The sequence below is a fragment of the Sinobacterium norvegicum genome (genome assembly GCF_923077115.1).
Lineage (GTDB): Bacteria > Pseudomonadota > Gammaproteobacteria > Pseudomonadales > Sinobacteriaceae > Sinobacterium > Sinobacterium norvegicum.
Window position 1 is genome coordinate 114,878 of the sequence record NZ_CAKLPX010000004.1, and the last position, 57,671, is coordinate 172,548.

At 51.5% G+C, this 57,671-nt stretch carries 57 protein-coding genes (2 of these 57 running past the window's edge); 30 read left to right on the plus strand and 27 right to left on the minus strand.

All coding sequences use genetic code 11. The features are described 5' to 3' along the window. The 4 genes from hisB to L9P87_RS15105 all read left to right on the plus strand — a co-directional run. Window positions 1–551: the 3' portion of an imidazoleglycerol-phosphate dehydratase HisB gene (gene hisB, locus L9P87_RS15090; RefSeq protein ID WP_237445591.1), read on the plus strand. It extends 43 nt beyond the left edge of the window; 551 of the gene's 594 nt are visible here — the last part of the coding sequence; its start codon lies beyond the left edge, outside the window; its stop codon occupies window positions 549–551. 62 nt (window positions 552–613) lie between these two features. Further along, window positions 614–1,276 (plus strand): imidazole glycerol phosphate synthase subunit HisH, encoded by a 663-nt coding sequence (hisH, locus tag L9P87_RS15095; protein ID WP_237445592.1) that lies wholly within the window; start codon window positions 614–616, stop codon window positions 1,274–1,276. A 138-nt stretch (window positions 1,277–1,414) separates the two neighbouring features. Continuing rightward, complete coding sequence (gene hslO, locus L9P87_RS15100; RefSeq protein WP_237445593.1) at window positions 1,415–2,278, plus strand: Hsp33 family molecular chaperone HslO; 864 nt, start codon at window positions 1,415–1,417, stop codon at window positions 2,276–2,278. Window positions 2,279–2,559: 281 nt separating this feature from the next. Continuing rightward, on the plus strand, window positions 2,560–4,119 hold the full coding sequence (locus tag L9P87_RS15105; protein WP_237445594.1) for a phosphoenolpyruvate carboxykinase: 1,560 nt from the start codon (window positions 2,560–2,562) through the stop codon (window positions 4,117–4,119). Between the two features lie 91 nt (window positions 4,120–4,210). On the opposite strand, the gene L9P87_RS15110 is transcribed toward L9P87_RS15105, so the two are convergent. Then, entirely contained in the window at window positions 4,211–5,086 is an 876-nt protein-coding gene (locus L9P87_RS15110; RefSeq protein ID WP_237445595.1) for a LysR substrate-binding domain-containing protein, read from the minus strand. Between the two features lie 115 nt (window positions 5,087–5,201). Here L9P87_RS15110 and L9P87_RS15115 point away from each other — a divergent pair, with 115 nt between their 5' ends. The 3 genes from L9P87_RS15115 to rraA all read left to right on the plus strand — a co-directional run bounded on the left by L9P87_RS15115 (window position 5,202) and on the right by rraA (window position 7,525). Further along, window positions 5,202–6,149, plus strand: coding sequence for a TDT family transporter (locus L9P87_RS15115; RefSeq protein WP_237445596.1), 948 nt, complete (start codon window positions 5,202–5,204; stop codon window positions 6,147–6,149). A 129-nt stretch (window positions 6,150–6,278) separates the two neighbouring features. Continuing rightward, window positions 6,279–6,908 (plus strand): flavin reductase family protein, encoded by a 630-nt coding sequence (locus tag L9P87_RS15120; RefSeq protein ID WP_237445597.1) that lies wholly within the window; start codon window positions 6,279–6,281, stop codon window positions 6,906–6,908. Between the two features lie 116 nt (window positions 6,909–7,024). Beyond that, on the plus strand, window positions 7,025–7,525 hold the full coding sequence (gene rraA, locus L9P87_RS15125) for a ribonuclease E activity regulator RraA (protein ID WP_237445598.1): 501 nt from the start codon (window positions 7,025–7,027) through the stop codon (window positions 7,523–7,525). A gap of 48 nt (window positions 7,526–7,573) precedes the next feature. On the opposite strand, the gene L9P87_RS15130 is transcribed toward rraA, so the two are convergent. From L9P87_RS15130 to hisA, 8 genes are all read right to left on the minus strand, one after another. Then, window positions 7,574–8,329 (minus strand): SDR family NAD(P)-dependent oxidoreductase, encoded by a 756-nt coding sequence (locus L9P87_RS15130; protein WP_237445599.1) that lies wholly within the window; start codon window positions 8,327–8,329, stop codon window positions 7,574–7,576. 122 nt (window positions 8,330–8,451) lie between these two features. Next, entirely contained in the window at window positions 8,452–9,315 is an 864-nt protein-coding gene (locus tag L9P87_RS15135; protein WP_237445600.1) for an NAD(P)-dependent oxidoreductase, read from the minus strand. A 30-nt stretch (window positions 9,316–9,345) separates the two neighbouring features. Next, a complete protein-coding gene (locus L9P87_RS15140; protein WP_237445601.1) occupies window positions 9,346–10,284 on the minus strand; it encodes an alpha/beta hydrolase in 939 nt (312 codons plus the stop codon). Window positions 10,285–10,442: 158 nt separating this feature from the next. Next, the gene (fba, locus tag L9P87_RS15145; protein WP_237445602.1) at window positions 10,443–11,492 is read right to left on the minus strand and encodes a class II fructose-bisphosphate aldolase; all 1,050 of its coding nucleotides are present in this window, start codon (window positions 11,490–11,492) and stop codon (window positions 10,443–10,445) included. A gap of 85 nt (window positions 11,493–11,577) precedes the next feature. Then, the gene (locus tag L9P87_RS15150; RefSeq protein WP_237445603.1) at window positions 11,578–12,753 is read right to left on the minus strand and encodes a phosphoglycerate kinase; all 1,176 of its coding nucleotides are present in this window, start codon (window positions 12,751–12,753) and stop codon (window positions 11,578–11,580) included. Between the two features lie 22 nt (window positions 12,754–12,775). Further along, window positions 12,776–13,807, minus strand: coding sequence for a type I glyceraldehyde-3-phosphate dehydrogenase (locus L9P87_RS15155; protein WP_237445604.1), 1,032 nt, complete (start codon window positions 13,805–13,807; stop codon window positions 12,776–12,778). A 6-nt stretch (window positions 13,808–13,813) separates the two neighbouring features. After that, window positions 13,814–15,811, minus strand: a complete 1,998-nt coding sequence (tkt, locus tag L9P87_RS15160; RefSeq protein WP_237445605.1) for a transketolase — start codon at window positions 15,809–15,811, stop codon at window positions 13,814–13,816. Window positions 15,812–15,991: 180 nt separating this feature from the next. Beyond that, entirely contained in the window at window positions 15,992–16,747 is a 756-nt protein-coding gene (hisA, locus tag L9P87_RS15165; RefSeq protein WP_237445606.1) for a phosphoribosylformimino-5-aminoimidazole carboxamide ribotide isomerase, read from the minus strand. Between the two features lie 157 nt (window positions 16,748–16,904). Between hisA and L9P87_RS15170 the strand changes: the two genes are divergently transcribed. From L9P87_RS15170 to L9P87_RS15190, 5 genes are all read left to right on the plus strand, one after another. After that, complete coding sequence (locus tag L9P87_RS15170) at window positions 16,905–17,915, plus strand: ArsR/SmtB family transcription factor (RefSeq protein WP_237445607.1); 1,011 nt, start codon at window positions 16,905–16,907, stop codon at window positions 17,913–17,915. Window positions 17,916–17,945: 30 nt separating this feature from the next. After that, window positions 17,946–19,172: a methionine adenosyltransferase gene (gene metK / locus L9P87_RS15175; protein WP_237445608.1), complete on the plus strand. Its 1,227-nt coding sequence runs from the start codon at window positions 17,946–17,948 to the stop codon at window positions 19,170–19,172. Window positions 19,173–19,236: 64 nt separating this feature from the next. Further along, the gene (gene ahcY, locus L9P87_RS15180; protein WP_237445609.1) at window positions 19,237–20,604 is read left to right on the plus strand and encodes an adenosylhomocysteinase; all 1,368 of its coding nucleotides are present in this window, start codon (window positions 19,237–19,239) and stop codon (window positions 20,602–20,604) included. Window positions 20,605–20,750: 146 nt separating this feature from the next. After that, window positions 20,751–21,581 (plus strand): methylenetetrahydrofolate reductase [NAD(P)H], encoded by an 831-nt coding sequence (gene metF, locus L9P87_RS15185; RefSeq protein WP_237445610.1) that lies wholly within the window; start codon window positions 20,751–20,753, stop codon window positions 21,579–21,581. A 44-nt stretch (window positions 21,582–21,625) separates the two neighbouring features. After that, window positions 21,626–22,348 (plus strand): 16S rRNA (uracil(1498)-N(3))-methyltransferase, encoded by a 723-nt coding sequence (locus L9P87_RS15190; RefSeq protein WP_237445830.1) that lies wholly within the window; start codon window positions 21,626–21,628, stop codon window positions 22,346–22,348. Between the two features lie 19 nt (window positions 22,349–22,367). On the opposite strand, the gene L9P87_RS15195 is transcribed toward L9P87_RS15190, so the two are convergent. The 8 genes from L9P87_RS15195 to pilG form a co-directional block, all read right to left on the minus strand. Next, window positions 22,368–22,859, minus strand: coding sequence for a chemotaxis protein CheW (locus L9P87_RS15195; RefSeq protein WP_237445611.1), 492 nt, complete (start codon window positions 22,857–22,859; stop codon window positions 22,368–22,370). Window positions 22,860–22,939: 80 nt separating this feature from the next. After that, complete coding sequence (locus L9P87_RS15200) at window positions 22,940–23,920, minus strand: chemotaxis protein CheB (RefSeq protein WP_237445612.1); 981 nt, start codon at window positions 23,918–23,920, stop codon at window positions 22,940–22,942. Between the two features lie 6 nt (window positions 23,921–23,926). Continuing rightward, the gene (locus L9P87_RS15205; RefSeq protein WP_290368519.1) at window positions 23,927–30,154 is read right to left on the minus strand and encodes a hybrid sensor histidine kinase/response regulator; all 6,228 of its coding nucleotides are present in this window, start codon (window positions 30,152–30,154) and stop codon (window positions 23,927–23,929) included. 29 nt (window positions 30,155–30,183) lie between these two features. Next, window positions 30,184–31,032, minus strand: a complete 849-nt coding sequence (locus tag L9P87_RS15210; protein ID WP_237445613.1) for a CheR family methyltransferase — start codon at window positions 31,030–31,032, stop codon at window positions 30,184–30,186. 78 nt (window positions 31,033–31,110) lie between these two features. After that, window positions 31,111–33,183: a methyl-accepting chemotaxis protein gene (locus L9P87_RS15215; RefSeq protein ID WP_237445614.1), complete on the minus strand. Its 2,073-nt coding sequence runs from the start codon at window positions 33,181–33,183 to the stop codon at window positions 31,111–31,113. A 48-nt stretch (window positions 33,184–33,231) separates the two neighbouring features. Then, complete coding sequence (locus L9P87_RS15220; protein WP_237445615.1) at window positions 33,232–33,774, minus strand: chemotaxis protein CheW; 543 nt, start codon at window positions 33,772–33,774, stop codon at window positions 33,232–33,234. 19 nt (window positions 33,775–33,793) lie between these two features. Further along, the gene (pilH, locus tag L9P87_RS15225; RefSeq protein WP_237445616.1) at window positions 33,794–34,168 is read right to left on the minus strand and encodes a twitching motility response regulator PilH; all 375 of its coding nucleotides are present in this window, start codon (window positions 34,166–34,168) and stop codon (window positions 33,794–33,796) included. Window positions 34,169–34,235: 67 nt separating this feature from the next. Continuing rightward, complete coding sequence (gene pilG, locus L9P87_RS15230; protein ID WP_237445831.1) at window positions 34,236–34,631, minus strand: twitching motility response regulator PilG; 396 nt, start codon at window positions 34,629–34,631, stop codon at window positions 34,236–34,238. Between the two features lie 232 nt (window positions 34,632–34,863). Here pilG and gshB point away from each other — a divergent pair, with 232 nt between their 5' ends. Genes gshB through ruvX form a run of 3 tightly spaced genes read left to right on the plus strand, consistent with a single transcriptional unit; the run spans window position 34,864 to window position 37,146 of the window. Beyond that, the gene (gshB, locus tag L9P87_RS15235) at window positions 34,864–35,820 is read left to right on the plus strand and encodes a glutathione synthase (RefSeq protein WP_237445617.1); all 957 of its coding nucleotides are present in this window, start codon (window positions 34,864–34,866) and stop codon (window positions 35,818–35,820) included. A 19-nt stretch (window positions 35,821–35,839) separates the two neighbouring features. Next, window positions 35,840–36,718 carry a TonB family protein gene (locus L9P87_RS15240; protein WP_237445618.1) on the plus strand — a complete coding sequence of 293 codons (879 nt, stop codon included), beginning with the start codon at window positions 35,840–35,842 and terminating at the stop codon, window positions 36,716–36,718. Window positions 36,719–36,726: 8 nt separating this feature from the next. After that, entirely contained in the window at window positions 36,727–37,146 is a 420-nt protein-coding gene (gene ruvX / locus L9P87_RS15245) for a Holliday junction resolvase RuvX (RefSeq protein WP_237445619.1), read from the plus strand. A gap of 37 nt (window positions 37,147–37,183) precedes the next feature. On the opposite strand, the gene L9P87_RS15250 is transcribed toward ruvX, so the two are convergent. Together L9P87_RS15250 and L9P87_RS15255 are read right to left on the minus strand one after the other, a co-directional pair. Further along, the gene (locus tag L9P87_RS15250; RefSeq protein ID WP_237445620.1) at window positions 37,184–38,326 is read right to left on the minus strand and encodes a PilT/PilU family type 4a pilus ATPase; all 1,143 of its coding nucleotides are present in this window, start codon (window positions 38,324–38,326) and stop codon (window positions 37,184–37,186) included. Window positions 38,327–38,377: 51 nt separating this feature from the next. Next, window positions 38,378–39,412 (minus strand): type IV pilus twitching motility protein PilT, encoded by a 1,035-nt coding sequence (locus tag L9P87_RS15255; protein ID WP_237445621.1) that lies wholly within the window; start codon window positions 39,410–39,412, stop codon window positions 38,378–38,380. Window positions 39,413–39,527: 115 nt separating this feature from the next. Here L9P87_RS15255 and L9P87_RS15260 point away from each other — a divergent pair, with 115 nt between their 5' ends. The 8 genes from L9P87_RS15260 to hemW all read left to right on the plus strand — a co-directional run bounded on the left by L9P87_RS15260 (window position 39,528) and on the right by hemW (window position 45,844). Further along, window positions 39,528–40,214, plus strand: a complete 687-nt coding sequence (locus L9P87_RS15260; protein ID WP_237445622.1) for a YggS family pyridoxal phosphate-dependent enzyme — start codon at window positions 39,528–39,530, stop codon at window positions 40,212–40,214. A gap of 85 nt (window positions 40,215–40,299) precedes the next feature. Beyond that, the gene (proC, locus tag L9P87_RS15265) at window positions 40,300–41,127 is read left to right on the plus strand and encodes a pyrroline-5-carboxylate reductase (RefSeq protein WP_290368528.1); all 828 of its coding nucleotides are present in this window, start codon (window positions 40,300–40,302) and stop codon (window positions 41,125–41,127) included. Between the two features lie 83 nt (window positions 41,128–41,210). Continuing rightward, window positions 41,211–41,801: a YggT family protein gene (locus L9P87_RS15270; protein ID WP_237445623.1), complete on the plus strand. Its 591-nt coding sequence runs from the start codon at window positions 41,211–41,213 to the stop codon at window positions 41,799–41,801. Window positions 41,802–41,869: 68 nt separating this feature from the next. After that, window positions 41,870–43,030: a homoserine O-succinyltransferase MetX gene (gene metX / locus L9P87_RS15275; RefSeq protein WP_237445624.1), complete on the plus strand. Its 1,161-nt coding sequence runs from the start codon at window positions 41,870–41,872 to the stop codon at window positions 43,028–43,030. Continuing rightward, window positions 43,030–43,620 (plus strand): methionine biosynthesis protein MetW, encoded by a 591-nt coding sequence (metW, locus tag L9P87_RS15280; RefSeq protein ID WP_237445625.1) that lies wholly within the window; start codon window positions 43,030–43,032, stop codon window positions 43,618–43,620. The genes metX and metW overlap by 1 nt, the downstream gene beginning before the upstream one ends. A gap of 8 nt (window positions 43,621–43,628) precedes the next feature. Next, window positions 43,629–44,093, plus strand: a complete 465-nt coding sequence (locus L9P87_RS15285; RefSeq protein WP_237445626.1) for a DUF4426 domain-containing protein — start codon at window positions 43,629–43,631, stop codon at window positions 44,091–44,093. A 9-nt stretch (window positions 44,094–44,102) separates the two neighbouring features. Next, window positions 44,103–44,717 carry an RdgB/HAM1 family non-canonical purine NTP pyrophosphatase gene (rdgB, locus tag L9P87_RS15290; RefSeq protein WP_237445627.1) on the plus strand — a complete coding sequence of 205 codons (615 nt, stop codon included), beginning with the start codon at window positions 44,103–44,105 and terminating at the stop codon, window positions 44,715–44,717. Continuing rightward, complete coding sequence (hemW, locus tag L9P87_RS15295; protein ID WP_237445628.1) at window positions 44,714–45,844, plus strand: radical SAM family heme chaperone HemW; 1,131 nt, start codon at window positions 44,714–44,716, stop codon at window positions 45,842–45,844. The genes rdgB and hemW overlap by 4 nt, the downstream gene beginning before the upstream one ends. On the opposite strand, the gene L9P87_RS15300 is transcribed toward hemW, so the two are convergent. Together L9P87_RS15300 and rbp are read right to left on the minus strand one after the other, a co-directional pair. Then, on the minus strand, window positions 45,837–46,232 hold the full coding sequence (locus L9P87_RS15300; protein WP_237445629.1) for a heavy metal-responsive transcriptional regulator: 396 nt from the start codon (window positions 46,230–46,232) through the stop codon (window positions 45,837–45,839). The two genes, hemW and L9P87_RS15300, sit on opposite strands and share 8 nt — an antisense overlap. A 3-nt stretch (window positions 46,233–46,235) precedes the next feature. After that, window positions 46,236–46,607: an RNA-binding regulator gene (gene rbp, locus L9P87_RS15305; RefSeq protein ID WP_237445630.1), complete on the minus strand. Its 372-nt coding sequence runs from the start codon at window positions 46,605–46,607 to the stop codon at window positions 46,236–46,238. Between the two features lie 488 nt (window positions 46,608–47,095). Here rbp and L9P87_RS15310 point away from each other — a divergent pair, with 488 nt between their 5' ends. After that, window positions 47,096–49,345, plus strand: a complete 2,250-nt coding sequence (locus tag L9P87_RS15310; protein WP_237445631.1) for a heavy metal translocating P-type ATPase — start codon at window positions 47,096–47,098, stop codon at window positions 49,343–49,345. A 52-nt stretch (window positions 49,346–49,397) separates the two neighbouring features. Here L9P87_RS15310 and trmB read toward each other — a convergent pair whose 3' ends face one another. From trmB to L9P87_RS15335, 5 genes are all read right to left on the minus strand, one after another. Beyond that, entirely contained in the window at window positions 49,398–50,087 is a 690-nt protein-coding gene (gene trmB / locus L9P87_RS15315) for a tRNA (guanosine(46)-N7)-methyltransferase TrmB (RefSeq protein ID WP_237445632.1), read from the minus strand. 13 nt (window positions 50,088–50,100) lie between these two features. Further along, on the minus strand, window positions 50,101–50,475 hold the full coding sequence (locus tag L9P87_RS15320) for a DUF423 domain-containing protein (protein WP_237445633.1): 375 nt from the start codon (window positions 50,473–50,475) through the stop codon (window positions 50,101–50,103). A gap of 85 nt (window positions 50,476–50,560) precedes the next feature. Continuing rightward, window positions 50,561–51,196, minus strand: coding sequence for a thiol:disulfide interchange protein DsbA/DsbL (locus L9P87_RS15325; RefSeq protein ID WP_237445634.1), 636 nt, complete (start codon window positions 51,194–51,196; stop codon window positions 50,561–50,563). 142 nt (window positions 51,197–51,338) lie between these two features. Further along, complete coding sequence (locus L9P87_RS15330) at window positions 51,339–51,968, minus strand: c-type cytochrome (RefSeq protein WP_237445635.1); 630 nt, start codon at window positions 51,966–51,968, stop codon at window positions 51,339–51,341. Between the two features lie 18 nt (window positions 51,969–51,986). Continuing rightward, window positions 51,987–52,286 carry a c-type cytochrome gene (locus tag L9P87_RS15335; protein WP_237445636.1) on the minus strand — a complete coding sequence of 100 codons (300 nt, stop codon included), beginning with the start codon at window positions 52,284–52,286 and terminating at the stop codon, window positions 51,987–51,989. A gap of 130 nt (window positions 52,287–52,416) precedes the next feature. Between L9P87_RS15335 and yihA the strand changes: the two genes are divergently transcribed. The 6 genes from yihA (at window position 52,417) to L9P87_RS15365 (ending at window position 56,761) form a co-directional block, all read left to right on the plus strand. After that, window positions 52,417–53,064, plus strand: coding sequence for a ribosome biogenesis GTP-binding protein YihA/YsxC (gene yihA, locus L9P87_RS15340; protein WP_237445637.1), 648 nt, complete (start codon window positions 52,417–52,419; stop codon window positions 53,062–53,064). 324 nt (window positions 53,065–53,388) lie between these two features. Next, window positions 53,389–54,807 carry an alanine/glycine:cation symporter family protein gene (locus L9P87_RS15345; protein WP_237445638.1) on the plus strand — a complete coding sequence of 473 codons (1,419 nt, stop codon included), beginning with the start codon at window positions 53,389–53,391 and terminating at the stop codon, window positions 54,805–54,807. A gap of 127 nt (window positions 54,808–54,934) precedes the next feature. Further along, window positions 54,935–55,105 carry a hypothetical protein gene (locus tag L9P87_RS15350; protein ID WP_237445639.1) on the plus strand — a complete coding sequence of 57 codons (171 nt, stop codon included), beginning with the start codon at window positions 54,935–54,937 and terminating at the stop codon, window positions 55,103–55,105. 22 nt (window positions 55,106–55,127) lie between these two features. Continuing rightward, window positions 55,128–55,343 (plus strand): hypothetical protein, encoded by a 216-nt coding sequence (locus L9P87_RS15355; RefSeq protein ID WP_237445640.1) that lies wholly within the window; start codon window positions 55,128–55,130, stop codon window positions 55,341–55,343. 78 nt (window positions 55,344–55,421) lie between these two features. Next, window positions 55,422–56,237 (plus strand): bifunctional DNA-formamidopyrimidine glycosylase/DNA-(apurinic or apyrimidinic site) lyase, encoded by an 816-nt coding sequence (gene mutM, locus L9P87_RS15360; protein ID WP_237445641.1) that lies wholly within the window; start codon window positions 55,422–55,424, stop codon window positions 56,235–56,237. A 182-nt stretch (window positions 56,238–56,419) separates the two neighbouring features. Beyond that, entirely contained in the window at window positions 56,420–56,761 is a 342-nt protein-coding gene (locus L9P87_RS15365; RefSeq protein ID WP_237445642.1) for a hypothetical protein, read from the plus strand. A gap of 6 nt (window positions 56,762–56,767) precedes the next feature. Here the strand turns inward: L9P87_RS15365 and ggt are convergent, their stop codons facing one another. Next, a protein-coding gene (gene ggt / locus L9P87_RS15370) for a gamma-glutamyltransferase (protein ID WP_237445643.1) crosses the window boundary here: on the minus strand, window positions 56,768–57,671 show its 3' portion. Its footprint extends 857 nt past the window's final position; the window shows 904 of its 1,761 coding nt (coding positions 858–1,761); the start codon falls outside the window, past its right edge; it ends in the stop codon at window positions 56,768–56,770.

A 57,671-nucleotide genomic window follows, 5' to 3' on the forward strand; every position in this document is an offset into this window, starting at 1 on the left:
CTCAAATTACTGTTGCCCTCAACCTCGATGGCACAGGCAAAGCCGAATTCGATACTGGCGTGCCGTTTCTTGAGCATATGATGGACCAAATTGCCCGTCACGGCATGATTGACCTTAACATCAAGGCCGTTGGCGACAACCATATTGATGATCACCACACCGTGGAAGATATCGGTATTACCCTTGGTCAAGCCGTCGCAAAGGCTGTTGGCGATAAAAAAGGTATTACCCGCTATGGTCACGCCTATGTGCCACTGGATGAGGCACTGTCTCGCGTTGTCATCGATTTTTCCGGCCGCCCTGGGTTGACCCATAAGTGTGATTATACCCGTGGCAGTATTGGCAAGCTCGATACCCAGCTGTTCGATGAGTTTTTCCATGGCTTTGTTAATCATGCCGGCGTCACTCTGCATATCGACAATATCCGAGGTAAGAACGCTCACCACCAGGCTGAGACTATCTTCAAGGCCTTTGGCCGTGCACTGCGCATGGCTTTAACTGCCGACGAGCGCATGGCGGGCATTATGCCGTCAACCAAGGGCTGTCTATAAGCTTGCATGCCCCTCTGCCTAACCGGCAGAGGGCAGTATTTATTTTTTGAGGTATTGCAGCGATGTCATCTGCATCACAACCGCAGACTATTGCGGTTATCGATTACGGTATGGGGAATCTTCACTCCGCCGCCAAAGCTATTGAACACGTCAGCGATGGTGCCAATGTCATCATCACTGGCGACCCCGAGCTTATTGCTCAGGCCGATCGGGTCGTTTTCCCCGGCGTCGGTGCCATCCGCGACTGTATGGCAGAAATCCTAGGTCGCGGTGTCGACAAAGTGGTTCATCAGGCCATCGATGCTGGCAAGCCAGTCTTGGCAATCTGTGTTGGCATGCAGGCGCTGCTCAACAGCAGCGAAGAAAACAACGGCGTTGATGGACTCGGCATCCTATCCGGAGATGTACGCTATTTCGGCGAAAATCACCGGGATAGCGCCGGAGAAAAGCTCAAAGTTCCTCATATGGGCTGGAACCGTGTCAGCCAAGTAGCACACCCCTTGTGGGCAGGCATTGAAGACAACAGCTATTTCTACTTTGTCCACAGCTACTATGTGGACCACGCCGTGCCGGAGCAAATTGCCGGCAGCAGCCACTATGGTTTCGACTTTACCGTCGCCCTCAGCGCCGGTAATCTATTCGCCGTCCAGTTTCACCCAGAAAAAAGCGCCGATGCGGGTTTACAATTACTGCGCAATTTCTGCCAGTGGCAGCCCGCCCCGTAATATCGACGTCGGATGCAGACCAGCGAGTACTGGGTTGGTTCAATAGCGCCAACCCAGCCTTGCAAAATACTCCACCGCCCCCATCTTGCTATTATCACCGGCAACAGCCGTCTATTTTTTGATCAAATTTGGTGTAGTATGAGCGATTTCTCCCAACGTTTTATTTTTCAAGATACCGATATCCGTGGCGAAGTCGTCAGCGTCGAAGACAGTTACCGTCAAATTTTAGCCAATCACAGCTACCCTGCGGTGGTTGAATCGCTACTAGGTGAATTTATCAGTGCCGCCGTCTTACTCGGCTCGACCATTAAATTTGATGGCTCGCTGTCGATGCAGGTCAAGTCTGAGGGCGAGATCCCATTACTTATGGTTGAGATAACCCACGATGGTGACGTTCGCGCCATCGCCAGAAACTGCAGCGAAGCGGTCAGCGATGACTTCCAAGTACTGCTTGCCAACGGCACTTTAGCAATCACTATAGAACCTAAAAACGGTCAACGGTATCAAGGTATCGTGCCGCTCGAAGGTGAAAACCTGAGCGCCTGTTTAGTGCACTATTTTGCCCAGTCTGAACAACTAAAAACCTCGATCCACCTCGCCGCCAATGGCCAGCGCAGTTGCGGCGTGCTAATTCAACAACTGCCGGTCGATAAGACACCCGATGCTGACGAGCGCGAGCAACAATGGCAGCATATTTTAACCCTGATCGACACAGTTAAACGCAGTGAATTACTCGAACTCGACAGCAATGAAATGCTGTACCGCTTGTTCCACGAAGAAAACACCCAGCTGTTCACCCCAGCGCCCATTCAGTTTAACTGCAGCTGCTCGATTGAACGGGTAAAGAATGCCGTTGCCACCATCGGCGAGGAAGAGGCCAGAAGCGTATTAGCAGAAAGCGGTGTGATTGAAATGAACTGTGATTTTTGCAATACAAACTACCAGCTTGGCTGCGCTGACGTCGATGACGTATTCACAAAAAACGACCCTACAATACATTAAAAAACAACGAGTTGAGAATTATATCGGCAGCTGATATCAACCTCGCTATCGCTGCCAACACCTCTCTCTGTCATTTAACTGAGCACCTCTCAGTTAACCCATAGCGATTAAATTTGTCCTGAAAATAGCGAATATCACCGCTGTAATTGAGTTTTTTTTAGCCTTTAGCGTTATTTTTTGGCATAATCAGCGCCCTTAAAAAATTTGCTCGCGGCGGCTTTATGCAAAGCCTTCGAAATCCGCGGCCATCGGCCTTACTGCTTGATAGGAATTCATTTCCCATGACAACCAAAAATGACGACTCAGTCACGATTGAAAAAAACCTTAGCCCAGCCCAATTGGTTGAGAGTGCACTAGCGCGCGGTGAAGGCGAACTTACTGATACCGGTGCCCTGCTTATTACCACCGGCAAGCGTACCGGCCGCTCTCCTGCAGACCGTTTTGTAGTGAAAGAGCCCAGCACCGAAGACAGCATCGAATGGGGCGGCGTTAACCGTCCTTTCGACGGCGGCAAATTTGACGCCCTATGGTCTCGCGTAGAAGAATACCTCCTGTCGAAAGATCACTTCCAACAAGAGCTTCACGTTGGCGCCCACGACGATCACTATCTCCCCGTTGTCGTCAACACCGAGACAGCCTGGCAGAACCTTTTCGGCCGCAACATGTTTGTTCGCCCTGAAAGCTATAACCCAAAGAGCAAAGAAGCTTGGACCATCATCAACGCCGCCGGCTTTGAATGTGTGCCAGAGCGTGACGGCACCAACTCTGACGGTGTTGTTATCCTTAACTTCGCTCAGCGTAAGGTACTACTTGCTGGCATGCGTTACGCCGGTGAAATGAAGAAGGCAATGTTCTCTGTACAGAACTTCCTGCTACCAGAAAAAGACGTCATGCCTATGCACTGCTCGGCCAACGTCGACGACTCTGGCAACACCACCCTGTTCTTCGGCTTGTCTGGCACCGGTAAGACCACGCTGTCTGCCGACCCTGCTTGTTCGCTGATTGGTGATGACGAGCACGGATGGGGCAAGGGCACTGTCTTCAACATCGAAGGCGGCTGTTACGCTAAGACCATTAACCTTAGCCAGAAGAACGAGCCTATTATTTGGGATGCGATCCGCTTCGGCGCCATCGTTGAAAACGTCGTTGTCGATGAAGGCCGTCACGCTGACTACGACGATACCACTCTGACGGAGAACGGCCGTTGCGCCTACCCACTAGAGCACGTCGAAAAGCGCGTTATCGAGAATGCCGCCGGCGAACCTAAGACTGTTATCTTCCTGACCTGTGATGTTTCTGGTGTACTTCCACCCGTATCCATTCTGTCTAAAGAAGCGGCAGCCTTCCACTTCCTATCAGGTTATACCGCGCGTGTTGGTTCAACCGAACTTGGTGCTGAAGCGGGTATCCACCCAACCTTCTCTACCTGTTTCGGCGCTCCTTTCATGCCACGTCCAGCAGGCGAATACGCCGAGCTGTTGATGAAGCGCATCGAGGACTTCGACTCTCGCGTCTACCTGGTTAACACCGGCTGGACCGGTGGTTCTGGTGCCGCTGGAGGCAACGGTTCACGTTTCCCGATTCCTGTGACTCGCGCCGTTGTAGCCGCCTGTCAGGACGGCAGCCTTGCCAACGTTGAGACCGAGCAGTTAGACATTCTGAACCTGACCATTCCTAAGGCCATTCCTGGCGTTGATGAGAAATACATCAACCCACGCAAAGCCTATGGCAGCGATGCTGACTATGACGAGGAAGCGAAGAAACTGGCTGTATTGTTCCAGGAGAACATTACTAAGTTTGACGTTTCAGGCGAGATTGTTGCTGCCGGCCCCAAGGCTTAAGCAACACGCTTTACAGCCCCTCGGGGCTGTAAAAAAAGCCGCATTAACTCAACGTTAATGCGGCTTTTTTGTGCCCGCCAACCCCGCTTTATCAGCCCTGCCATGTTTCGGCAAAACGAATAAAACGCTGTACCACCGCCGATTGGTATTTATCCTGATGATAGAGAAAGTAAAGCTGACGCTGGAACTTCTGGCGCAGCGGCAACACAGCCAGCCGTCCGCTGGCAACAGCGTGCTGAGTGGTAATATTCGAGAGAAAACCCAGGCCAAGACCTGCGGCGACGGCGTTCAATACCCCCTCATTACTGTCGACCTCAAGGGCCACATCATAGTCGGCAAGACTGGCCGCCAAGCATTCATCAAATTGGCGTCGTGTGCCCGAGCCCGACTCCCGCAAGACCCAGCGCTGACATTCCAAATCAGTCACATCTGTCACGTCAGCTAACGCAAGGGGATGATCAACGCGGCAGACCACGGCCATTTCATCACGCAGCCACTGCTGGCGTATCAAGCCTGTTCGACGAATATCAGCCTCGATAAACGCAATATCTAGCTCGAAACGTACCAACGCATCGACCAATTCGACACTGTTACGCATCGATAAGCGCTGCGAACGCAACGACTGCTGCTGGGAAAAATCGGCCAACAGCTGTGGCAGTAAGCCGCTGCCAATGGTGTGACTGCAACCGATGGTCAAATTACCAACCTGCTCGCTATCAGCGAATAAATCCTCGATATCAGTGCAGCGTTGCTGTAACTCCAGCGCCATCGGCAGCAATTGTCGTCCGCGCGCATTTATTTTCAGTCTATTACTGACCCGGTCAAACAGCGGCTCACCCAACCGGCTCTCCAGCTCTTGCAGCGCCATCGACACCGCAGCCTTGGAGATAAATAGTTGCTCAGCGGCACCGGCCAAAACTCCTTTATCGACAACGGCGGTAAAGACCTGCAATTGTTTTAACGTCAATCGGCTTGCGTTCAATTTTTATTAACCATATGTACAAATTGTTTAGATATTCTAATCGTTACTCCTCGCTTAAACTAGCCCCATTAACAGCTATTAACCCGGCGTGGTGAATATCATGGTCAAACGTATCCAACACAATATCAATCGAGTCCCCACCCCCATGGCCGGCTTAGCCCTGGCCATTGCCAGCCTCGGTTGGGTGTGGGAAAACATGACCGCCGACTACGCTGTTCGCCTTGCCGGTGCTAGTATTGCCGCTGTTTTGCTGGCGGTATTAGCGGCTAAGTTTATCAGCCAACCAAAGGCATTATTGAATGAACTGGCTCACCCTGTCGTCGGCAGCGTTATCCCCACTTTTGCCATGGCTTTGATGGTGGTTTCCGCTGCGGTTAATCTCTACCTGCCAACAACCGCCGCCGGATTATGGTTAACCGCCGTGTTGCTGCACTGCGCCTTTCTGCTGGTGTTTATTGTTCACCGGGTCAAGGATTTTAAGCTGCACCACATGCTGCCAAGCTGGTTCGTGCCCCCCGTCGGCCTGGCCGTTGCCGCGCTGACCTGCCCCGGTGCCAATTATTATGCGCTGGCTAAGATTATCCTACTCTTCGCCATGACCAGCTATTTAGTGCTGATGCCGGTGATGATTTACCGTTTGATCTTTGCTGCTGCTATTCCCGATACCGCCAAACCTACCATCGCTATACTGGCCGCACCCTCCAGCCTCTGTTTAGCCGCGTATTTAAGCCTGGTTGATCACCCATCTCTGTTGCTCACCGCAGTCTTAGCCGGCATTGCCGTGCTGATGACGGTGGTTATCTATATGGCATTTTTCCATCTACTGAGATTACCATTCAGCCCAGGTTACGCCGCCTTCACCTTTCCCACAGTGATCAGCGCCACTGCGCTGTTCAAAACAGCCGAGCTCGCCGGCCAGTATCCCGGCATCAGTGAGTACGCCAGCACACTGAATCATGCCGCCGTAATAGAGCTGCTGATTGCCACCGTCATTGTCGGTTATGTCGCGGCGCGCTATGTGAATAGCTATTTCGCCAAGCCAGCTTAATCTGGGTTGCATAAACGGATGCAGTGAACCAAAGTGCTTCCTGCTGCGTAACTCTCTGTGTTAGTTAACAAAGGCGGACTCTTTGGCGAGGGCCGCCTGTTATTGCCAGCCACAGTCGAGACGTGTTCTATGCTACTTGAAACCGATATTATTAATGACCTTCCCGAACGCTACAGAGTACAACTGATAAACTCATTGTCTGGCTATAAATCGGCGAATTTAATCGGCAGCTGCAACGCGCAAGGCCTGCTCAATCTGGCGCTGTTTAGCTCGGTCTTTCATGTCGGTGCCTCACCCGCTTTGATCGGCCTTCTATCGCGGCCTGACAGCGTCCCCCGGCATACATTGGAGAACATTCGTGCCACCGGCGAATTCACCGTCAACAGCGTCAGCACTGCTCTTTATCGCCAGGCGCATCTCTGCTCGGCCCGCTCCGATCGTAGTCAATCAGAGTTTGACTTTGCACAACTGACGCCCCAATTCAAAAAAGGCCACCGCGCACCGGCTGTTCAACAGAGCCCGCTGAGCATTTACCTGACCCTGAGGGAGATAACCCCCATAGAGGCCAACAATACGGTGCTGATCATCGGTCAAGTGCAGGCGATAGAGCTGCCGCAACAAGCACTGAGTGAGGATGGTTTTATCGACCATCAACTGCTCGACACCATCTGTGTCTCAGGCCTGGATAGCTACCACAAGACACAGCCTATCGCTCGGCTTGGCCATGCCAAGATGCCGACATCAGCCACCGAGGCCTAAAATAATCCACAACATCACCTCAACATATAGCCGCTATTGATTTGCCATCATTCCCCGCAAGCATTTGGCGCGTTACTATCCAAGGCTAGAGATTCCGTTAAATGATGAGGCCAGCAGTGAGCAATAATAACCAAAAGATTTCCACACCCGACCTCTGTGATAAGTATCCCGAGGTACAGGTACTGGCCCCACTGTTCAATAACTATGGCGGCATTCGTAGCTTTGGCGGTGAGGTAGTGACCGTGAAGTGTTTTGAAGATAACTCTCTGGTAAAGGAACAGGCCAGCTATAACGGCATCGGCAAGGTGATGGTGGTCGACGGCGGCGGCTCGCTTAGACGAGCCTTACTCGGCGATATGATTGCCGAAGATGCCGCCAAGAATGGCTGGGAAGGCATTATAATTTATGGCTGCATCCGCGATGTCGATGAAATAGGCAACACCTCCATCGGCGTTCAGGCGCTCAATACCATGCCGGTGAAAACCGAAAAACGCGGTGCTGGCGACTTAAATATTGCCGTCACCTTTGCCGGCCAGACTATTCGTCCGCGCCAGTATATCTATGCCGACAACAACGGGATTATTGTCAGTGACCACCCACTGAGCATGCCTCAGTAGTGGCGATAAAAAAAGCGGCCTTAGCCGCTTTTTTATTGCTCCGACCAATCAGCCCATATAGGCTTGGCCACCATCGATGGCAATGCTCTGGCCGTTGACATAACGGCTGTTTTCGCCACACAGTTGAGCAACAAATTTACCGATATCCTCTTCGCAGTCGCCGACATAGCCCTGTGGGATTGAGGCCAGATACGCCTCGGCCTCATCCTGCATATTCTCCAGCCACCATTTCATGCCCGGTGATTGCGCATGGGGGAGAATAACATTGGTGCGAATGCCATCGCCGCCCCACTCGCTTGCCGCCGCCTTGCTGAGAGCACGAATCGCCTCTTTGACCGCCGCATAAGCGCCATAGCCACTGGCATCCCAGCGCTTTGCCGAGGTCGAGGCCAGGTTGATAATACTGCCATCGCCTTTGAGGTGTGGGTGACAGATTTTCATCAACCGCAATACCGCCAGCGGGCCGGATTCGAAACCGGCAGTAAAGCTTTCATCTCTCACCTCAAACAGCTTACCTAGAGGAACTTCTTGGGCGTTGTTAACCAGGATATTCAGCCCGCCCAGCTCATTAACCACGCGGTCGACACAGGCCTGCATCGACGCTTGGTCTTTAACATCGAGCTCAAGCGCTATCGCCTTGCCGCCTCGGGCCTCGATCAATTCTACTGTTGTTTGGCATTTACTCAAGGTTCGCCCGGTCACTGCTATTGCAGCACCTTCGGTCGCCATGGCCAGCGCAATACCCTGGCCAACACCCTGACCGGCACCAGTGATTAACGCCACTTTGTTATCGAGTACACCCATTTGAGAAACCTCACTGTTATTTTATGGTGACTCAGAGTAACCCAATCGCCCGATCAACAACATTAGCATCGGGTAAGTAGACAGTGGCGGTGAAAGTCTCTACTCGCCACTGGCGATGTTGCTTATTTTTTCAATCGAGCCAATAAGCTAGAGGTATCCCAACGGTTGCCGCCGATGTTTTGAACGTCTTTATAGAATTGGTCAACCAGTGCTGTGACCGGCAGGCTGGCACCATTATTGTCGGCCTCGTTGAGACAGATTGACAGGTCTTTGCGCATCCAGTCGACGGCAAAACCGTGCTCGTATTCGCCGGCAATCATTGTCTTATGCCGATTATCCATCTGCCAGGACTGTGCCGCCCCCTTCGATATCACATCAATCACCTGCTCGACATCCAACCCCGCCTGCTCAGCAAAATGGATGCCCTCACTTAGCCCCTGAACCAGGCCGGCAATGCAGATCTGGTTGACCATCTTGGTTAACTGGCCCGCACCAGCAGCGCCCATCAGTTGGGTTTTCTTGGCGTATACATCCATCACCGTGACGATTTGTTCAAAGATCTCCGCCTCACCGCCACACATAATAGTCAGCTGACCGTTGATTGCCCCCTGCTCACCGCCGGAGACCGGCGCATCGATAAAGCCAATATTCTGGGCGGCACAAGCGTTGGCCAACTCCCTGGCCACCGCCGCAGAAGCTGTGGTGTGGTCGACCAACACCGCTCCCGATCTCATCGTCGACAACACCCCGTCACCACCAATGGTAACCGAGCGTAAATCATCATCGTTACCGACACACATCAACACCACATCAGCATCAGCCGCTGCTGCAGCGGGGGTAATGGCACAGCGGCCGCCATATTGCTGCACCCAGGCCTCTGCCTTGGCGGTGGTGCGGTTATACACCGTAACATCGAGGCCGCTGGCCAATAAATGACCGGCCATGGGATACCCCATCACTCCCAACCCAATAAAACTCACTTTCATCACACTGCCCCTTGTTAAATGACTCGATATTTATTGCCGAATAATCAGGTAGCGTTCAATCGCGCTAAACACTTGTCGACGGTAAAATTCACTCTCGCAGACCACATGATGACGCATCGCCTCGATGGTTTGTATCTTAGCCCGCGGAAATTTACTGCGCACCACAGGGAGGTTATGCCGCCAATCGACAGTAAAGTCGCCTGTTCCCTGCAGCACCAATACCCGCTGCTCACTCAGCGGCAATTTTTTAAAGCGTTCGATCCAGCGCGCCATCGAGGTAATCCACTCCAACGGCTGCTTACGGCACTGCAGCGGGTCTTGATGGCTGAGAAAGTCGAGAAACTCTTGATCGTGGGAGTTGAGTGTAAAGGTACGCTGCAAGTCGGACACAGATCGCTTCAGCAGCCAGTGACCCCAGCGTTTTGTCGCCCAGGCATGCGGCCTAATGAGAGGGGCCATCAGTACTGCCTTGTCGGCAATACCGGGGTTCTCTAGTAGATAGGTCATTACCGCGGCACCACCGGTGCTTTGACCAAACAGATAAACAGGGCCTTCGACCTTATCCTCGACCAATAACCGCAGCCGATGCAGGGCATCAATATAGCAGCTAAAGCTGTGTATATTGGCCACTTCGCCACTGCTTAAACCGTGTCCGGGCAGATCGAATAACACCACATTTAAACCCTGCTGCAAACACCATTCTACCAGGTGTTTATACAAAGCCGAATGGTCGTAATAGCCGTGTACCACTATGCAGGTAGGCGCCGACACATCGGTGATAAAACCTTGGTAGACCAGGTCGAATTCACCGCTGCTGAAACGGCCAATCGACTGTGTTATGTGCTCGAAGCGGTGATCAAAATCAATGCCATAATATGCCACGTAGTCCCTTGCCTGTTCATCGAGGGGCTGCTGCCAAGACTGCTCAAAGGTCGGAAGATACTGCCGCAGCTGACTGAAGTGAATCATAGTGAACGGATACTCAAATAGTGTTGATAAAGCGCGAATTTTGTTGCGCGCAAGTGTACCGGCATCAAGTTATTAGAAAATTGCATTAGGACAAAAAAGCCCAAAAAAAAACCGCAGTGCCTTTCAGCACTGCGGTTTAGTGTACAACACGATTGAGCTTACAGCTCGCCACGCTCGTACTTCATCGACATATCATCGAGGTTAATAGCTTTCATTTTGCTGGCGTTGCCGGCGGTACCAAACACTTCATAGCGGTCGATACAGATTTGCTTCATCGCATCGAGCTGTGCCTTGAGATACTTGCGCGGGTCAAATTCGGCAGGGTTTTCAGCCAGAAAACGTCGAGTAGCACCGGTGGAGGCCAGGCGAAGATCAGTATCGATATTAATCTTGCGGACACCGTGCTTAATGCCCTCGGCAATTTGCTCAACCGGGACACCGTAAGTCTCAGGGATGGCACCACCAAACTCGTTGATGATTGCCAACCACTCCTGTGGCACCGAGGAAGAACCGTGCATGACGAGGTGAGTGTTGGGAATACGCTTGTGGATTTCTTTGATGCGATCGATGGCCAAAATATCACCGGTAGGGGGACGGGTGAATTTGTAGGCGCCGTGCGAGGTACCACAGGCAATGGCCAAGGCGTCGACGCCGGTCTTGGCAACAAAGTCAGCGGCCTCTTCTGGGTCGGTCAGCATCTGGTCCATGCTTAATTTACCCGCGGCGCCAACACCATCTTCTTCGCCGGCTTCACCGGTTTCAAGCGAGCCCAAACAACCGAGTTCACCCTCGACAGAAACACCACAGGCGTGGGCCATTTCAACGGTGCGGCGGGTAACATCGACATTGTACTCATAGCTGGCAGGCGTCTTGCCGTCGGCCTCTAGCGAGCCATCCATCATCACTGACGAGAAACCCAGCGCAATGGAGCGCTGACAGATAGCAGGGCTGGTGCCATGATCCTGATGCATACAGACAGGAATTTCAGGGAACTCTTCAATAGCAGCCAAAATCATATGACGCAGGAAGTTAGGTCCTGCGTATTTACGAGCACCGGCCGAGGCCTGCATGATCACCGGGCTGTTGGTTTCCTGAGCCGCTTCCATAATAGCGCGAGTCTGCTCGAGATTGTTGACGTTAAACGCGGGGACGCCATATCCAAACTCGGCTGCGTGGTCGAGCATTTGACGCATGCTAATCAAAGCCATGTTGTAATCCTTATCAAAATTAATGGGTTGCGCAAGAGCGTGGACTCAACGCAATCGTTTAAATTGTGTGTCTAATAGTAAACTATTACGCTTTGGCGCGCGCTTCAAGTATCGCCACAGCCGGCAGTGTCTTGCCTTCGACGTACTCTAGGAAAGCGCCGCCACCGGTGGAGATATACGACACCTTATCGGCGATATCGTATTTATCCACCGCCGCCAGGGTGTCACCACCGCCAGCAATCGAGAAGCCCGCGCTGTCGGCAATCGCCAGCGATAATGCCTGGGTACCCTTACCGAACTGGTCAAACTCGAATACACCGACGGGGCCGTTCCAAATAATGGTCTTGGCCTTGCTAATAATCTCCGCCAACTGAGCCGATGTATCGGGGCCAATATCGAAGATCATATCATCGTCTGCCACATCGGCTGCGGGTTTGAGAGTCGCCTCGGCGGTCTCACTGAATTCTTTGCCTGTTACCACATCGCTGGGCACAGGAATCTCACACTTGGCCATCAATGCCTTGGCATTGTCGATTAAGTCTTCTTCATACAGAGACTTACCCACCGGCTGACCACTGGCTGCTAAGAAAGTATTGGCAATGCCGCCACCGACAATGATTTGATCGGCGATATCGGAGAGGCTTTCTAATACAGTCAGCTTGGTCGACACCTTGGAGCCACCGACAATGGCCACCATCGGACGCTCTGGGTTGGCCAAGGCCTTTCCGAGGCTGTCGAGCTCTGCCGCCAGTAGTGGACCAGCACAGGCAACAGGGGCGAACTTGGCAACGCCGTGGGTCGAGGCCTGGGCACGGTGAGCTGTGCCGAAGGCATCCATGACAAAGACGTCACACAGCGAGGCATAAGCCCGAGCCAGCGTTTCATCGTCTTTCTTCTCGCCTTTGTTGAAGCGAACATTTTCCAGCAGCACCATCTGGCCCGCCTCTACAGCCACATCCGCCGCCAGGTAATCGCTGACCAACGGCACATCGTCGCCCAGGGCTGCGGTCAGGTAATTGGCAACAGGGGCCAGCGTATAGTCGGCATTTTCCTCATCGCTGCCACCTTCGACGGGGCGGCCAAGATGAGACATTACGATGACTTTGGCACCAGCCTCCAAGGCCAGTTTAATCGTCGGCAGTGCAGCCCGAAGGCGGGCATCACTACTGACTACGCCGTCTTTAATCGGGACGTTAAGATCTTCGCGAATCAGCACCCGCTTACCGGCTAAATCGAGGTCACTCATTTTTATTACAGACATCTCAACACTTCCTATAAGTTAACTATTTACTGTTGCGGTATTTGATTTGATAGAAATGACGACACACGTCCAGCATACGGTTGGCATAGGCCCACTCGTTATCGAACCAAACAAAAACTTTTACCAACCTGCCGTTGGCGACGCGGGTTAGACCGGCATCGATAATACCCGAGCGAGGGTCCTGGTTAAAATCACAGGAGGCCAGCGGCTCCTCGGTATAACCCATAATACCGTCGTAGTGACTGTCCGCGGCCCTCTTCAAAATGCCATTAACCTCTGCTGCGTCAGTATTTTTGTCGACGCAAATCGTCAGATCTATCGAGGAGACATTGACCGTTGGTACCCGCACCGCTGTAGACGCCAATTTATCGGCCAACTCGGGGAAGAAACGACCAATACCCAAGGCTAAGCCGGTGTCGACGGGGATAATCGACTGCGAGGCACTGCGCGTCTTGCGCAAGTCGGTGTGATGATAAGCATCGATTACCGGTTGATCATTCATCGCCGAGTGAATGGTATTCATCACCCCGCTGTTAATTGTCAGCTCGCGATGCAAGACATCGAGCACAGGAACAATACAGTTGGTGGTGCAGGAACCGGTGGAGATAATGGTCTCGGCACCGGATAATTGACGATGATTAACGCCATAGACCACCGTGGCATCGACATCGGGCTGCGCGGGTTGTGAAAAAATCACCTGCTTGGCACCGGCAGCCAGATGCAATTCAGCAATCTCACGACTGCTAAAGGCACCACTGCACTCCAGCACAATATCAACCTCCAACGCCGCCCAGGGCAGCGATACAGCAAGGTCGGCACCGAATACCGCAATGCGCCTGCCGTCAATAACCAACGACTGATCATCGACCAACACCTCGGCCTGAAAACGTCCAAAGGTAGAGTCGTATCGCGTGAGGTGGGCAACGGTTTGAATATCGGCCGGTTCATTAATTGCCACGATGTCCAACTGTGGGCAATCTGACTGCCACAGCGCGCGCAAAATGGAACGGCCGATGCGACCGTAACCATTAATTGCCAGTCGTATTGGTTTCAACGGCGATTACTTCAATAAGCCGTTAACTGCCTCAACCACTGCCTCGGTAGTGATACCGAACAGCTTGTACAGCTCACCGGCTGGCGCCGATTCACCAAAGGTTTCCATGCCGACAATGGCGCCGTCGAAGCCAACATACTTATACCAGAAGTCTTTATGGGCGGCTTCTACAGCCACGCGGCTGCGAACAGCGGCCGGCAATACTGACTCGCGGTAGGCATCGCTTTGACGATCGAAGACGGTGGTAGAAGGCATCGATACCACACGCACATTCTTACCTGCAGCGGTCAGTGTCGCATGGGCTTCAACGGCCAGCGATACCTCGGAGCCGGTGGCAATAATAATCGCATCCGGAGTACCGGCGCAGTCGATCAACACATAGCCACCTTGGGCAACGGCGGCAATTTGCTCGTCGTTACGCGCCTGATGCGGCAAACCCTGACGTGAGAAGATCAGCGCCGTAGGGCCATTCTTACGCTCGATGGCAAACTGCCAGGCAACGGCCGTCTCGACGGTGTCACAGGGGCGCCATGCGTCCAGATTTGGCGTGGTACGCAGGCTGGTGAACTGCTCAACCGGCTGGTGTGTTGGGCCGTCTTCGCCAAGACCGATGGAGTCGTGGGTGTAGACGTGAATAGTCTGCTGCTTCATCAATGCCGCCATGCGTAATGCATTGCGAGCATATTCCATAAACATCAAGAAGGTGGCGCCGTAAGTAACAAAGCCACCGTGAAGAGCGACACCGTTCATAATGGCACTCATGCCGAATTCACGGACACCGTAATACATGTAGTTGCCCGAGGCATCGTTGGCCTCAACACCCTTGCAGCCATCCCACAAAGTCAGGTTAGAACCCGCCAAATCGGCAGAGCCACCGAGGATTTCAGGCAGGGCAGGGCCAAAGGCTTGCAGGGCGTTTTGCGAGGCCTTGCGCGAGGCAACCGCGGCACCTTTTTCATTACAATCAGCAATATAAGCAGCGGCAGTATCGGCGAAATCTGCAGGCAAATCGCCGGCCAGACGACGCTTAAGTTCCGCGGCTTCTGCTGGGAAGGCGGCGCTATAAGCGGCTAATTTGTCATTCCAAGCGGCTTCGGCGGCCTCACCTTTTTGCTTGGCATCCCAACCGCTGTAAACATCAGCAGGGATTTCGAAGGCCGGTGCCGACCAACCGAGCTGTTCACGAACAAGAGTGATCTCATCGTCGCCCAGTGGCGCACCATGACAGTCTTCCTTGCCCTGTTTGTTCGGGCTGCCCTTGCCGATAATAGTCTTACAGCAGATCAGTGTTGGCTTCGAGGTCTCGGCGCGAGCCGCTTCGATGGCCGCCTTAATTGCATCGCTGTCGTGGCCATCGACCGCTGGAATCACGTGCCAGCCGTAGGATTCAAAGCGCTTCGGAGTGTCGTCGGTAAACCAACCTTCAACTTCACCATCGATAGAGATGCCGTTATCGTCGTAGAAGGCTACCAACTTACCGAGACCCAGGGTGCCAGCGAGAGAGCAGGCTTCATGGGAAATACCTTCCATCATGCAGCCATCACCCAGGAACGAGTAGGTGTGGTGGTCGACAATATCGTGACCCTCGCGGTTGAACTGCGCCGCCAATACTTTCTCGGCCAGCGCCATACCGACAGCGTTGGTAATACCCTGCCCCAGTGGGCCAGTAGTGGTTTCAACACCGGGGGCATAACCGTATTCTGGGTGACCCGGTGTCTTGGAGTGCAGCTGACGGAAATTTTTCAAGTCGTCGATGCTGAGGTCGTAGCCGGTCAAATGCAGCAGCGAATAGATCAACATCGAGCCGTGGCCGTTCGATAGAATAAAGCGGTCACGATCAGCCCATTCAGGGTTGCTCGGGTTATGCTTCATGAAATCATTCCACAGTACTTCGGCGATATCCGCCATTCCCATGGGCGCGCCTGGGTGACCGGATTTGGCCTTCTGGACGGCGTCCATGCTTAGAACACGGATGGCATTTGCTAACTCAGTACGAGACGACATCAATAAAACTCCTGGCTGGGATGATGCGAAAGTGACAATTCGGAAAATTTTAAGCGCTGTATTTTCCCCTACCTTAGGCGATTGAGCAAATTTTTTACGCGAATACTCACGATCGAGAAAATAACACGCTCAAAGTCTAGTGTAGGGCTGGTAATTAATCGCTGTAATCGCTGGGAATATTTACCGTTTATTCCAATCTATACAGGCATCGAGGCTGACACCGCTGCCACCGAAGATATCGAGGGCACTGCCGATGGTCAGATCGACCTTGTTGTTTGACAACTCGGCTACCAGCTTGAGGTCATCGAGTGAGCGAGCGCCTCCAGCATAGGTTACCGGTATCGTGGCGGCCTCGCCCAGCATGGCGACCAATGACTGGTCGATACCGGCCTGCAAGCCCTCGACATCGGCGGCGTGAATCAAAAACTCGGCACAGTGTTGACTCAACTCGCTCAGCGTCTGCTGGTCGACGGCGGTATGGGTAACGGTTTGCCAGCGGTCGGTGGCAATGTGCCAGCCATCGGCCACCTTGCGGCAGCTTAAGTCCAGTACCAGTTTATCCTGCCCCACCTCGGCCTTGATCTGTTCCAGGCGCGACCAGGAGAACTCGCCGTTGTCGAATAAGTACGACGTGACAATAACATGGGAGGCTCCGGCCTCAATATAGCGGGCGGCATTCTCACGGTTAACACCGCCACCAAACTGCAAGCCTTGGGGCCAGGCGGCCAGAGCTTTTAATACCTGCTGTTCATTGCCGGGACCGAGGGCAATAACATGGCCACCGGTGAGCTGGTGCTGACGGTATAACTCGGCGTAGTACTCGCCGTCATAGGGACTGACGAAATTCGTCTCGGCGCCACCATCGCTGAGGCTGCCACCGACGATTTGCTTTACCTTACCTTGATGTAAGTCGATACAGGGTCGAAATTGAGTCACTACCACACCACCGCCCTTGGGCTGTTGTTTGTTTTGTCGCGCATTATAACGGATTCCATCGGCAAGTAACCCTGTAATCGGATGACCGGGGCAGCAATGAAAAATCTATATCAAAATATTTTGATATAGACTCAAAACGCTGCTAGAATCCTCGCCCATGAATGATCAAATCGCCCAATCATCGCAGGATGAAGAACTGCTTTCCCTACTTGCCCACTTTTCCAAGGCCAGTAGCGACCCTCTTCGTCTGATGATTTTGCGGGTCTTGGCCTCCGACAGTTTTGGCGTATTGGAACTGTGTACTATTTTTTCAATCAAGCAGTCGGCGATGAGCCACCACCTAAAGGTGCTGGCACAGGCTGAGCTTGTGGATAAACGCCGCGAGGGTAATTCGATTTATTACCGTCGCCAGGCACCCGGCGCCCGCGCCTCGTTGCAACTATTACAGCAGCAGTTATTCAGCGATATCGACCACCTGGTTATCGATGCTCAAAGACAGCAGGGCATTGATCAAATTCGCCAGGAACGCAGCCTTAGCAGCCGTCAGTTCTTTGATCAGAACAGCGAAAAATTCCGTGAGCAACAGGATTTGATTGCCCACTACCAACACTATCAAGACAGCGTCCGCCAGCTCGTTTCCAGCCTGCCGCTGCAAAGTGACCAACTGGCCCTGGAAGTTGGCCCCGGCGCCGGCGAATTTTTACCCGAGCTGAGCAAGCGCTTCTCCTCGGTCATCGCCCTCGACAACAGTGCGTCGATGCTCAACACCGCCCGTCAATTGACCGATGGCCAACAACTTAACAATATCGAATTCATTAATGGCGACACGGCCACGGCTCGTGAGCAGCAACTCGCCGTCGACTGCGTTGTCATGAATATGGTGCTGCACCACACCCCTTCACCGGCGGATATCTTCAGCGATATTGCCAGCGTGATGCGCCCCGGTGCCTCACTCATTGTCACCGACCTCTGCAACCACGATCAGGTGTGGGCAAAGGAGTCCTGTGGCGATTTATGGCTCGGTTTCGAGCCGAGCGACTTAACCGACTGGGCCAGCCAGGTGGGCTTGTTAGATGGACAAAACATCTATCTGTCACTGCGCAACGGCTTCCGCATTCAAGTACGACAGTTTTACAAACCATCACCGGCAGCGACAGCGCGCTGTTGATTACAAATAAGATTACTAAGAGCCCCTACTATGTCTGAATACAGCACGTTTACCTCAGAGTCAGTCTCTGAAGGTCACCCCGATAAATTGGCCGACCAGATCTCAGATGCCATTCTAGATTCGATTATCGCCCGCGACCCCTACGCCCGCGTTGCCGTCGAAACTCTGACTAAAACAGGTATGGCCGTGGTTGCCGGTGAACTCACCACCAACTGCTATGTCGATTTAGAAGATACTGTCCGCGATGTCATTACCGGCATCGGCTACAATTCCTCCGACGTGGGCTACGACGGCGCCAGCTGTGCCGTGATCAACGCCATCGGCAAGCAGTCTGTCGACATTGCTCAGGGTGTTGACCGTTCAAAGCCGGAAGATCAAGGTGCCGGTGACCAGGGTTTGATGTTCGGCTATGCCACCAATGAAACCGACACACTGATGCCGGCGGCTGTTTACTACTCTCACCGCCTCGTCGAGCGTCAGGCCAAGCTGCGTAAAGAAGGCGTGCTGCCGTGGTTGCGTCCCGATGCAAAATCTCAGGTGACACTGCGCTATGAAGACGGCAAGCCGGTTGCCATCGACGCGGTCGTGCTCTCTACTCAACACGACCCCAGCATCAGTTTAGAAAACCTGCGCACGGCAATCTTGGACGATATTATCAAGCCTGTACTGCCCGCTGAATTACTGCATGAAGGCACTCAGTACCACATCAACCCCACCGGTGTATTCATCATCGGTGGTCCTGTTGGCGATTGCGGCCTAACCGGCCGTAAAATCATCGTTGACACCTACGGCGGTGCCGCTCGTCACGGCGGCGGCGCATTCTCTGGCAAAGACCCCTCAAAGGTTGATCGTTCAGCGGCCTACGCTGGTCGTTACGTCGCCAAGAACGTCGTTGCCGCAGGCCTTGCCGATCGTTGCGAACTGCAGGTTTCCTACGCCATCGGTGTCGCCGAACCAACATCGATCTCGGTCAACACCTTCGGTACCGGCGTGGTCAGTGATGATGAGTTGATTATTGCCATCCGCAAGGTTTTCGACCTGCGCCCATACGCGATTACCAAGGTGCTCGATCTGCTGCACCCAATGTATCAGCTAACCGCAGCCTATGGTCACTTCGGCCGCGAGCCCTTCGAACACACCTATACCTGGGAAGAGCGTGAAAACGGTAAGACTGTTACCAAGTCTGACACTTTTACTGCCTTCACCTGGGAAAAAACCGACAAAGTCGACGCGCTTAAGGCTGCGTTGGGTAAGTAATTAATTTTTTGCAGCGCTCACCATCCGTGGGTGCCGCCTCTTAAATGTTAAAGGAACCTCTATCATGAGCACCGACTATAAAGTTGCCGATATCAGCCTCGCTGGCTGGGGCCGTAAAGAAATCGAAATCGCCGAAACTGAAATGCCGGCACTGATGGCACTGCGCACCAAATATGCCGCCAGCCAGCCATTGGCCAATGCCAAGATTCTTGGCTGTATCCACATGACGATTCAGACCGCCGTGTTGATCGAAACCCTGGTTGCCCTTGGCGCCGAAGTTCGCTGGTCTTCATGCAACATCTTCTCTACTCAGGATCAGGCTGCCGCTGCCATCGCCGATGCCGGCGTCGCTGTCTACGCTTGGAAAGGCCAGACCGAAGAAGAGTCTTCTTGGTGTATCGAGCAGACCATTCTGAAAGACGGCTCGCCTTGGGACGCCAACATGGTTCTCGATGACGGCGGCGATCTTACCCTGATGTTGCACGACAAGTACCCTGAAGTCCTCAACGACGTACACGGTATTACCGAAGAAACCACCACCGGTGTTCACCGTCTGCTTGAGATGCTGGAAAACGGCACGCTTAAGGTGCCTGCTATCAACGTTAACGACTCTGTTACCAAATCAAAGAACGACAACAAGTACGGCTGTCGTCACTCACTGAACGATGCCATTAAGCGCGGCACCGACCACCTGCTGGCCGGCAAGAAAGCACTGGTTGTCGGTTACGGCGATGTCGGCAAGGGTTCTGCTCAGTCACTGTCTCAGGAAGGCATGATTGTTCGCGTTGCCGAGGTCGATCCCATCTGTGCCATGCAGGCTTGTATGGACGGCTTCGAAGTTTGCTCTCCCTATATCGACGGCGTTAACACCGGTACCCTGGAAGGCATTAACAAGACGTTGCTCGGTTCTACCGACCTTATCGTCACCACCACCGGTAACACCAACGTCTGTGATGCGCAGATGCTGCAATCGTTAAAGAATGGCGCCGTTGTTTGTAACATCGGTCACTTCGATAACGAAATCGACACCGCCTTCATGCGTGCGAACTGGGAATGGGACGAGGTGAAGCCTCAGGTTCACAAGGTATACCGTGACAAGGCCAGCAACGATCACCTGTTGCTGCTGTCTGAAGGTCGTCTGGTTAACCTAGGCAACGCCACGGGTCACCCAAGCCGTATCATGGATGGCTCTTTCGCCAACCAGGTCCTGGCTCAGATCCACCTTTGGGATCTTAAGTTCGCCGACCAAGACGCTGGCACTCAGGCCGAGATGCTGACCGTTGAAGTACTGCCCAAGAAGCTGGACGAAGAAGTTGCCGCCGATATGGTTGCAGGCTTCGCCGGCGTATTGACCAAGCTGACTAAGACCCAGGCCGACTACATCAATGTTGATGTCGATGGTCCGTTCAAGCCAGACAGCTACAAGTACTAATCCAGTATTAGGCTGAAGCGAAACCTCGGTGCCGTGCTGCGGCACCGAGTCGAATACCTAGATGTTAGATTCACAACGAGTGCTAAACTGCGCCTACAATAATGACCACGCCGTTAGCCAATTCGACACAAGCGAAGAGCACCACCATGACTAAGCGATTCAGTTTTGAGTTTTTTCCTCCCAAGACACCTGTCGGCATTGAAAAGCTGCGCCTTGTTCGCGAGCAACTCAATACGCTAAAACCCGATTTTTACTCGGTGACTTACGGTGCCGGTGGCTCTACCCGTGACAATACCATTGGCGTGATCAAAGAAATGCGTGCCGAGGGCATCGACGTCGCCCCCCACCTTTCTTTTGGTGGTGACAGTGAAGAAGAAATGATCGAACTGCTCGACACCTATCGCGAACTCGATGTTAAGCGTCTGGTGGCATTGCGTGGCGACATCCCATCCGGCATGGGTATTGCCCGCATGGTTTACGCCAACGAACTGGTTGAGTTCATCCGAAAGCACAGTGGCGACCACTTCGAAATTGAAGTGGCGGCCTACCCGGAAATTCACCCCGAGGCGAAAAGCTACCAGAGTGACGTGCAGTTCTTAAAGCAAAAATTCGACTGCGGCGCCAACAGCGCCATCACTCAGTACTTTTTTAATCCCGATTCCTATTTCCACTTTATGGAAGAGTGCACCAAGGCAGGTATTACTAACCCGGTTTATGCTGGTGTTATGCCGATTACCAACTTTGCCAACCTGTGTCGTTTCTCGGCCAACTGTGGTGCCGACATCCCGCGCTGGTTAAAACAAAAAATCGAAGGCATGAGTGATGACAGTGCTGGTATTGCTGAATTTGGCGTCGAATTTATCAGTCGTTTAAGCGAGCAACTATTAGCCGGTGGCGCTCCTGGTATACACTTCTATACCATGAACCAGGTCGAGCCGACCCAGGCCATTTGGACCAACCTCGGCATCAACCGCTGACACCATCGCCGCCGATAACCTCGGCGGCTCTGTTGAGTGACTCTATGCGCATCCCCCGTATTTTCTGCTCCATCGATCTCGCTGACCAACAATCACTGACCCTCGATGCGAGTGCCAGCCATCATTTGGCCAAGGTTTTGCGTTTTAAAGCCGGCTATCACATCATCGTTTTTAATGGCCGTGGCCAGCAGGTCGATGCGACAATTGTTGCCATCAGCAAACAAGCGGTGACTGTGCAGACCGATATTGTCAGCCAGCAAGACAACCAAAGCCCGCTGAAAACAGTGTTGGCGATAGCACTGTCCAAGGGCGACCGTTTCGACTGGGTACTGCAAAAGGCCACCGAACTCGGCGTCCATGAGATTTACCCACTATTCAGTGAGCGCAGCGAGGTCAAGCTGAGCGGCGAGCGACTGGAGAAAAAACAACAGGCCTGGCAAAAAATTATTATCTCCGCCTGTGAGCAATGCCAGCGTAATACCCTGCCAATATTGCACCCGGCACAGGCATTAGAGAACTGGGTTCAACAGGCAGATTATGAGGTTAAGCTGGTTCTGCATCATCGCAGTGATCAGGGCTTGGCGGCGGAGCAACCGACCGAGGTGGCACTGTTAATTGGCCCCGAGGGGGGCTTGAGTGAGGCTGAGATCCAACTGGCCGAACAACACGGTTTTGCCGCACTGACACTGGGGCCAAGAGTGCTACGAACAGAGACGGCGCCACTGACAGCGCTGAGTATTTTACAGTACCGCTGGGGCGACTTCTAAGCCTCTGCTGATAGATACACTAGGCAGTGGCCAGCTTCAACTCGGCTAACAACGTTGCTATCTTATCTTCGATAAAGTTTAAATCAGGAATAATAGCCGCTTCGTCATTGACGATAACGCGCTGTGCCTCCGCCGGACCACCAATCACCTCGCTGCTGGCAACCACCTGCTCCTCCGTCAGGCGAAGCAGCTTCGGCGTGCCCTCTGTCAAAACAGCCCAGAACGGAATGTCGCTGTCGGTGCCGTTAACCACTGCGATATGACGCTGATTCTCATCGCCAACGAAGGGCTCATCGTTAATCGCCTCGTAGGAAATCACCGGCACGGACAAGTTACGCCATTGCATCTGGCCGACGTACCACGTCGGCACATCGTCACCGACATCGGTGGCTTGCCGGCTGATGATCTCGGCAACGGTAACGTTGGGCAAGACCAGGTTTTTCCCCTGCACGGGGATCATCAGTATTGCTAATTCAGACGCCGCCTGCGGGCTTTGTATTGCCTTTTTCATATTTTCTAACCTAATTCTTTTACAACTGCGTTAATAAACTTAACCGCTTTTGATGACTGTAATCAGTGCCAGATAACCGTTTACTGTCGGCTAAACTGCTGCGCAAAGGCTTCGGCCAATTGTGTTGGCGGCGCGACAAAGGCGCTGTTGGTCACCGCCAACGCCGCCTCCGGCATGGCGCTGTTGGCACAGCTATCAAAACTTTGTATCCAGACCGTGCCACCGGAGCTTTGCATTACCTCACAGCCCTTGGCACCGTCATCACCCATACCGCTAAAAATAATACAGCCGCTGGCAGTACCATACAACTCCGCCGTTTGACTGACCAGGCAATCGATCGACGGCGAAAACGGACCCGGCCAAGGTTCATCGAGAACGATAACCTGTCCCAGTGGCAACAATTTTAATCGCTGCTCGACCGGCATCAAGCCTATCTCCCCGTGCCTGAGGACATCCCCCGAAGCCAATACCTTGGTAGACATCGTCGTCTTCTTTGACACAGCTTGCTGCAGTGTGTCATTGAATTGAGGGTCGATGTGCTGACCGTAGACAAAAGCAACCGGCAGATCATCTGGCAGCGCCGCCAAAAATTCACACACTGCCTCAGGGCCACCGAGGGAAGCACCCAGCACCCAAACATTAACCGGCCCATTGGCTTGTTGGCTGAGTTGCTGCGCCTTATCCAAGATTGGGTTGACCGCGAGCTCTGCGACAGGCTGTTGCTCTAGTTCAGCCGGCAGCGCCTTTTCAATCTGCTTGATCAGTCGATGCTGACGGGGTGTTGGCCCATCTTCGTCAATCCACTGCTCGGAGCCATCTTCGATTAACACCGGGATATCGCTGTCGGTATGTAATTGGTCTAAAAGACTGTCATGTTCGCTGTTTTCAGAGAGACACAATAGCCACAGATGAACCTGATCAGCACGGAGATGTTCAGCGCTGATTTGTTCCGGCGACAAGGTATAAACAAGGTGATAGCCAGCCTCCTGTAACAGTGCTCGTAACTGATACTGTAACAGGGGCTGTTCGACAATGAGGCCGATTCTTGCGGCTACCGTCATCGCTGATTATTCCGGTAAAGTTACCAGTTCGGCCATGGTTTCAAGCAGCTGGGCTTCTTGATATGGCTTACCGAGGTAACGATCGACACCCAGAGAGAATGCCCTCTCGCGGTGCTTATCACCGGTACGCGAGGTAATCATAATAATCGGAATGTCTTTCAGGCGGTCGTTATGCTTGATTCGACTGGCTACTTCAAAGCCATCCATACGGGGCATTTCGATATCGAGCAACATAATATCGGGCTTGTGATCGATCAACAGACGGATCGCATCGGCACCATCTTTGGCCAACAATACCGACATACCGTTACGCTCGAGGAAGCGCGAGGTAACCTTTCTCACTGTCACCGAGTCATCGACAACCATCACCGTCAGCGCCGAAGCCTCTGCCGCCTTGGCCTGCTTCTGCTCTTCCAACGCCAACATATCGTAGCCGCGGGAAACATCGGCACGAATCATCGCCATCAAATCAAGGATGACAACAACCGAACCATCACCGAGCACGGTGGCACCGGTTAAACCCTGTACCATGGCAAACTGGGCACCCAGGTTTTTAACCACGATTTCACGCGAACCTAATAAGGCGTCAACCTGAATCGCAACCGAGTGATCGGCACCGCGTACCAACACCACCGGTAATGGTGCGGTCTGACCCTCGAGGTTGGGTTTGGGTTGAGTGTGTAACAGTGAGCCCATATAACGCAGGTTATAGGGCTGACCAGCGTATTCAAACAGCGGTGCATCGGGCTGATAATAAGCCTCAAGCTCGAAGGGGCTGACACGTACCACACCCTCGATAGTATTCAGCGGGATGGCGTAAATATCGCTGTCAATTCGCACCATCAAGGCACGGTTAACCGACACCGTAAACGGTAGGCGCACGGTAAACTGAGTGCCGCCGCCAAAGTTGGAGTCAATGTCGACAACACCGCCCAACTGTTTGATCTCAGAGTGCACCACATCCATGCCAACACCACGGCCCGATATCTGCGTTACCTCCTTCGCGGTCGAGAAGCCAGAGCTTAAAATAAACTGCAGTACTTCTTTATCGCTCAACTCTGCCTCAGGCAACATCAGCTCACGCTCGATGGCCTTGCGTCGGATAACATCGAGATCTATACCGGCACCGTCATCGGAGATTTGAATGACAACCTCGCCACCTTCACGAGCCATGGCGATCACGATATTCCCCTCCTCGGCCTTACCGGCGGAGAGACGGCGATCGGCAGATTCAATACCGTGGTCAATGGCGTTACGCAGCATATGCTCCAGCGGCGCCACCATTCTTTCAAGTACGATGCGGTCCATTTCACCCTCGGTATTATCGAGGACGAAGTTCACCTTCTTGCCCAGCTCGCTACTTACCTGGCGAACAATACGACGGAGCCTGGGCACCATCCGGGAGAACGGTACCATGCGCGAGCGCATCAAACCTTCTTGTAAATCGGTATTTACCCGCGACTGCTGCAACAATAACGTTTCAATATCTCGCGCCTTATCAAAGATAGTGCCCTTGATATCGGCAATATCCGAGGCTGATTCAATCAACGATCGAGACAGTTGCTGCAAGGCGGTATAGCGGTCCATTTCCAGTGGGTCGAACTCTTCCATACCCGAGCTTTCCATTTGCTCCTGGCGGAATAAAATCTGTGCCTCGGTCTCAACATCGAGACGTCGTAGCTGATCTTGTAATCGGTCAATGGTCGATTCCATCTCATCGATGGCGTAGGAGATATCGGACACTTGCTCCTCAACACGACCACGAGCGATAGTGGTTTCACCGGCAAGGTTAACCAGCTCTTCAAGTAATTGTGCCGAAACCTTAATCACTTCCTGCGGTGCCTTGGCCTGGGCCATCGATTCCGCCTGCAGGGTATTACCGGCGACGCCACTATTAATATTGGCGATACCGCTGCGTTTTGCCGGCAGTGGCACCATATTGCTAGGCGTACTGAATGGCACAACGTTATCGGGAGCAGAAGGTTCAACAGTGCCCAAGTCACCTTCAACCAGTGTCAGCGGTGTCAGCTCTTGTTCATCCGGCTCGATAATAATCGGGGAACTTTCCGCCTCCGCTTCGGTTGGTTCCAGCGGAGTAATGAGCTCAGCATCAGCCACTAACACGTCATCTGTCGTCTCGGCTGAGTCAGCCTCAACGACCTCTGGCTGTTCAACTACCGGCTGGCTAGCCGCAGCCATTGGTTCAGGTGTCGGCGCAGGTGACAGCTGTGGATTCAGTATGTGATCCATTGCCGTCTGCATACGGTCTTGGTAGGACTGAAACTCTGCTAATGCGGTTTCATTGACGCCGTTAACACCATCGACCTCGATGACATAGGTTTCAAAATCGTGACTCAAATCACCGAGTTCAGCAATACCGGCTAAGCGTGCACCACCCTTGAGAGTGTGCAAAAGACGCAGCATCTCTGGCATGGCGACGGTGTTATTGATATCGTCGGCCCACTGCTGCAGCGTTTCATCGATACCCTCCAGTAGATCGCCGGCTTCTTCGATGAAAATCTCGAGAATCTCGGCATCGACTTCATCATCGTCGTCATCACTGTCATAGGGACTGGAAGCTACTTCGGCTACTTCGGCTACTTCGGCTACTTCGGCTACTTCGGCTACTTCGGCTACTTCGGCTACTTCGGCTACTTCGGCTACTTCGGCTACTTCGGCTACTTCGGCTACTTCGGCTACTTCGGCGAAGAAAGCTTGCTCATCGAGGGGCTCAGAGGCAACGGTGAAATCGTCAATTTGATCAATATTCTGGTCATTCAGCGCACTGTCTTCGACTGCATTCTCACCGGCCAATTCAATAGCATCTGCGAGTTCAAGCAACTCAGATTCATGCTCAAGCTCATCCTCGGCAGCCAACGATTCCGCTTCTGACGTAGCATTAGCAAAGTCGAGTTCATCCGGTAGATCAATAATAATCTCTGGTGCCACATCGCTTTCGGGCAACAATTCAGGCTCATTCGCTGAGGCCAGTTGTTGCTCACACCACTGTTCAATACTGGCGATTAATTCTTCCTGTGGCGCAATATCCATGCTCGCAGCCACGCAATCCATCATGCTAATAATTGCCGATAGAGCCTGCTCGCCATGGGCTTTGTAACTGTCTAAATTCGCCTCGCTGGCGACATCACCGGCTTTGACAACAACCTCAGCAAGGGCTGTCATCGGGCTGAATTGTAACTTTTCGGCAATCGTAATAAAGGGCTGCAGGGATGCCGAGATAACGGCGACGGACTCTATCACCAAGGAGTCTGACATCAGCAGATCCTCTGCATCAGACAAGGAGTCCATGCCCTCAGTCATTAACAAACTGAGCATCTCGGGGTCGATTACATCTTCTTCGACATTGTTCAGATGAGGGTCGGTCAACAATTGATCGGTTAACTCGGCAACATCACTTAGCAACTGTTCGCTGCCGCTCAGCGCCGCAGAGGGTTGTTGCGGCAGCAAATTGAGGCCCTGCTGGACTAAATTAGCCGTTGTCTGCAGCACGCTCAATACCGATTCGTTGGCTCTGACCCGTGTCGACTGCATACCTTTGATCAATTTCTCAACCGGGCCTACCATCGTTGCTATCGACGAGACATCGGCCATATGGGCGCTGCCTTTAAGCGTATGCAAGGCTCGTTGCAAATCGTTGGTAACAAACCGTGGATCCACACTTTCTAATGCATCGGCAATATAGCTTTGAATAGTATCGAGGTGCGTGGCCGCTTCCTGGGCAAATATATCGAGTAACAGCACCTGTTCCTCATCGACAGCGTCTGCTGCCAGGGAGGCCTGCGACTCAATCTCATCCTCGACTGCCGATACTTCCGCAGTGGTAGTCTCAATATTGCCTGCGGCCACCAGGTTGATATTATTGCTGTTCAAGGTGCTGAGATCGACCGAGGCACTTGCTTGCTGTAATTCGGTCGCCAGGCTAATTGCCTGCTGAACAACGGCCTTGTTAACATCTTTTCGCTGCTCAAAAGCTGTTACCATTGGCGGCATCATCGCCGTTACCGTTGTGATTAATTCAATGCGTACTGCATCGAGTTCAATTGACTTTTCTATAACTCGATTAAGCAGAGACTCGATAGACCAGGCAAGCTCACCGATAGTTTCAGCGCCAACCATTCGACCGCTGCCTTTGAGGGTGTGATAGGCTCGTCGAACCTCGATCAGCCCCTCTTCATCCGGACCGGCGGTTGACCATGCAGGCAACCATTGGTTGATGGTTTCAAGTACTTCCTCAGCCTCTTCGACAAATATTTCTAAGATCTCAGGATCTATCTCGTCTTCATCTTCTTCAATAGATTCACTTTCTGTGGTTGTTGCCGCTGACGCCGCGTCAGAACTCTCTGTTTCGACCAGCAGTGCCTCAACCGCAGCAGGTTGATCATCCTGCGCCAAGAGTTCATCCTCAGGGGCTGGCAAGTCATCACCGATAAACTCGTCGATGGCATCGGTGACTCCATTTTCCAACTCTGCCGATAAGCCTTCATGTGACTCGATCTCTGACAGTAACTGAGGCTCCGCCGCCGGCACTATGGCCAGCTCTTCTGGGATGACAATCAGGCCATCACTTAACTGATAGCCCAAGCCCAGTAAGCTCTCTTCTGCAAATTGCAGAATGCTGCTGTTATCGGCGCCATCGAAATCTTCCAGCAGTCGTTCTAGATAATAATCGATACTGGTAATCGCATCCGCCAGCGCATCAAGCTGCTGAATATCTCTAATATTATTATTTAACAGCGAGGTGTTTACACAGTGCTCACAAGCCTCAACTGCGGCTGCGACTTTATCGAACGAGCTGAGGGTAAGCGCACCGGCAGCGGCGGACAAAATAGCGGGGACACTGGCTAAATGATCCGCATTGTATTGGTCGGCGACATATTCAACTATCGACTCTTTCACCTGCTCTAGCAGGCTGCATACTTCGCGTACCACGGTCTCAGTGGCTTGATCAAAGTGCAGTTCAGCCTCGGTCTTAGATACTGAGCAACCATTGCTCTGGATATACTGCCCAAGTGCACTCTCAACAGAGATGACATAGGAAGCCATAGCCTGCAGTAGCTCAACCTCACCGCCGTTGCTGATAAAATCAGTGAGAATCGCCAATTGTTCACGCAGGGTTTTCAGCGGCTCGTCAAAGCTCAACAGCTCCATGGTATCGCAAACACGCTTAAGAATAGGCTGCGCTGGTTTTAAAATTTCGAGATTGTCATCGTTGTTGCGAACAAAAATATCGATAAAATCTTTTACTGCTGCCAGCTCTTCCAACAGCGCATCGATAACCGACTCCATGGCATCTTGATCGGGCAGGGCAACAAAGTTTTCATAACTCGCAGGCAAAGCTTCATCGAGGCTGCAACTAATACGGAGTTCTTTAATCAATGGCGTATCGCCATCGGCGGTGGCGACAAAGTATAAGAAGTGTCGCAATAACTCTTCGTTAACAGCGCTATCCATATAGGACGGCCCTTGTTCAACCAGACCTTTTAGCTCGCTATCAATCTGCTTTAACAAGGTTTTAACACCGGCACTGGGTGCAATCTTGCGACCAGCAATCCCCTCTATTAGAGCCAGTGACACCAACCACAGCGGCTCATGTTTTTTCCCTAAAGCAAGCACGCGCAAGCGCTGACAGACCTTGGCCAAATACTGTAGGTTTTTACCCAGCTTCTTATCCCTGACAATACCAACAAAGGCTATCTGGAACATTTGCCGAAGCTTATCAACCAGCTCGACAAACTCATCCTCGGGTAGCTTCAATGATTTGTTGGCACTTAGCTTGAGACCAGTTAAGTCGGGATAAAACAGGCTGTATTCGGCCAGGTCATCCTCGCCACGTACTCGGCGCATATCGTTTAATATGGGCAATATTGCACTAGGGGAGTCGCTGTGGGTAATTTTTAAACGCTGTAAATAAGGGGGCAATTGCAATAAGCCCGCCATTAATGCGACCAGTGCTTCACGTTCACCCGTGGTGGTTTCATCCACTAACGACTGAATTAAGGCCTCGAGCTCTGCGGCAAACAGTGCTGCGCCACTAAACTCAACAATGCTTAAGGTACCATAGACCTGGTGCACGTAGGTTAGACAAAAGCGTAACTGCGAGCGGTCTTGAGGATTTTGAACATAGGCCTCAAGTGCTTGCTTAGCCTGCTTTAGCGTCTCTACAATCTCAACAGAAACCCATTCTAATGCTACATAATCTCGACTTTTAGCCATCACCCACAAAGCCCTTTTTTCTCAATTCGTCACAGCTTGATATAGCCTTCGACGCGGTTATTATCTATCCGTCTAACGCCGGCGTGGCACCACCCCTGGCTCTCGCCGGGACCGGTAATTAACAAACCACCGGGTTTTAGTCTTTCAAACAGTGCATTGAGGACTGAAGTACGCCCCTCCTGCTTGAAATATATCAACATATTCTGACAGTAAATGACATCCATCATCATTTTAGGGAGCTGCTCTACCAAGCTAATATTGGATCGGCTAAAACATACTCTGCTTTGAACAGCCGGTACTACTTGATACTGACCCTTTGCTATTGGCCTGAAGTACCGATAGCGCAATGATGGTTCTATTATTTGTAATTGTGTCTGCTTGTAAACTGCTGTTTCTGCACTGGCAATGGCACTGTTACTAATATCTGTACCGGTTACCCCAAAAAATGTATCTGTCGAGGTAGCACGAACAGCCTCTGCCGCGGTAACAGCCAAACTGTAGGCCTCTTCCCCGGAAGAGCACCCTACGCTCCACAATTCTAACGACTCTTCTACGTTACCCTGTGTAATCTGCTGTTCAAGATATTCTTGCACAGTAATGAATGCCGCAGGGTCTCTGAAAAAACGTGTTTCTTGTACCGTCAGGCTGTTAAGCAACTCACCCCATTCAATAATGGAACTGCGCTCTACGCTATCAACCTGTTGTAAATATTGATCATAACAGTCACAGCCAAGCTGCCTCATTCGTTTGAGTAGCCCGGCCTGTAAAATTGACTTATGGCCACCCAGGTAAATCCCTGTACGGCTCTCTAGCAGCTGCTGCCAGCGCCTAAACTGATTGTCAGTTAAGTCTGGCTGCGATTTCAACGCCCAACTCAAAGCACTATCGCCCCTTTGTTAAAGCGTTGCGAAAAAAAAGCAAAAACATCATTTAAACAACGACGATTGCAGCACGGGTTAAACCGGCTGCAACTCATCCGCTGGCCGAGACAGCTCTGGCAACTCTGCACCAAGCTCCATCTCTTCTTCTGGCAAGGTAAAACCAGCAACCGACTCACGAAGATCGACGGCCATAACAGCCAGGTTACCGATCGACGTTGCTGTGGTTGTGGTACCAGAAGATGTCTGCGAGGTAATTTCTTGGATAACGTTCATCGTATTAGAAATGTGACCCGCTGATGCAGCCTGCTGTCTCGCAGCGTTCGAGATGTTCTGGATCAATTCAGCCAAGCTGCTCGATACACTCTCGATCTCTTCCAGTGCAACACCAGCATCCTGCGCCAGACGTGCGCCTCGAACAACCTCAGAGGTGGTTTGTTCCATCGAGATTACAGCCTCGTTGGTGTCAGACTGGATCGTCTTAACCAGTGCTTCAATCTGCTTGGTTGCATTCGAAGAACGTTCCGCCAATCGCTGTACTTCATCGGCAACAACCGCGAAGCCTCGACCAGCATCACCGGCCATCGATGCCTGGATTGCCGCGTTAAGTGCCAAGATGTTGGTCTGGTCGGCGATGTCGTTGATCAACGATACGATATCTCCGATTTCCTGCGACGATTCACCCAATCGCTTAATACGTTTCGCCGTATCCTGTATCTGCTCACGAATAGTATCCATCCCGTGGATAGTATTCTGTACCACTTCGGCGCCAGAGTTAGCAATTTTTACCGACCTGTCGGCAACCGAAGCTGATTCAGAGGCGTTAGCCGATACTTGGTCGATGGTCACAGCCATTTCATTAATCGCGGCTGATGCTCCGGCAATCTCTTGCGCTTGGTGCTCAGAAGCCTCTGCTAAGTGCAGTGCCGTACCCTGAGTTTCTTCCGCAGCCGATGATACTCTTACCGCGGTATCGTTAATCTGCGATACAAGAATACGCAATTGGTCAATGGTGAAGTTGATAGAGTCGGCAATGGCGCCGGTAAAATCTTCCGATACTGTCGCAGTCGTCGTCAAGTCACCATCAGCCAAGTCAGCCAGCTCATCTAGCAAACGCAGGATTGCTGTCTGGTTAGTTTCGTTGGTTTCGTTCTCTTCCACTAACTGTTGCGATGTTCTACGCGAACTACCCATACCCATAATGGCAAGTAGAATCAAGATTGCAGCGCCGATACCGGCGAGGGTTTGTGGGTTGATAGCACGACTGCTATCCAAGCCACCAATAGCCGTTACTAGATCCGCAATAGCAAGCTGCATCTGGCTCTCGCCGTTAATGATTTGCTCTGCAGCCTTTCGTGCAAGCGCCAAGTCTGGCGAGGCCAATACGATTTCATCAACCGAGTCCGATACAAAGCCATATAGTTCAACAATTTCTTGCAAGCTTGTTAGAGCGTCGGGGTCTTTTACCTTGGTAATACGCAGAGAACGGTTGCCCTCTAGCATTCCTGTTAGTACTGCACGGAACAGAATGGCTTGCTGGCTAAACTGATCAGCCGCCTCTACCGCGTCAACACGACCCTCTAGCATTTTATCGACGTTACGAGCGATTCGCTCCATCAACAAACTTTGCCCCTGAGCCTGAACGGTAGATTCTGCATCGGCGTTGGTGTCGAGCATGATCTCAACAACGTTTTCATATTCGGCCTGTACCGCGGGAACCGATTCGTTAAGCGTATCGGCAACCTCATGCAAAAGCAGGATACGATCACGGTTGTCAACGATGGTCATCGAAGATTCATCAAGCATTTTCCATACCTGATTAATCTCCGATAAGTTGGCTGCCAACAAGTCGCTATCTGAGCCACTACTGGTCAACTTCGACAATGTCGCCTTAAACTCACCACGCGCATCTTTCAGCTTATCAAACGCCGACTCCACGCCTTCTGTGGCTTCACGCGATGATGTTGCAATCTGCTGCAACAACACGCGCAAATCACCAGTAGATTCTAAGTAACTAGCCTCATCACCTACCTGCTGAATCACCTTATAGCCAACACCCATAAACGCGACAATCAAAAGAACAAGCAGGACTGTTAGCCCTGAAATTCCCGATGCTTTTGACGCATTGGCCGTTTTTTTAGTATTACTCATGCCCCCGATCCCCGACAGTACTCATTTTAAGTATTTTTATGTCTATATCTAACTGGCCGCAGCATTTGAGAAATGCCCATCAGCCGCTAACAAAAATGGACTGAAAACAGCCCATGCCTCATTATTCACGATGTACGAACCGACGAGAAATTCACTAAACTCGGCCGCATCCTCAACAATTTCATCGGCAAAGTTATCTGCCGGAAAGTGCTGCATACCAAAAACTTTATCAACAACCAGGCCAGTATAAAGCTCACCCTTTTCTACCACCAACACACGACGCTCTCTGCTGGTGGTCACCTTATCCCCGTCAAAAAACTGATTGAGATCGATCAAGGGAAGCAATCTACCGCGCACGTTTGCCACGCCTTTTACCCAAGGTTGGACCCCCGGCATGCGTGTCACTTCTGGCAACACTAACATTTCAGCCACTTCGGCCATCGGGGCTACCATTTTCACCCCGCCTAAAGTAAAGCCGACACCACTCCAGTAGGTTTGAATATCTTGCTGTGCAGGCAAGCCCGCAGCAGACTCAGCACTGCGCTGGGCAATAGCCGATAATAAAGCAAATGGCTCCTGGGTATTGTTCATGCTGGCGTCACCTAGTTCTTTAAATTGTGGCGCTAGCCAGCACGTCTTTGATGGTATTCATAAGCAGCTTTTCTTCCAGCGGCTTAGTCAAGTAACCTTTGGCACCCTGTCTTGCGCCCCAGACACGATCGGTCTCTTGATCTTTGGTTGTTACGATAACAACAGGGATATGACTGGTGATGTTGTTACGGCTAAGCTGACGGGTGGCCTGAAAGCCATTGATGCCCGGCATAACAATATCCATCAGCACTAAATCTGGCTTCTCTTGCTTGGCCTTGGCCACGCCATCTTCACCATTTTCAGCTTCCAACACCTCAAAGCCGTGACGGCTAAGAATTGACTTCATCTTCATAGTTTCTGTTGGTGAGTCATCTACAATTAACACTCGTGCCATGCTTAATTCTCCGGTACTACTATTGTTTAAATCCGAAATACTATTGTTTAAATCCGAAATACTATGCTTATGCCAGCGCTTTTTCACCAACGTGGTTTTCAATAGCGCCAAGCAACTCGTTCTTACTAAAAGGTTTTGTTAGGTATTGATCGGACCCTACAATGCGGCCTTTTGCCTTGTCGAATAAGCCGTCCTTACTCGACAGCATGATTACTGGCGTTGACTTGAACTCATTGTTATTTTTTATAAGCGCACAGGTTTGATAGCCATCGAGACGAGGCATCATAATATCGACAAAGATAATGTCAGGTCTGGTATCAGCTATTTTTGCCAACGCATCAAAACCATCGGTTGCGGTAATGACAGTACACCCGACCTTATTTAACAAAGTCTCTGCGGTACGGCGGATAGTTTTACTATCATCTATCACCATAACCTTTAAATCTTCGAAGTTAACACCCATTAAGACAACCCTAACTATATTTATTCTTTTAATTATAACCATGCACAAATCTGCTTGCAGGCTATATTACATTTATTTTTAACACAGATTACTAATGCAATCTACATCCGACGGATTATTATAGAGCCATGTTAATCCCAATAGAGTGGTTTTGTTCACGACTGATGACCCATGTGTTGTAATTAACTATATTAGTACCAGCAACAACCTCTGATTATTAAAGGTATTTACCATGACCACCAAGCTTGCAGTAGTGATGGATGACATCCTCAGCATCAATGTAAAAAAAGACAGCACACTGGCAATGTTAGCCGCTGCTCAGCGTAAAGGCTGGGAGCTCTATTACATACAGCAAGGGGATCTTTACCTCGATCAAGGAGCTGCCAAAGCACTATGCCAGCAGGTCACCAACATCAGCTATGATCCGGCTAATTATTGTACCCTTGCCGCCGCCGAAACAGTCTTACTGCAAGATATCGACGTCATTCTAATGCGCAAAGATCCGCCATTTGACAATGAGTATATTTACTCGACCTACATTCTCGAAGCCGCCGAACAACAGGGGGTGTTAGTTGTTAACAAGCCTCAAAGCCTTCGCGACTGCAACGAGAAGATTTTTGCCACTCAGTTCCCGCAGTGCTGTCCGCCGGTAATGGTCAGCCGCAACGCCGATTTGCTTAAGGCATTTTACGCGGAACACAACGATGTCATATTCAAACCGCTTGACGGCATGGGAGGCACTGCGATCTTTCGTGTTAAACCTGGCGACCCCAACCTGAATGTCATCCTGGAAACTTTAACCAGCTATGGCCAACAAAGCATTATGGCGCAAAAATTTATCCCTGAGATCAGCCAGGGTGACAAGCGCATTCTATTGGTTAATGGTGAGCCGGTTAGCTACAGTCTTGCCAGAGTGCCCGCCAAAGGCGAAACCCGTGGCAACCTTGCTGCAGGCGGCCGTGGTGTGCCGCAACCCCTTACCGATAGAGACCGCTGGATTTGCCAACAAGTCGCTGCCACTTTAAAGCAGAAAGGCTTATTATTTGTCGGTCTAGATGTCATTGGCGACTACTTAACTGAAATTAACGTGACCAGCCCTACCTGCATCCGGGAGTTAGACAGTCATTACAATCTCGACATTGGCGGCCAACTAATGGACGCCATAGAACAACAACTCGTTCATAAATAAGAAGGTACGCGGTAATACAATGGCAGCACAGAACCTCTATAGTCAAAGCAGCTCAGACCGGATTAGCTTCACCCTGTTCTTAGCCGTTGCGGTGCACGCCATTGTTATCCTTGGCGTCAGCTTCAGCAACACACCAAGCACCAATAGCGCATCAACTCTCGAAATCACCCTGTCAATGCACAACAGCACTTCGACACCAGAGGAAGCTGATTATATTGCTCAACACAATCAGCAGGGCTCTGGTACTCTCGATGAGAAAGCAGAGCTGACTACTCGCCAAACTGCACTGTATAACGACCTAGAAATCAAGGATACCGGACAGCCTGCGCAACAACGTAGTGATACCTTAGCGCCGAATATTGAGAGTCAGTACATCACCACCCTCGGGGAAAGCAGCTACACCATTAATTTAGCCCCCCTCGAACAGCAGCTCGAAGAGCAGCAGCACCAGAAACAGCTCTCTGACGAACAACTTAATCAAGATATTGCCAGCCTCAACGCCAGAATAGACAGCAATCGCCAAGCCTATGCCAAGCGACCACGTATTCATCGCATCACCTCGGTTTCTACTCGCTCCAGCATTGATGCTCAGTATCAATATAAATTTCAGCAAAAGGTCGAGCAAATTGGTAACGAGAACTACCCTGCCGCCGCTAAGCAGCGCGATATCGAAGGCGATGTCCTGTTAGTCGTTACTCTTAAACCCAACGGCACCATCCACAGCATTGAGGTAGCTAAATCCTCAGGTCAAGCGATTCTTGATGCCGCAGCGATTCGCAGTGTTCGCATGTCAGCCCCGTTCGAGCCATTTAATAACGAAATGCGCCAAAAAGCAGACCTGTTAGAAATCATACGAACCTGGCAGTTTAGCCAAGACCACCTCACCTCACGCGGCTAAAACGAAATATGACGATAAAAACAGTGCTTGGCTTTGATTATGGCCTTAAACATATCGGCGTAGCCAGTGGTCAAACCATCACCGCCACAGCCACCCCCTTGGTAATATTAAAGGCACAGGATGGTCAGCCCAACTGGCAGCAAGTGAAGCAGTTACTCGACGAGTGGCAGCCCGACCTTGTCATCGTAGGCCTGCCGCTAAATATGGATGGCAGCGCATCGGATATGTCAAACCGGGCAAAGAAATTTGCCAACCGTATTCACGGCCGCTTTGGCGTCACTGTCACCACCGTTGACGAGCGACTATCAAGCTACGAGGCCAAGGGGCAGATAATTCAGCATAGTGGTAGAAGGGATTTCGGCGACAACACCGTCGATGCAGTGGCCGCCCAGATTATTGTACAAGACTGGTTGAATTTACAATCCTAACAATACAACAGTAACGCGGCATGCCGCCGCGCCACTATCAAAAGCGGTTATCGCTGGACTCTTCTTCCAGGCTCAAACCACCGGCGATAGAGTCGACCTGCGACGCACTGGCATCGCCGTCCTTGCCCAGCTTGATCATCAATCGCAAATCATTCGCCGAATCCGCGTAAGCCAGAGCGTCTTCATAGGTGATTTGACCCTCGTTATAGAGTTCATACAACGCCTGGTCAAAGGTTTGCATACCCTGCTCTGACGAGCGCCCCATCAATTCTTTCAACTCGTGTACATTGCCCTTGCGAATCAGGTCAGAGGCCAACGGAGTATTAACCAGCACCTCGACACAGGCTCTGCGCGATTTACCATCCGGCGTTGGGATCAGCTGCTGTGCAATCATGCCACGCAGGTTTAACGACAAGTCCATCCACAGCTGCCGATGCCTATCCGCAGGAAAGAAGTGCAATATCCTGTCCAGTGCTTGGTTAGCATTGTTAGCGTGTAACGTACAAAGGCAAAGATGACCCGTCTCCGCAAAGGTGATGGCGTGCTCCATCGTCTCGCGGCTTCGCACCTCACCAATCATGATGACGTCAGGAGCCTGTCGCAGCATATTCTTTAGCGCCACTTCAAAGGACTCAGTGTCGATCCCCACCTCACGCTGAGTGACAATACACCCCTTATGCTGGTGGATGTATTCGATTGGATCTTCAACCGAAATGATATGACCTTTAGAATTACGATTTCGATGCCCAATCATTGAGGCCAAAGAGGTCGATTTACCGGCGCCAGTGGCACCAACGAAAATAACCAAACCTCGCTTGGTCATGGCCAAGTCTTTAATAATATCGGGCAGCCCGAGGTCTTCCACCATGGGTATATGGGTTTCAATGCGTCGCAATACCATACCGGCAAGGTTACGCTGATAAAAAGCACTGACACGGAAACGGCCAACACCGCGTGCAGAAATAGCAAAGTTACACTCTTTGTTATTTACAAAATCACGCTTTTGCCCCTCATTCATCACACCTAACACAGTCTCTCGTGTTTGCTCGGGACTCAGCGCCTTCGTGGTGACTGGCAAAACCTTGCCATGTACCTTAATCGAGGGCGGGACACCGGCAGTGATAAACAAGTCCGAGGCCCCTTTCTCAACCATTAGTTTTAATAGTTTTTCTATATCCAAGAGTTACTCCATAAACCGCAATATTATCTGACCTACAACCTACCACTACTGTTAGAAGTTAGCGGGAACCTTGGCCTGTTCGCGAGCAATCTGACGGGTGATTTGATTTTTCTTTAACAACCCCTCTAAACACTGATCCATAGTCTGCATGCCGACATTGGCGCCGGTCTGAATAGCAGAGTACATTTGCGCCACCTTACCTTCGCGAATAAGGTTACGAATTGCCGGCGTGCCGATCATAATTTCGTGGGCAGCAATACGTCCGCCACTCACCTTTTTCAAAAGTGTCTGCGAGATAACCGCCTGCAGTGATTCCGACAACATCGAGCGCACCATCTCTTTTTCCTGCGCGGGGAAGACATCAACCACACGGTCAATAGTCTTAGCGGCACTGGTGGTGTGCAGTGTACCGAAAACCAGGTGACCGGTTTCCGCCGCCGTTAAGGCTAGACGAATGGTTTCTAAATCTCGCAATTCACCCACTAGGATAATATCGGGGTCTTCACGCAGCGCCGAGCGTAATGCGTTGTCGAAGCCATGAGTATCTCGGTGCACCTCTCGCTGGTTCACCAGGCATTTCTTAGACTCGTGCACAAATTCTATCGGGTCTTCGATGGTCAAAATATGGTCGTAGCGATTGTCGTTGATAAAATCGATCATCGCTGCCAGCGTGGTCGACTTACCCGAGCCTGTCGGGCCGGTGACCAACACCAAACCGCGCGGTTGCTCAGCAATTTGCTGAAACACCTTACCCATGCCAAGGTCTTCCATGGTCAAAACCTTAGAAGGGATGGTACGGAATACACCGCCGGCACCACGGTTATGGTTAAAGGCGTTAACACGGAAGCGGGCGACACCGGGAACCTCAAAGGAGAAATCGGTTTCGAGATGCTCTTCGAAATCTTTGCGCTGCTTATCATTCATGATCTCGTAAATTAGACCGTGAATCTCTTTATGCCCCATCGCAGGAACATTAATACGTCGCACGTCACCATCGACGCGAATCATCGGCGGTAGATCGGCAGATAGGTGCAAATCAGAAGCACCTTGCTTAGCACTAAAGGCCAGTAGTTCAGTAATATCCATAGCGGTTAAACCGTTTCACTTTTATTTATTGATATGTCTGAGCCCAGCAAGCAAGCTTCACTCACTGTGCGCTATAATCCGGTAATGTTAGATTTTATAGAGAGTTATCACCGTAATGATCAAGATAGCAGACAAAGTCAATCTCGTACATGAGCGCATAGCCAATGCCTGTCAATTGTCAGGGCGAAAATGTGACGAGGTTCAGCTTTTAGCCGTCAGCAAAACCCGAAGCCCTGAAGAGGTTGCCGAGGCTTACCAACAGGGTTGCCGTGATTTCGGTGAAAACTACCTTCAGGATGCCCTGGGCAAAATAAGCGCCACGGCACTTGAACACTGCCGCTGGCACTTTATCGGCAAACTGCAGTCCAATAAAACCCGTGCCGTCGCCGAACACTTCGATTGGATGCACACTGTCGACCGCTTGAAGATTGCTCAACGGCTGAGCGAGCAGCGACCCGCCACACTGCCGCCACTGAATATTTGTCTGCAGGTCAATATCAGCGGCGAGGAGAGTAAATCGGGCATCGCCCCAGCAGAGCTGATCTCGCTGGCCGAGAAGATTTCCGCCCTTAGCGGGGTGAAACTGCGCGGTTTGATGGTCATCCCTGCCGCCAGCAACGAGCCAGAACAACAACGGTCAGCCTTTGCCAACAGCTACCAACTCTATCGGCAACTGCAGCAGCGTTTCGATGGTATCGACACCCTGTCGATGGGCATGAGTGGCGACTTGGAGGCCGCCATCGCCGAGGGCAGCACCATTGTCCGTGTTGGCACCGATATATTCGGCCCCCGCGCGGTTTAATACCCCGGCGCCGAGAAGTAATTAACATGCGAGCAAATAGTCAGTAAACTGCTTGCCAATTATAGAGATAGTTAACTCGAGGATTATCGCCGTGAGCGACAACACAATTGCATTTATCGGTGCCGGCAACATGGCCAGCGCACTGTTTGGCGGTTTAATCAGCCAGGGTTACCAGGCCAGTAAAATTTGGGCCGCCGACCCCTACCAGGGCAGTCTGGACAACGCTGCCGCTCTCGGTGTCAACACCACCACCGACAACACCGTCGCCATTGCCGAAGCTGATATTGTTGTGCTCGCGGTAAAACCTCAGGTGTTAAAAGACGTGTTGCTGCCACTGCAGAACAGCTTTGCCGCGCGCAAGCCACTGATTATCTCCATTGTCGCCGGCATTGAGATCAGCAGCCTGCAGCAGTGGCTCGGAGATGACCAGGCCATTGTTCGCTGTATGCCCAACACACCGGCACTGGTTAAACGAGGCGCCACCGGCCTGTTTGCCAATACCAATGTCAGCAGCGAGCAACGCCGCGCCACCAGCGCCGTGCTCGATGCTGTCGGCATCAGCCTGTGGGTCGACAGCGAGACTCAGATCGATGCTGTCACCGCCGTCTCAGGCTCTGGCCCGGCATACTTCTTTCTACTTATCGAGGCGATGACCGACGCCGGCGAGAAACTGGGCCTCAGCCGTGACACCGCCGCTCAACTGACCTTGCAAACCGCTCTCGGGGCAGCAGAAATGGCCTGCAACAGTGATGTCGATGCCGCCGAATTACGCCGTCGCGTCACCTCGCCAGCCGGCACCACCGAAGCCGCTATTAACAGCTTCGAGCAGCAGGGCTTCAGAGACGTCGTCGACACGGCACTCAATGCCGCTAATCGTCGCTCCAGCGAACTGGCTGAATTGCTGGGTAAATAGTTCACGGCAGAGTAAACACGGGGTGATATTTAGAATATCGCCCCCATATTGAATATCATTACTATCTTTTTGCGGAGACCATTATGGGCGCAGTGTCTGAAATCGCCGGCTACCTCGCCAGCACGCTGATTACCTTTTATCTGTTTATTGTTATTCTGCGCTTTCTTCTGCAACTGGCCCGGGCTGATTTCTATAACCCAATTTCGCAGTTTATCGTCAAGGCCACCAACCCGCCGCTACGGCCGATGCGCCGGTTTATTCCCCCGATGGGCGGCCTCGATAGTTCCTCATTAATACTGGCTCTAATTGTTCAGGCCATCGGCATCAGCGCCTTGTTATACATTAATTACAGCGCCGTGGCACCGGCCATCTCGCTGTTGATTTGGTCTTTGCTCGGCGTCGCGACTGCGTTTACCAAATTGTTTTTTATCACTATTTTAGTGTCTATCGTGTTCAGCTGGCTGGCGCCCCAGAGCCGCCATCCGGCGCTGACGTTACTGCATCAAGTCAACGAGCCGGTCATGGCGCCCTTTCGGCGTATTCTGCCCGATATGGGCGGCCTCGACCTATCGCCCATCTTGGTCTTTATCAGCATCAACGTGTTGGAAATCATGATCCGTCATGGCGCCGTCGCCTCTGGTATGCCCGCCGGTATTATCATCGGCTTAAACTAACAGCGCTTGCACAGACGCAGCACCGCTTATCCCCTTGCGGGCTGCGCTTATTTTTTGAGGAAACCATTATGCCGCCAGAGGCAACAGAGCAATCCGTAGGCTTAGTCACCCCTATTTTGCACCGCTTCGAAGATGACCTTTTGCTCGCCTGTGGCAAGACGCTGAACGGCTATGAGCTCATGTACGAGACCTACGGCGAGCTCAACGAAGAGAAGACCAATGCAGTATTGATCTGCCACGCGCTATCGGGCAATCACCACGCCGCCGGCTATCACAGTTTTGATGATAAACGCCCCGGCTGGTGGGATAGCTATATTGGTCCCGGCAAACCCATCGACACCAACCGCTTCTATGTCGTGTCACTGAATAATATTGGTGGCTGCTCAGGTTCGACAGGACCGCTGAGTATCAACCCTGATACTGGCAAAGCCTGGGGGGCAGGCTTTCCAGGACTGCGTGTACGCGACTGGGTCAACACCCAGGTCCACCTCGCCGACCTACTCGGCATCGATGTCTGGGCCGCCGTTGTTGGCGGCAGCCTCGGCGGCATGCAGGCACTGCGCTGGTCGCTGGAATACCCTGAACGGATCAAACACTGCGTGGTCATTGCCTCGGCAATGAAGCTGACGGCACAAAATATCGCCTTCAACGAGGTGGCACGCAAGGCCATTACCTCAGACCCAGAATTTCACGATGGCAACTATGCTGAACACGGCACCATTCCTAAGGATGGCCTGGCGCTGGCGAGAATGGTTGGCCACATCACCTATCTCTCCGATGAGGTACTAGGCAGTAAATTTGGTCGAGAACTGCGGTCTGGCTCTTTTAAAATGGGCCAGGATGAGGGGGTCGAGTTTCAGATTCAGAGTTATTTAAACCATCAGGGCGAGAGCTTCTCCGGCAGCTTCGATGCCATCAGCTATATCCGCATGACTCAGGCATTGGACTTTTTTGACCTCGCCCGCGAATACGGTAACAATGCGCCCTCCGCCTTTGCCAACGCCACCTGCGACTTCTTTGTGGTGTCGTTTACCAGTGATTGGCGCTTCAGCCCCGAGCGCTCACAGGAGACCGTCAAGGCATTAATGGAGGCGCAGAAAAACGTCTCCTATGTCGAGATCGAATCGAAGCTTGGTCACGATGCCTTTCTGCTCCCTAATACCCGTTACCAAGAGGTCTTCAGCGCCTATATGAATCGCGTCTTTAAATCGATTAAGGAGGTAAAATAATGCGCTTCCCTACTAAGCTAGTACAGCCATGGATTACCCCGGGCAGCCGCGTTCTCGACCTCGGTTGCGGCGACGGCACACTGTTGCGTCAACTGCAGGAAAACATTGATGTTCGCGGCTATGGCATTGAAAACGATGATTTTAACATCACCGCCTCGATCGATCAGGGGATTAATATCATCGAGCAAGATCTCGACAAGGGGCTGAGCAACTTTGCCGACAACAGCTTCGATACGGTGATAATGACCCAGACACTCCAGGCCGTGCGCTATCCGCACCTGGTCATCGATGAAATGCTTCGGGTCGGCAAACAATGTATCGTCGCCTTTCCCAACTTTGGTAACTGGCGCTCCCGCTGGTATCTCAATACTCAAGGTAAGATGCCGATCTCAAAATTCATGCCCTATACTTGGTATGACACACCCAATATTCACTTCTGTACCGTCGCCGACTTCGAGGCGCTGTGTGATCAGAAAAACATCGATCTGGTCAATCGTTGCTACGTCGATCATATGAACAATACCGGCCCGATGTCCAAAACATGGCCCAACATGTTCGCCGTCACTGCCATCTATCGCATTACCAAATAGGCCATACCATGTCGTACTTTTCCGCCGCCCTTCGTCTACCGGTACTCGTCATGCTACTGCTCACCAGCAGCCTTGGCTGGGCAGACTTTAAAACCCAGACTGACATCGAGGATGTTGAGATCCACTATGTCATTTTTCCCAGCTCGATGATCGCCCCTGAGACGGCCAACGCCCTCGGTCTCACCCGCCACAGCAATATCCAGTTCATCAATGTGTCTGTGCGGAAAAAACAGCCCGACGGCAGCACGATTGCCAACCCCGCCGTGGTCGGCGGCGAGTATTCAGACCTTATCCACCGACGCCCTCTCGAGTTTATAGAGGTTAAGGAAACCGGTGCGATCTATTATTTGTCGCCGATTCGCTTCCCCGGTGAGGATGCCAAGATGACTTTTTCACTCGACGTCAAATACGACGATAAAAAGCCCGCAACAAAAATCGAATTCGTTCGCACCCTCTACCGCGACATCAAATAAAGGCTTTTTATGCAACAGATCGTCCTCGCCAGTGGCAACCAAGGCAAGCTGAAAGAATTCAACAGCCTGCTTGGCGACATGCACATCGAAGTCATACCACAGAGCCAGTTTGGATTTGCCGAGGCCATCGAAGACGGCCTCAGTTTTGTTGAAAATGCTATTATCAAAGCACGCCATGCCTGCCTTCATACCGGCCTACCCGCGCTGGCCGACGATTCTGGGCTAGAAGTTGACGCCCTCAATGGTGCCCCCGGCATATACTCGGCTCGCTACAGCGATGATGTTACGGCTGGTAAGGCCACCGACGACAGCAATAATGATAAACTATTATCCGCCCTCACCGATGTTGCCGACGGCCATCGCAGCGCTCGCTTTCACTGCGTACTGGTCTATATGCGCCATCATCAAGACCCCACGCCGCTGATCTATCACGCCAGCTGGGAGGGCACGATAGGCCGCCAGCGTCACGGCGCTCAGGGCTTTGGCTATGACCCGATATTTTGGCTGGCAGAGCACAACTGCACCAGCGCTGAGCTGCCTCGCGATCTCAAGAATACGATCAGCCACCGAGCTCAGGCACTGCAACAGTTAGTACCTGCGCTCAAGGCGCGTCTTTCGCCATGATGCTGCCACCACTGTCGCTTTATATTCACGTACCGTGGTGCGTGCGTAAGTGTCCCTACTGTGATTTCAACTCCCACAAACAGCCCGATGTGATCCCCGAAGAGGCTTATATCGATGCGTTGATCGCTGATTTGCAGCAAGAAGCTCAGTTGATCAGTGGCCGTCGTATTCACTCGATTTTCATTGGTGGCGGCACCCCCAGCCTTCTAAGCGCTGCGGCATACCAACGCTTGTTCGATGCCATCGAGAACATCGTCGGCATCGAATCCGGCGCCGAGATTACGCTGGAGGCAAACCCGGGAACCGTCGAACAAGATAAGTTTACCGGTTATCGTGCCGCCGGCATTAATCGACTATCGATTGGCGTACAGAGCTTTCACCCTGAGCAACTTTCAGCCCTGGGCAGAATACACAGCAGTGGCGAGGCCATCGTCGCCGCCGACAAGGCCAGAGCCGCTGGATTTGATAACTTCAATATCGACCTGATGCACGGCTTACCAGGACAGCAAGCTTCTCAAGCCTGTGCCGATATACAACAGGCCATCGATTGCGCCCCCAGCCATATCTCGTGGTACCAGCTGACCATCGAGAAAAACACTGAGTTTTTTAACCGCCCTCCGGTGATTCCTGAGGAACAGGTGTTGGCCGATATTCAGTGTCAGGGCGAGGCATTACTCAAACAGCACGGCTATGTTGGCTACGAGGTTTCAGCCTATGCCCGGCATGGCAGACAGTCACAACACAATCTGAACTACTGGCAGTTTGGTGACTATATAGGGATCGGCGCCGGTGCTCACGGCAAGATCAGCAGTCTGGACGGGTCGATTATTCGCCGGGCCAAAACCCGCCTCCCCAAAGACTATCTCGACCCCACAAAACAATTCTGCTGCCAACAAGATGCCATTGCCAGTGACGACATTGCCATCGAGTTTTTGATGAACAGCCTTCGTCTGACCGGGGGCGTTGCTCAATCACTGTTCCAACAACGCACCGGCCAAGCCTTTAGCCTTATCGGGGCCCAAGTCTCCGAGCTACAACGGCGCGGCTTGCTATTAAAAGGCGACAGGATTGCCACCACCGCGCTAGGGCGACGCTATTTAGACAGTATCTTAGAGCAGTTTATTTAAGCTGTTCGAAGCCGTCGATAATTGGGCAGTCATCGGCGTTATCCCTTCCTTCACAACGCTCCACCATGGCCGAAAGCTCTTGGCGCAGCAGCTGCAACTGCTCTATTTGACCATCGAGGATTGCCAGCTTTTGGTGAATAATTGCCTGAGCACGGGATTGGGAATGGCTGCTGTCACGTCTCAGCACTAATAGCTCAGCAATTTCCTTCAGTGAGAAATTCATCAGCTGCGCCCGTCGAATAAACTGCAGGGTCGCCAACTCGTTCGGGCCATAACTTCGCTGGCCAGATTGCAGGCGTTTGACGCCTTTCAGTAAACCAATTTTTTCATAGTATCGTAACGTGTCAACACTGACACCGGCAGCCAGGGCAAGCGCACCGATACGCAACGGCTAAGACTCTTGCTGCTGGGCCGGCTGGGCGGCTTTGCTGGCATTATTGCGTTGACCACCGCGCTGGCTCCGCTGATTACGGTTGTTCGTCCGACGGCGACGATTGTTACCGTTGTTGTTTCTACCACCACCGGCAGGCTTTGCCTGATTGACCGTGACGTTTCTGCCATTAAAGGCGCTGCCATCGAGAGCATGAATCGCATCCTTGGCCTCATCATGATTATTCATGATGACAAAGCCATAGCCCTTCGGCTTACCCGTTTCCTGATCTTTGATCAGGTTAATTTTTTCAACATCACCAAAATCTTCAAAGGCATCACGAAGGTCTTCTTCTGTGGTCTCAAAAGTTAGGTTTCCAACAAATATATTCATTTATTACGCTCTAATCGCTTTTCACAGAGATATTTACAGCCCACGACCATTGTCAAATCGTCGAGAACTCGAAAGCTTTTAATCAAATTTCAATTTTTCAGTTGTATCTGGAGTCAACTCTAGGTTTAACCTTGCTACTCAATCGAGAGTACTACATTTATAGCTGCTCGATTTGACGAAAATTTAACGCGTTGTTCTGTTAATAGTCCGGCAACAGACGCAACGAAAGTTCTTTAAGATTGAAAACAGTCCATATCGCTATAACTGTAGAATCAGCTATAGCCACTATCGGCGGGAAACTGGTTCCCTGCCTGCAAAATACTTAACACAATTGCTAATTTATAACGTGTCTTATACAACAGTCGGTTGTATTTAGTCATCTTATCACATGACCGACGGTTGCACAGTTTCAAAATTAGCCTTAATCGGCGACAACGGCAAGTGAAATTCGTCGTAGATTAGAAACCAGACGTCAAATGGGGGTTGTCATGACATCAGCAGCATCGAAAAATCGGTCAACATCTAGCAACATCGTCAATCAATATTTGATCAGCGGGCCCCGCTGCAATAGCTGTGTGGCCAAGGTTGAGGCGGCTATTGCCCCCCTGCCAAACGTCTCTTCAGTCAACTTCAACCTGCCTCAGCTCACCCTGACAGTCACTGGCCCGATCGCTGATACTGAGATTTTCCGTGCCATAGAAGCGCTGGACTACAGTGCGACCAAAATACATTCTGTGGCTGAGGCCGAGTCTGAGAAAGCATTACAGCAACACGAGCAGTACCTCCGTCATCGCAATCGCGGTCTGGCAGCGCTGGCCCTGGGTCTACCACTAATGGCCTATGGCATTATCTTCGACATGTCGATTAGTCACAGTCAACAACAGCTGGGCTGGGGCTTGGTCGGCCTGTTAACGTTGGCAGTCCTCACCCTTTGTGGTGGCCACTTTTTCAGCAGTGCGCGTTCGCAGTTTCGTCAGCTCAGTTTTGGCATGGACAGTCTTGTCGCCGTCGGCACTGGTAGTGCCTGGCTGTATTCAGCGGTTATTGTGATTGCACCAGCAGCTTTTCCGCCCGCGGCCAGACATGTTTACTTTGAGGCCGCCGCAATGATCATCGGCTTGATTAATATTGGCCAAGCGCTGGAACTCAAGGCCAAGGGAGCAACCTCGCAAGCGTTGAAGAAACTGATTGGATTTCAAGTCAAACAGGCCATCGTCATCACCAGTGATGGCGAACAGCTGACCGCCTTTGAAAACATCAACATCGGCGACCTTGTTCGCCTGCGCAGCGGAGACAAGGTGGCCGTCGATGGTATTATTCATGAGGGTGGTGGCCATGTCGATGAGTCGATGCTAACCGGCGAACCCATCCCCAACTACAAGGCCGCTGGAGACTCTATTTTTGCCGGCACACTCAACACCGATGGTAATATTGTTTATCGAGCCAGCCGAGTCGGTCGTGATACCGCACTGGCTAGAATCATAGAACTGGTAAAAAGCGCTCAGGGCAGCAAGCTGCCCATCGGTAAACTGGCGGATAAAATAGCCTCTGTCTTTGTCCCCGTTATTTTCTTTATTGCCCTGATCAGTGCAGTCGCCTGGTATGCCTTCGGGCCCGAACCAACCATACTCTATATGCTCATCACCGCTGTCACGGTTCTCATTATTGCCTGCCCCTGCGCCCTTGGACTCGCCACACCAATGTCGATCATGGCCGGTATCGGCCTGGCGGCAGAGAAAGGCATCTTGATCCGCGAGGGGGAGGCCTTACAAAAAGCCGCCTCCATCGATACCGTTGTGCTCGATAAAACTGGCACAATCACCATAGGTGGCCCTAGATTAGTCGACACTGTCACCGTTGACGGCTACAACAAATCAGAGGTTCTCGCCATAGCGGCCGCGCTTGAAACTGGTTCGAGCCACCCTGTCGCCCAGGCATTAATCAACGCCTATCAAGGCCGACCCTTAAAGGCACAGCAGTATGTCTATTATGCTGGGCTGGGAGTCCAGGCTGAGCTAGATGGCAAACGCTACTTGCTCGGCAATCTAAAGCTGCTGAGCCAACAGCGCATCGCTCAATCGACCCTCTTCAATAATGGCGAAAAGCTACAACAGCAGGGTAAGACTGTTATTTATCTCGCCAATCACGAAGCCGTACTGGCCTTGTTCTCCTTCGAGGACAGTCTCAAGACTGAGGCCACCGTCATTATTAGACGCTTACAGCAACATGGGGTGACAGTAATTATGGCCAGCGGTGATAACAGCGCCACCTGCGCCAACGTCGCCGATAAGGTTGGCATCGAGCAATATCATGGCGATTTCTCGCCCGATGATAAACAACAACTGATCGGGCAGTTACAGGCGCAGGGACATCGTGTGGCAATGGTTGGCGATGGGATCAATGACGCGCCGGCACTGGCTCAGGCCGATGTTGGTTATGCCATCGGTGATGGCACTGACATTGCTATTGAAGCCGGTGATATTACCTTAATGGGTAACTCCCTGACCGGTATTCTCGATGCCACCGTCATCAGCAAGGCGACACTGCGCAATATTAAGCAAAACCTCTTTGGTGCTTTCATCTACAACATTGTTGGCATTCCCATCGCCGCAGGCGTGCTATACCCAAGCCTTGGTCTGCTGCTCAATCCCGTGGTTGCAGGCGTCGCGATGTCGCTGTCATCGATTACCGTGGTACTTAATGCCAACCGCTTACGGGGTTTAAAGATTCGCCATTAGCCAGGCATGAAAAAGGCCGCATCTGCGGCCTTTTCTCAACGTCAAAACACTATCAAGCCGTTTTCTCGAACAGCAAATCCCAAACGCCATGGCCTAACTTCTGGCCTCTGGTTTCAAACTTGGTAATGGGGCGATTCTCTGGACGCGATGAGAATACCCCATCACCCAGGGTATTAGTAAAGCCTTCAGCTTCGGTCATCACCTCCATCATCTGCTCGGAATAATGCTCCCAGTCCGTCGCCATATGAAAAATACCGCCCTTTTTCAATTTACGGCGAACGAGCTGAACAAAGTCAGCCTGCACAATACGGCGCTTATTATGACGCGCCTTGTGCCAAGGGTCGGGAAAGAAGAGCTGCAGGGTATCGATACTCTCATCGGGGATACATTGATTCATTATTTGAATCGCATCCTCGTTATAGACCCGCATATTGTTCAGTTCTTTGCTCTCCGACAACGCCAACAGCCGTCCCACACCGGGGCGATGGACTTCGATGCCGATAAAGTCTTTTTCAGGCGCCTCTTCGGCCATCTGCGCCAACGAGGTACCCATACCAAAGCCAATCTCAATCACTACCGGAGCATTGCGGCCAAATACCTCGTTATAATCGATCATACCTTGGTCTAGGAACAGACCTCGCTGCTCCTGCAGTGCCTCGAAAGCAATACGCTGGCCATCGGTCATACGACCACTGCGAAGGACAAAGCTTTTAATCGGTCTGCGTTTTATTTCTTCACTCATCTTTCTTTCACTTTTATAACGATTTAACGCCGGCAATGACTAAGCATAGCCACCCCGCCAAAAAACACAGCCCGCCAATAGGCGTCACCACGCCGAGTATCTTAACCCCGCTTAATGCCAGAGCGTAAAGGCTGCCAGAAAATAACACAATGCCCAGGGCAAACAACCAGCCGGCGACCTTATACAGCCCAATCGATGGGAACTGCGCACCGATCAACACCACCAACAACAGCGCCAATGTATGATAGAACTGATATTCTACCCCGGTTTGATAGGCGGCCATCAGTGTATCATCGAGCTTATTTTTCAGACCGTGAGCACCAAAGGCTCCGATGGCCACCGCCAGAAAACCACTGATGGCGGCAATTATTAACTGGTTAACAGCCATGGCTGAGTCCCTGTTGGTTGGCTATTTCTACGAACAAAAAAATACCCGCGCATGACTGCAGCGGGTACCTGTATTGGCTACGGTCTTACTGAGCAGCGGCTAAGCGCGCTCTTTCCTGTGCCACTAGAAAATCGACGACTTTTAGCATATCAGCTTGGCTACCTGCCATGCGTGCACTGACACGATAACGGCCGTTGACGTTCATCTCTGGCGTTCCTTCTATTTGAGCACCACGGGCGCGAGCATCGGCTTGTTTCACCAGAGAATTAACACCAAAGGAGTTAAAGGCTTTATCAAAATCTTCTGCTGCCACACCATTGCTGACAAAGAAGCTTTTAATATCGCTTTCGGTCATTAATGCTCGCGGCTTGGCGCTCAGCAACTGAAAGAATTTAGCGTGCATTACGTCTAATTTTTTCAATACCTTGGCGGTATAGAAGGCCTTGGCATGCAACGCCATAGGCTGATTCCACATGGCAGGAGAACCGGTTAAAACGGTGTCCTCTGCCGCTGTTTTTTGCCACTCATGCAACAGTGGTTCAAAGTTGGCGCAGTGACCACAGCCATACCAGAAAAATTCAAAGACTTCGATTTTACCCTTGACCGTCGTGGGGACTGGCTTGTCCAGTTTGATATAGTGCTCACCTTCGACATAATCGGCGGCCATGGCAAAGACAGGGGCCAGGACAAGCAGGCTTGCCACTACTAAACGTTTAATCATTACTTCACTCCAGCTGGGGGTAAGTCGAACTATCAATTTTAATTACTAACAAGATTAGAGTCGGTTAACGATTGATAGTTCCTGTTAAGAGGACGAAAAAAGGCGGCACAGGCCGCCTTTTCAACATCAATTACATGGCAGACTAGTGTAAGCCAGAAATATAATTAGAGACCGCACGGATTTCACGGTCTGATAATTTTCCTGCGATGCCACGCATAATCATCGTGTCACCGTCGTTGACGCGGGCAGTAGCATTCGCGGCATCATCATAGCCGGTGCGGAAGGCCTTAAGCTGAGTTTCCACATACTCGGCGTGCTGTCCACCAAGATGCGGGAAACCTGCTGGCGCATTACCTGAGCCTGTTGGCGAATGACAAGCGACACAGGCAGCCAGTCCCTTCTCCTGATCGCCGCTGCGATAGATTTTCTCACCCAAGGCAAGATCAACATCTTTGGCGGGGTTAACCGTGGCGGTTTGGCTGGCGTAAAATGCAGCAATATCTGCCAGATCTTGCTCAGACTTACCATCGAGCTGACCCGTCATCATCGGCACAGGGCGTGCGTTAGATTTGATATCGCTCATTTGCTTGAGCAGGTATTTTTCACCCTGACCAGCAAGTTTAGGGTACATGGCCATGGCACTGTTGCCGTCGGCACCGTGACAGGCAGAGCAGGTAAGTGCCTTATCTTTTCCCGCTGCAGCATCACCAGCGGCATTCACAAAACCAGTGGCGCCCAAGGTCATTAGTGCTATCGCAATGACTTTTTTCATATTCTCAATCCGTATTTATTATTTGCCGGTAGACATATAGGTTATCAATTTTTCGAACTCTTCTGGCGTACAGGTGGTACACATACCCTTAGGTGGCATCGCACCCATGCCGCCGTCAACGGCCTTGACCAGCGCAGGCATGCCCTGCTCTAGACGGACAGCCCATTCATCTGCAACAGCAAATTTCGGCGCACCGGCAGCCCCTGTTCCATGACAGATGACACAGGTTTTATTGTAGGTATCAACCGTTGCTTGATCGGCAGCGTGGGCGCCCATGATGGCGAATAACGCAGTCGTGGCAAGTACAATTTTCTTCATATTTCCCCCAATTCACACAATGCGGCCACCTACGTGATAAAATGACCCCGACAAAATTATTGGTATTATATACAACTACCGTTACAACTGAAACTTGATCGACACTTCGACCCCATTGGAAATCCAAATAATGTCAGATATTCGCTATGAATCGGCACAATTTCTTATCAGCGCGGCAAAATTATCACAGTGCCCGCCTGAAACCGGCTATGAAGTTGCCTTCGCCGGCCGCTCCAATGCGGGCAAGTCCAGCGCGATCAATACATTAACGCACAACAAGAAGCTGGCTCGAACCAGTAAAACACCAGGTCGCACCCAATTACTCAACTTTTTTGACCTGGGCAACAGTCGTTTTCTCGTTGACCTACCTGGATATGGTTACGCCAAAGTCCCCGCCCACATGAAAATTCAGTGGCAAAAGCATATGGAGGAATACCTCAGCGAGCGACAAAGCTTGAGAGGCTTGGTACTGGTTATGGACTGCCGCCACCCATTGCAAAATTTCGACATTATGATGCTAGAGTGGGCCACCGAGTCAGATATGCCCTTGCATATTATCATGACCAAGTCAGACAAACTGAAGAAAGGCCCTGCCAGCAAACAACTACTGATGGTAAAGAAAGAGCTGCAACAGTATGGCGAAAACGTTACCGTACAGCTGTTTTCATCGCTGAAACGCGATGGCCTGACAATTCTTAAAAACACCCTGAACAGCTGGCTGGCGGAAGATGAAAACGTTGTCCTGGCAGATGAGGCCGACGACCAGCCAGAAGCCTAAATTCAGGCAAAAAAAAGCCGGTTAACACGAGGTTACCGGCTGTAAAAGCTGTCAGCTAGGGGTACTGACTAAACTAGACCATGGAATGAAGAAATCACTTTCATTGTATAGATAGACCAGCCTTTACCCTGTTAGTTCCCCCGCACCATAAAATTTATCTATTGCTCTGTTACAAAAGCACCTTTTCAGCCTCAGTATTTCCCGCTGTGCAACAAAAACACTAATGTTAATAAATATTTATAGCTGTTTATTGATCAATATATACCCGCGCTGACTCGAATTGATCTATTTTTGTGATAGTGGAAATTTTTAAGGGGTATATCAATGGATATAATCAACACCGTTGTCGACTTTCTCAACGGCATTTTATGGGGCTATGTTCTTATCTATCTACTCATTGCAGCAGGCCTGTTCTTTACTGCTGCGCTTGGGTTTATTCAATTCCGTCGTTTTTTCACCATGTGGAGCCTGTTGTCCGGCAGCAATCAACACAGCGCTAACAGTATTTCGTCCTTTCAAGCCCTGGCAACAGGCCTTGCCGCTCGCGTCGGCACCGGTAACATGGCCGGCGTCGCCGTGGCGCTTACCCTCGGAGGACCCGGTGCTATTTTTTGGATGTGGATGATGGCTCTGGTCGGCATGGCAACCGCTTTTGTTGAATCGACACTGGCGCAAGTGTTTAAACAGCGAGAGCACAATGGTGAGTTTATTGGTGGGCCCGCGTTTTACATGGAGAACGGTTTAGGGCAGCGCTGGATGGGGTTACTGTTCTGCTTCTTTTTAATCATCGCCTTCGGCTTGGTGTTTAATGCAGTTCAGGCAAATACCATAGCCGCAGCGCTCGATCACTCCTTCAATATCGACCCGCTGTTCAGCGCCATTGCGCTGGTTCTTCTCGCTGGCGCCGTTGTTTTTGGCGGTGTCCAAAGCATCGCCAAGTTTGCCGGTTTTGTCGTCCCCTTCATGGCAATCGCCTATATTCTTATTGCTCTCGCCGTCATCAGCTTGAACCTCGATCAAGTTGTCGAAATGTTTTGGCTGATTGTGCGCAGCGCCTTTGGCCTCGATCAAGCCGTCGGAGGCGCCATGGGGGTTGCAATGATGCAGGGCATTAAGCGCGGCTTGTTTTCCAACGAGGCGGGTATGGGTAGCGCCCCTAATATTGCGGCAGCGGCAGACCCAACACCCAAACACCCTGCCTCACAAGGGTTTATTCAAATGCTAGGCGTATTTATCGACACCATTGTAATCTGTTCGTGTACTGCCTTTATCATATTACTGTCGGGCACTTACTCTGTCGGCAGTGAGATGGGTGGCATTGAAATCACACAGACTGCCCTCGATTCCAGCGTCGGTGACTGGGGAGGGGTATTCATCGCACTGTGCATTTTCCTCTTTTCCTTCACCTCACTCGTCGCCAATTATTCCTATGCCGAGTTCTGCGTTCGCTTTATTAAAGACAGCCCCTTGGTCGTGCTTTGCTATCGTTTTGCTTTTCTAGCGATGATTATTTTTGGCACGATTGCCAGCCTGCCGATGATATGGAATATGGCGGACGCCGCAATGGCATTAATGGCTGTCGTCAACATCGTCGCCATTCTGATGCTCAGTAAACTGGCCTTTAAACTGGCAAAAGACTTTAACCAACAACTGCGCGAGGGAAAATCCCCGACATTTAACCCCGATGACTACCCGGAGTTAGAGGGAAAAATTGACCCAGATGCATGGCCTAGGCTTAAGTAACATACTGCCCTCCACAGTCTATACTGATACTGTGGTTTACTACTCGATGAGTGGCAAAAGCTTTGATGCTTAACTATTCTCGGTAATATATACACAGTGCCAACAAAATTTGTTGTGAGGGAGTGTTATGCCGTCAATCAAGAATATTTGGACCCGCGAAATGGTCAATAAGGTGGAAAAAAGTCTCGATGAGCGAAAATCTCAGTGTGAGAGACGCATCTCGAACACCCCCTTGCCTTCTGTTATTGAACGCCGCTCCGGTTATGACCGCCGCCGCCTGACAACCAAGAACTTTTAACTCGATAGAGTGAACTGCCATCATGACACCTACCCCAGCCCACAAATACGAAGATTCTCTGCTGACCGGTCTGGCTATCGCCGAACGTATTAGCAGTGAATGGAACAGCGGTCACTATCAGTCAGTCGCGCAGATTACCTCAGTCATTCATCGTCAGTGCCCCAATATGCCAAGAAGCACTATTTTTTGGCTTGCCTATCATACGATTAATAAATCCAACCAGCTGACCACGCTGTAAATATTACCCCGATTCGCTACAACCTCATTTTTACATCCGTTATTATCAATACCCTTATTATCAGCGGTATTGTTCATCATGCCTGAGTTACCAGAAGTCGAGACAACACTACGGGGAATAGAGCCCCATATTCAGCGTCAGCGGATCACCGAGGTTATCATTCGACAACCACAGCTGCGCTGGCCTATTCCATCCAACCTCGACCAACTTCTCGCGGGAAAAAAGGTACTTAGCTGCCAGCGCAGAGCCAAGTATTTGCTGCTCAATATCGGCAACGGATTTGTTATTATCCACCTTGGCATGTCGGGCAGCTTACGGATTATTCCCTCGGAAACGCCAGCAGAAAAGCACGATCATGTAGACATTGTCTTCGATAACAACAAGACACTACGGTACCACGACCCAAGACGTTTTGGTGCTGTACTCTGGGTAGAGCCCCCTTTTGAACAACATAAACTATTCAGCCAGCTCGGTCCCGAGCCGCTCACCGATGACTTCGATGGCAAGCGCCTTTTTACTCTCTCCCGTCAAAAGAAAACGCCAGCAAAGACCTTTATCATGGATAACAAAACCGTGGTTGGTGTCGGTAATATCTATGCCAACGAAGCACTGTTTATGGCCGGTATTCACCCCCGTCGAGCAGCAGGTAAAATATCCCTGCAGCGCTATATCAAACTGGCTGGGGCGATCAAACAGGTATTACGCAAGGCAATTGCAGAAGGGGGAACGACGCTGAAAGATTTTGTTGGTGGCGATGGCAAACCGGGGTATTTCCAGCAACAACTCAATGTTTATGGCCGCAGCTCCCTCCCCTGCGTAAAATGTGATAGACCTCTAAAAGAAATAAAAATCTCTGCCAGAAGCACGGTTTTTTGCTCCAACTGTCAGAGATAATTAGACTTTCGCAAAAAAGTGGCGGTGATTGTGTTATAAATCAGCTATATTAATGCCAGAAGCAACTAGACTTCAGTTTCACCATGGGGGCAGAACGATTCTTCCTCAATGTTTTTGATAATAACAGCAAAACCAATGTGGCCTAAACCATGAAAAGCCACAGGATGAGGGAGCTTACCACTATGAATACTCTGTTCCAGCGCTCGATAGTCGCTGTCTTTTTCAGCCTTTTACTGAGCCTGCCACAATTAACCTTGGCCAAGGCTGTCTACGAAGAGCCGTCTGCCGCGGCAATGACTGCCGACCTGGTCGTCGCTCGACCTGCTCTTGTGGTGCTGACTGTATTGGGCACTGCCACCTTTATTGTCGGCCTGCCCTTTTCCCTCCTAGGTGGCAACACCGGTGACTCAGCCAGTACCTTGGTTGCAGGTCCGTTCAAGACAACTTTTCTGCGCTGCCTAGGCTGTGAAAACGGTCGTAAAAAGGATGTGGTCGAAAACTCTTCTAGCAATGACGAGCAATAGTCTCCGCTAGTACCCACTGACTCGGCCCTCTCTCCGAGGGTCGGCAGCCCCGGTGAGTTCTCCGCTATCACCAATCAGTACCGCATGAATACCGCTGTTGATTAGCTTGACGTCTACGCGGTGCCCCATCTGCTCAAGCTGCGGCTTCAGGTGCTCAAATACAGCACTCTGCTCCAATTCCAAACGCCGCCCCATATGAATGATTTGCGGGCTGGCAATAGCCTCGGCTAATCCTAATTTTTGATCCAATACATAGGCTGTTGTCTTGGCAACAAAGTCGATAATTCTCGCGCCACCAGGACTACCGATCAGTAAGTAGGGCCTATTATTCTTCATCACAATCATGGGTGACATTGAACTCCTCGGCCGTTTATTCGCCTCGACACGGTTGGCCACTCGGCGATCATCCGCATCACGGGAAAAGGAGAAGTCGGTTAACTGATTGTTGAGAATAAAGCCTGCTACCATCAGCCGGGAACCAAAGGCGTTTTCAATACTGCTGGTCATGCTGACGCTATTGCCATCGCTATCGACAATCACCAAATGTGTTGTTGAGCTCAGTTCTGGGCTCGCCGCAGTTATGTTGGCCAGCCCATCAAAACGTCCCGCAACAGCAACATCCGCAGGCATTGTCTTATTGTGGCGTAGCAACTGTGCCCGTTGTTGTAGGTATTTCGGCGCAATAATCTGCAGCGGTACCTCGACAAAATCAGGGTCGCCAACATAGCGGTTACGGTCGGCAAAGGCCAAGCGAGAAGACTCGGCAAATAGATGGGTGAATGACAAGCTCGATGGCTGATAATCCTGCGCCAGCACCTGTTCAAGAACGCCCAAAATGGCAATCACGGTTGACGCCCCTGATGATGGTGGTGCGGCTCCGCAAACATCAAACTCACGGTATTGACCACAC

What these genes read in the sequence shown, in the direction of transcription:
- hisH (WP_237445592.1), top strand. Translation starts at nt 614, where the DNA reads ATGTCATCTGCATCACAACCGCAGACTATTGCGGTTATCGATTACGGT.
- hslO (WP_237445593.1), top strand. Translation starts at nt 1,415, where the DNA reads ATGAGCGATTTCTCCCAACGTTTTATTTTTCAAGATACCGATATCCGT.
- L9P87_RS15105 (WP_237445594.1), top strand. Translation starts at nt 2,560, where the DNA reads ATGACAACCAAAAATGACGACTCAGTCACGATTGAAAAAAACCTTAGC.
- L9P87_RS15115 (WP_237445596.1), top strand. Translation starts at nt 5,202, where the DNA reads ATGGTCAAACGTATCCAACACAATATCAATCGAGTCCCCACCCCCATG.
- L9P87_RS15120 (WP_237445597.1), top strand. Translation starts at nt 6,279, where the DNA reads ATGCTACTTGAAACCGATATTATTAATGACCTTCCCGAACGCTACAGA.
- L9P87_RS15130 (WP_237445599.1), bottom strand. Translation starts at nt 8,329, where the DNA reads ATGGGTGTACTCGATAACAAAGTGGCGTTAATCACTGGTGCCGGTCAG.
- L9P87_RS15135 (WP_237445600.1), bottom strand. Translation starts at nt 9,315, where the DNA reads ATGAAAGTGAGTTTTATTGGGTTGGGAGTGATGGGGTATCCCATGGCC.
- L9P87_RS15140 (WP_237445601.1), bottom strand. Translation starts at nt 10,284, where the DNA reads ATGATTCACTTCAGTCAGCTGCGGCAGTATCTTCCGACCTTTGAGCAG.
- fba (WP_237445602.1), bottom strand. Translation starts at nt 11,492, where the DNA reads ATGGCTTTGATTAGCATGCGTCAAATGCTCGACCACGCAGCCGAGTTT.
- L9P87_RS15150 (WP_237445603.1), bottom strand. Translation starts at nt 12,753, where the DNA reads ATGTCTGTAATAAAAATGAGTGACCTCGATTTAGCCGGTAAGCGGGTG.
- tkt (WP_237445605.1), bottom strand. Translation starts at nt 15,811, where the DNA reads ATGTCGTCTCGTACTGAGTTAGCAAATGCCATCCGTGTTCTAAGCATG.
- L9P87_RS15170 (WP_237445607.1), top strand. Translation starts at nt 16,905, where the DNA reads ATGAATGATCAAATCGCCCAATCATCGCAGGATGAAGAACTGCTTTCC.
- metK (WP_237445608.1), top strand. Translation starts at nt 17,946, where the DNA reads ATGTCTGAATACAGCACGTTTACCTCAGAGTCAGTCTCTGAAGGTCAC.
- ahcY (WP_237445609.1), top strand. Translation starts at nt 19,237, where the DNA reads ATGAGCACCGACTATAAAGTTGCCGATATCAGCCTCGCTGGCTGGGGC.
- metF (WP_237445610.1), top strand. Translation starts at nt 20,751, where the DNA reads ATGACTAAGCGATTCAGTTTTGAGTTTTTTCCTCCCAAGACACCTGTC.
- L9P87_RS15190 (WP_237445830.1), top strand. Translation starts at nt 21,626, where the DNA reads ATGCGCATCCCCCGTATTTTCTGCTCCATCGATCTCGCTGACCAACAA.
- L9P87_RS15195 (WP_237445611.1), bottom strand. Translation starts at nt 22,859, where the DNA reads ATGAAAAAGGCAATACAAAGCCCGCAGGCGGCGTCTGAATTAGCAATA.
- L9P87_RS15200 (WP_237445612.1), bottom strand. Translation starts at nt 23,920, where the DNA reads ATGACGGTAGCCGCAAGAATCGGCCTCATTGTCGAACAGCCCCTGTTA.
- L9P87_RS15205 (WP_290368519.1), bottom strand. Translation starts at nt 30,154, where the DNA reads ATGGCTAAAAGTCGAGATTATGTAGCATTAGAATGGGTTTCTGTTGAG.
- L9P87_RS15215 (WP_237445614.1), bottom strand. Translation starts at nt 33,183, where the DNA reads ATGAGTAATACTAAAAAAACGGCCAATGCGTCAAAAGCATCGGGAATT.
- L9P87_RS15220 (WP_237445615.1), bottom strand. Translation starts at nt 33,774, where the DNA reads ATGAACAATACCCAGGAGCCATTTGCTTTATTATCGGCTATTGCCCAG.
- pilH (WP_237445616.1), bottom strand. Translation starts at nt 34,168, where the DNA reads ATGGCACGAGTGTTAATTGTAGATGACTCACCAACAGAAACTATGAAG.
- pilG (WP_237445831.1), bottom strand. Translation starts at nt 34,631, where the DNA reads ATGGGTGTTAACTTCGAAGATTTAAAGGTTATGGTGATAGATGATAGT.
- gshB (WP_237445617.1), top strand. Translation starts at nt 34,864, where the DNA reads ATGACCACCAAGCTTGCAGTAGTGATGGATGACATCCTCAGCATCAAT.
- L9P87_RS15240 (WP_237445618.1), top strand. Translation starts at nt 35,840, where the DNA reads ATGGCAGCACAGAACCTCTATAGTCAAAGCAGCTCAGACCGGATTAGC.
- ruvX (WP_237445619.1), top strand. Translation starts at nt 36,727, where the DNA reads ATGACGATAAAAACAGTGCTTGGCTTTGATTATGGCCTTAAACATATC.
- L9P87_RS15255 (WP_237445621.1), bottom strand. Translation starts at nt 39,412, where the DNA reads ATGGATATTACTGAACTACTGGCCTTTAGTGCTAAGCAAGGTGCTTCT.
- L9P87_RS15260 (WP_237445622.1), top strand. Translation starts at nt 39,528, where the DNA reads ATGATCAAGATAGCAGACAAAGTCAATCTCGTACATGAGCGCATAGCC.
- L9P87_RS15270 (WP_237445623.1), top strand. Translation starts at nt 41,211, where the DNA reads ATGGGCGCAGTGTCTGAAATCGCCGGCTACCTCGCCAGCACGCTGATT.
- metX (WP_237445624.1), top strand. Translation starts at nt 41,870, where the DNA reads ATGCCGCCAGAGGCAACAGAGCAATCCGTAGGCTTAGTCACCCCTATT.
- metW (WP_237445625.1), top strand. Translation starts at nt 43,030, where the DNA reads ATGCGCTTCCCTACTAAGCTAGTACAGCCATGGATTACCCCGGGCAGC.
- L9P87_RS15285 (WP_237445626.1), top strand. Translation starts at nt 43,629, where the DNA reads ATGTCGTACTTTTCCGCCGCCCTTCGTCTACCGGTACTCGTCATGCTA.
- rdgB (WP_237445627.1), top strand. Translation starts at nt 44,103, where the DNA reads ATGCAACAGATCGTCCTCGCCAGTGGCAACCAAGGCAAGCTGAAAGAA.
- hemW (WP_237445628.1), top strand. Translation starts at nt 44,714, where the DNA reads ATGATGCTGCCACCACTGTCGCTTTATATTCACGTACCGTGGTGCGTG.
- rbp (WP_237445630.1), bottom strand. Translation starts at nt 46,607, where the DNA reads ATGAATATATTTGTTGGAAACCTAACTTTTGAGACCACAGAAGAAGAC.
- L9P87_RS15310 (WP_237445631.1), top strand. Translation starts at nt 47,096, where the DNA reads ATGACATCAGCAGCATCGAAAAATCGGTCAACATCTAGCAACATCGTC.
- trmB (WP_237445632.1), bottom strand. Translation starts at nt 50,087, where the DNA reads ATGAGTGAAGAAATAAAACGCAGACCGATTAAAAGCTTTGTCCTTCGC.
- L9P87_RS15320 (WP_237445633.1), bottom strand. Translation starts at nt 50,475, where the DNA reads ATGGCTGTTAACCAGTTAATAATTGCCGCCATCAGTGGTTTTCTGGCG.
- L9P87_RS15325 (WP_237445634.1), bottom strand. Translation starts at nt 51,196, where the DNA reads ATGATTAAACGTTTAGTAGTGGCAAGCCTGCTTGTCCTGGCCCCTGTC.
- L9P87_RS15330 (WP_237445635.1), bottom strand. Translation starts at nt 51,968, where the DNA reads ATGAAAAAAGTCATTGCGATAGCACTAATGACCTTGGGCGCCACTGGT.
- L9P87_RS15335 (WP_237445636.1), bottom strand. Translation starts at nt 52,286, where the DNA reads ATGAAGAAAATTGTACTTGCCACGACTGCGTTATTCGCCATCATGGGC.
- yihA (WP_237445637.1), top strand. Translation starts at nt 52,417, where the DNA reads ATGTCAGATATTCGCTATGAATCGGCACAATTTCTTATCAGCGCGGCA.
- L9P87_RS15345 (WP_237445638.1), top strand. Translation starts at nt 53,389, where the DNA reads ATGGATATAATCAACACCGTTGTCGACTTTCTCAACGGCATTTTATGG.
- L9P87_RS15350 (WP_237445639.1), top strand. Translation starts at nt 54,935, where the DNA reads ATGCCGTCAATCAAGAATATTTGGACCCGCGAAATGGTCAATAAGGTG.
- L9P87_RS15355 (WP_237445640.1), top strand. Translation starts at nt 55,128, where the DNA reads ATGACACCTACCCCAGCCCACAAATACGAAGATTCTCTGCTGACCGGT.
- mutM (WP_237445641.1), top strand. Translation starts at nt 55,422, where the DNA reads ATGCCTGAGTTACCAGAAGTCGAGACAACACTACGGGGAATAGAGCCC.
- L9P87_RS15365 (WP_237445642.1), top strand. Translation starts at nt 56,420, where the DNA reads ATGAATACTCTGTTCCAGCGCTCGATAGTCGCTGTCTTTTTCAGCCTT.